The following is a 41,792-nucleotide window of genomic DNA, read 5'->3' as shown; positions in this document are numbered from 1 at the left end:
TTGACGGAGAAAGGCCAGAAGTTCTCTTGTTCACTGATGACCGCTTCAGCCCTTGATATTAAAGCACTTACGGAAATGGCGGCATGAAAAACACGCATAAAAAACAAGAAATTGATGGATAGTAGTATAAAGAGATGTTAAATGACAGGAAGACCGTATGGTAATGATGGCTTTATGAAAAAACTTGAAACATTATTTGGAAGAAGGTTAAGGGATCTTCCGTGGGGAAGATCAGGCAAAACCAATAAATATTCGATGTTCCTATTTCCTGTGGTCGTTAGGCGGAATAATATAAATGAAATACACACAATACTTTATCTACACACGCCAAAGACCTGACAGGGCATATATAAAAGAAGAATGGATTGGTTTCACTATCAAGAATCCTGTTCAAACTCAAATACAATCCGATGGGCGAATAAGAAAATGGGCAAAAATTAAAGAGGAAGGAAAATATTTACGTGTTATATTGCTTGAAGACGGAGAAACAATTCACAATGCTTTCTTTGATAGAGACTTTAAGGAGGTGTAAGTTATGAAAATAAAATATTTTAATGATACGGACACGGCTCTGCTGGAATTTACAGAAAAGCAGGTAAAAGAAACACGAGAGATATCAGAGAATATATATATCGACATTGATGAAAATGGCAATCTTGTTAGCATGACAATTGAACATGCGAAAACAACAGCGCATCTGCCAGACATATCCTACCAACAAATAGAGAAAAAAGTTGTCGCATAAAAAGAAGGAAAAATAGGGACAGCGACTATTTATCATTACCAAGTCAAGGCAAAATGGTTATATGTGTATTTTATACCACGAATTGCAAGAACGGTAGCCTCCGGTTATCCACATCATGTAACTCAAAGAGGAAACTATCAACAGCCAGTTTTTGAAGATGAATCAGATTTCATCCGATATCTTCAATGGCTACAGGAATACAGTACAAAATACCCCTTAAAAATCTGGGCATATTGTCTTATGACTAAGCATGTTTGTGTCCCTGAGAAAGAGGATTCATTTGCACGCACATTTAATACGCTTCATATGAGGTACTCACAGTATTTCAATCAAATATAAATATAGGGACACATCCCATATTTTTCCACAAGATTAAGCAAGAAATATGGGATGTGTTCCTGATTCTCCATAATCCATGTATCCATGGAAACATTTTTACGCATCTGCGGTGTTTTTTGCCATTTGCCCGCTACCATTTCCCCGGCGGCTGACAACCGCACCTTTTCATCAATCACATCACCAAATGTAGTTTCCAGTGCCATTACATTACCAAACAAGAGTTTGGTAATCGGCGGAGAGAATTTGTTTAGCGGCAATTCGTGAATTCCCTCTGCATAGCAGCAGCACAAAGACATTTTTAACCATTGCTGTTTTGCTAAAAATTAAACTGTTGCAGTGCGTCACATACAGAAAGTGGTTTCCCAAAATAATGGCCTTGCGCGTAATCTATGCCTATTTCCTTCAGTAATTGAAATGTTTCCTTCGTTTCAACAAATTCGGCGATGGTGAGTTTTTTTAATCCGCGTGCAGCCTCTACCATTCCCTTGACCAAATGCTGATCTACAGAGTTTTGTGAAAGGTGTTGAATAAAACTGCCGTCTATTTTGAGGTAATCCACTGGCAAATGTTTCAAATAATTAAATGATGAAAAACCGCTCCCAAAATCATCCAGGGCAAAACGACATCCTATTGACTTAAGCGTTGCGATAAAATGCTGCGCCTTTGCGATGTTCTCTATGATTGCCGTCTCTGTTATTTCAAAAATGAGCATTTCGGGACGAAGGATATTTTCCCCGATTTCCCTTTTTATTATGGACAATAGTTCATTGTCGGAAAATGCCTTGCCTGACAGGTTTATTTCAAGAAATATACCGTTTTCATGCAGTTTCAGTTCTTTTATAATGCGGATTGCGTTGACGACTACCCATCTGTCGATTTCGTGTATAATGCCAAATCGTTCGGCGGTGCCGAGGAATTTTAAAGGTGGGACAACCTCCTGATTTTTTTCAGTCAGGCGGAGCAATACCTCATAGGCAGTAATTTTGCGGGTTTTCACATTTATTATCGGCTGCAAATACAGTGCAAAGCTATTTTGTTCCAGCGCTATTTTGATTCTGCGCTTCCAGTCGTATTGCGTCTCGATGTGTATTTTATGTTCCAGCGAGAAGATACAGCCGCGGTCTCGCCCTTCATCTTTTGCCTGATACATTGCCATATCAGCGTTGGCGAGCAGTGTTTCCGCAGTATCGCCGTGTGCGGGAAACATTGCAATGCCGATGCTGACGGTTATATGCAGTGGATTCAGACTGTCAAGCGCAAGGCAGTTTCTTGTCAACTCCACAAGTTGTTTTGAGATGTGCTGTGCCTGTTCTTCCTCGGTATTAGGCAATATCACGGCAAACTCATCCCCTCCAAGCCTGGCGAGAATGTCTGTCTGCCGCAGCCTTTCTTTCAGAATACAGGACAATTTTATCAGCAATTCATCCCCGTGCTGATGGCCAAGGGTATCATTGACATATTTGAAATTGTCCAAATCCAGAAATAAAAGTGCTCCTTTGATATGGTTTCTTTGTGCTTCCAGAAGGTGTAGTTCGAGTTCTTCCTTAAAACGCCTGCGATTAAACAGGCAGGTAAGAGGGTCGTGATCTGCTAAAAATACAAGCTGCGATTGAGAGGTTTTTATCTCGGTAATGTCTCTGGCAATGCCTTCTATGGAAATGACGTTTTTACTGCTGTCGAATACGGGCGCTTCCTGCATCTGCAGTGTTCGTGTTGCACCGTTTTTGTGGTACATTTCAATTTCATAGGGCGGCTGCTTGATCCCCTTTACGCTCCGCGTCATGCATTGGGCGGCATCGTTGTTTACCGGATGGTCGGTCAGATATTCGCGGCAGCGGGTATGAAATTCTTCAGGGGTATAGCCGAGGATGTTTTTGATGGAAGGGCTGATATATGTAAAAACACCGCTGGCATCACGTGTGAAGAAGAAATAATTATCCTGAAGGCCTTCTATCAGTCTCCGGTATCTTTCTTCAGATTTATGCAGTTCCGTTTCTGTTTGTATTCTTATTTTTGCCTGCTGGATTGTGAGCAGCATGCGGTCGATATCGAGGGGTTTTACCTCGTAAGAGATCACGTCTTTTTGCTTAATAGCTTCGATTGTGCTGTCGAGCGTTGCATGGCCGGTTATGTATATGTATTGCGTGGAAGGTGAAATACTCGCTAATTTTCCGACAAGTTCTGTGCCTTTAATATCGGGAAGTTCAATATCAACAAGTGCTAAATCAAAATGCTTGTTTTGGGCGGAGAGAAGAGCGTCGCTGCCAAGAGAAACCCTTTCGGCGGAGTAGCCGTTTATCTCCAGGATGTCCCTGATGTTTTCCCCAAGCTCTTTGTTGTCATCAACGAGGAGTATGTTAAATGGTTTTGTCATTATATCGCATTTTCCTTCTGACTCGCCCGGGTCAGGTTTTTTCCTGTATAATATCCAGCAGCCGGTCAATGTCCAAAGGTTTATCCAGACAAACACAGGCGTTTCTCTGCAGCGCCCGATCAACAAGGTTTCTTAATTCGTTCCGGTATCCTGTTATTAAAATCACGACAACAGAAGGGCGGATATCCCTTATGGCAAGGTAGGCGTCCAGACCGTTCATGGTGGGTAGTTTCATATCCAGGAGTATGACGTCAAAAAGATTTTCCCGGGACATTTGCACGGCAATGCCGCCGTCATTTGCCGTTTTTACCCTGTAGCCTTTTTCATGGAGAAGGTCTGACAGGCTTTCGCAAATATCGTTGTCATCGTCAACGACCATAATGAACGCTCCATTTTTCTGGGTGTGTTCAATGGTTGAAAAAAGCTTTCCGAAGTTGAGAGGTTTGTGGAAAATGGCAAAAGCACCTTCCTTTAGAGCATTTACAAGAAGTTCCTCAACGGCATAAGCGGATATCATAATTACCGGCAGCAGTGGATTAATCTGTTTGAGCATTTTGTATGTATCAACGCCGTTCATAACGGGCATTTTTATATCCATTAAAACAAGATCGAATGGGTTTCCCTTCACGGCCTCTATTGCGTCAAATCCATCATGAACTGCGGTTGCCGAATAGCCTTTTGACTCAAAAATGTCAATGCAATTCGTGCAAAAGTCTGCATTATCGTCTACGATAAGAATATGAAGTTTTTTCCCCGCGGTATTTACCTGCAACATTTATTTCTCCCTTATTGAAAAACTGCTGAATGACCCATATAGGGAATAGCTACGCTGTCTCTTCATATGTCACGGGCAATTGCAGAATAAAAGCCGCACCTTTCCCCTTTTCTGATTCCACTGTAATTGTTCCTCCATGGCGCTCAATAATCATTTTGCAAATAGTCAAACCAAAGCCGATGCCTGTAGTTTTTGTGCTAAAAAGCGGTTCAAATATTCTTTCCCTGTCTTCCGGCATAATGCCAGTCCCTGTATCCTGAATGCGTATTTCTATAAATCTGTTTTTCTCAAGAGGCTTTTCCAGACATGATATTGATAATATTCCGCATTCTTCCATTGACTGGACGGCATTTACAATGATATTTCTGAAGACCATTTCTAATTGTCCTTTGTCTGCCTTGGCAACAAGGGTGTCTTCTATTTTCTTTTTGACGGCAATAGTTTGTGGCAGGTTCAGTGTTGTAAGCACGTTTTCAATAATAGCGTGTATCCCTGCTGTTTCCGTGTATGGTTCCTTCATTTTTGCCACATCGACTAGATTCTGTATTATCCCCGTAGCCTTTTTCACCTGCGACTTTATACGGTCGATATGCGTCTTTATTTTTTCATCAGCGTCTTTTAGTTTTAGCCCAAGATAATACGCGGAACTGTCGATTACTCCGAGTGGGTTCTTGATTTCGTGGGCAATACTGCCGGAAACTTTGCCCAATACGGCGAGCCGTTCTGAAGAAATAATTTCGTTTTCCATCTGTCTGTGCAAGGTAATATCGCGCCAGATACTTACAATGATGCCCTGCTCCTTCATATCCGGATTTTCTACAAGAGAGGCATTGACGCTGAAATACCTAATGCCGTCTGGGGTTGTTTTCTGAAAGCACACATCCTGGCTGAAGCCGTTCCGGCATACATTATCCGCCAGCGTCGCCCATTGCTCGCCGGCTTTACCGTCGAGCTGTTCGAGCCATACAAACAGATTTGTTTCTATTACATTTCTTAGTGTATTGCCGAACAAAGCGCAAAACACATCATTGGCTACAATAATATTTTTCGTTGCGTCAGTGACTATTATGCCATTGTGCGTGGAACGTAAAATTGCCTCAAAGAACCGGATTGTCCGTTTTGCCGCTTCAAGTTCATTTTTAATGAGACGGTCAGGCATTGTATTATGTGCTGTGGTCAACATGGCTGAGATTTCTTTAAGTTGACGGCGCTGAATTTATATTCGGGCTGTTTTGAGTGGATGTCACAGATATTGTTTGTTACAAGATTAGCTAATCTGGCATCTTTATTGTTTATAGCGCCGCCGTAATGTATTGGCATAAAAATATTTCCCTGAAGCACACGGCCGGAAATCTGAGCGAAGCCTTTTGTCGTGCCGCGTGAAGAGGAAACTTCAACCTCATCTCCGTTTTGTATGCGTAGTTGTGCGGCATCGTGCGGATGAATCTCGACGAAGTTATCCGGTGCGCGTTGGTGTAAATAGGGAATACGTTTTGTCCGGACACCGGTGTTAAAATGCCATTGCTGGCGCCCGGTGATAAGAACAAAGGGATATATTTCGTTAATGGTTTCTTTTGGAGGGAGGTATTCGCGAGGCAGCAGGGCGGCGCGCCCATCGGCTCTGGGGAAATATCTGTCCGTGAACAGGCGAGGCGTTCCCGGATGATTCACATCCGGGCATGGCAGTTGAATACCCGTATTCCCGCGTAATCTTTCATACGTCACTCCGTTCATATCGCAAATGCGGCCACTTGTTATTTGTTTAAACTCTCCGAAGACATCTTCCGGAGAAGAGTAGGGAAATTCCTTTTCAAAGCCCATCGCACGCGCAACAAGCCACAATATTTCGCAGTCCGGCTTCGCTTCTCCCGGCTGGTCGATTATGTTATCCGCCAGTTCGAGGCGCCTCTCTGAAGAAATAAATGTGCCTGCCTTTTCGCACCACTGGGCGGCGGGCAATACTACATCCGCGAGTTTGGTGGTTTCAGTGGGGTGAAAAATATCCTGAACAACAAGCATCTCCGCCTTCGATAACCCTTCTAAAATCCACTTTGTATTCGGCAGCGATGCGGCGGGATTTGCAGCAATGACCCAAAGGGCGCGTACGTCGCCCGAATGAAGGCCACTGACGATATCCATTATGGACCTGCCTGGAACCGGATGGAGTTTTTCTGTGGGAATGCCCCAGAAATCGGCTACTTCCTGCCGATGCTGTGGGTTTGCCACCATCCGCATGCCGGGCAAAAGATGTGATAATCCGCCAACCCAGCGGCAGCCGAGCGCATTGCATTCCCCGGTGATTGACAACGGCCCTGCGCCCGGTTTGCAAAAATTATTTGTCAGAAGCCATAAATTATGCAATGTGTTATTTTTAAATACCGCCTGCGTGGAGTGGTTATATCCCTGGAACCAGAAAACGAGCATTGCCTTAGACCGGCCAACCATTCGCGCCGCATCAATGATAAGCTGTTCGGGGCATCCGGTGATTTCTGATGCTCTTGAAGGGGGGTATTCCTCTGAAAGTTCCTTAAGGTCCTTGATTCCTGATGCGTATTCCGCCACCTTTTCTTCGTTGACATACCCTTCTTTCAATAAAACATGGGCTATGGAGTTATTCAGCGCTACGTCCGTTCCGGGCCTAATCTGAAGATGAATATCCGCTATGCCGGTAGTTTCCGACCTGCGCGGGTCAACGACAATAACCTTTGCGCCGTTCTTTCTTTTCGACCTTGCTACCCTTGCGAACAGGGCAGGCACAGAGATGGCCATATTATTGCCGGCAATGAAGAACAAATCCGCCAGCTCTATATCCGCATAGCATGCCGGAGGGGCGTCTGCGCCGATAGTCGACATAAAGCCCATTGCCGAACTTGCCATACACAGACGGGTGCTGGACTCGATATTGTTGGAGCCAATGCATCCTTTTATCAGCTTATTCATGAGATAATACTCTTCCGTCATACATGTTGCTCCGCTGTGAATGGCAATTGCTCCGGGACCATGTGTTTCTATGATTTCTTGAAAGCGGGAGGCGACATGTGTGATTGCTTCTTCCCAGGAAACAGGGGAGAGCTTTCCGTCCCGCCTAATCATTGGTTTTGTCAGTCTGTCCTCTGCGCAGAAAACGGGTACAGAGTTGGCGGGAAGGGTGCATATCATTCCATCGTTGGCCGGATGGCCTGGCATACCTTTAATTTCAATGATTTTCCCGTTTTCCACTCCGGCCATCAAACCGCAGCCGAAGCCGCAATAGGGGCATGTTGTTTTGTGCCATTGAATTGGCATAGTAATACGGTCTCCCTTGTTTTTATTTATTTCAATGATTACGTTCTTGCTTTTTTTGCGAGGTAGATCATAAGGATTGAGATATCTGCCGGTGATACCCCCGAAATGCGTGAGGCTTGTCCTAAAGATAGTGGGCGTATCTGTGAAAGTTTTTGGCGTGCCTCTCTTCTTAATTCTGTAATGTGTGAATAGTCCAGCCAATCCGGAATCTTGTGGTTTTCCATCTTTTTGAATTTCTCTATTTGGCTGTATTGGCGCTCTATATATCCCTTATATTTTATTTCAATCTCCACCTGTTCCTGCACATCTCCGGGCACGTTTTTTTCTGCAAGTTCGGAGTCTATTCCGAGAAGTTGATCAAATGTTTGTTCCGGGCGGCTGAGTATTTTTGCCAGCGTGTCTTGCCCCGCCGTTTTATAATTCAGGTATGCAAGGGTTTCTGCAATGAGGCGTTCTTTTTCCTGTAATGTACTCCATTGCTGATCTGAAATGAGTCCGTATTTGTGCCCGTATTTCATCAGTCGTCTGTCTGCGTTGTCCTGACGCAAAAGCAGGCGGTATTCCGCGCGGGAAGTAAACAGCCGGTATGGCTCCTCGGTGCCTTTTGTAACAAGATCGTCAATGAGTACTCCGATATATGCCTCTGAACGGTCAAGGATAAACGACGCCTTTTCCTGTATTTTCAGGGCGGCATTAATCCCGGCCATTATTCCCTGCGCAGCAGCTTCTTCGTAACCGGATGTGCCGTTGATTTGTCCGGCAAGATAAAGATTCTCTACCGCTTTTGTTTCCAGAGATAGTTTCAACTGTGTAGGCGGCACGAAATCATATTCTATCGCATAGCCATATCGAACTATTTCCGCCGCTTCCAGCCCTTCAATGGAATGGACTATTCTTTCCTGCACGTCATGAGGCATACTTGTGGAAATGCCGTTACAGTATATTTCCAGTGTATCGAGTCCCTCCGGTTCCAGAAATATCTGATGCTGCAGTTTGTCTGGAAAACGCACGATTTTATCCTCCAGCGAGGGGCAATACCTTGGGCCGGTTGTACTAATTTGACCGGTATAAAGCGGGGCGCGATTAAGATTGGACATGACAATTTCATGTGTGGTCTGGTTTGTGTAGGTTATGTAACAGGGTACTTGTGCACCGGATAATGTTTTTGTTGAAAATGAAAATGGCCGCGGATTTTCGTCGCCATGTTGTGGTTTAAGGTTTTTGTAGTTTATAGTGCGGCTGTTAAGACGGGGAGAAGTACCGGTTTTAAGTCTTTGTACTTCAAGCCCAAGGTCACGAAGGGACCCGGATAATCTTTCGGAAGAGAGTTCTCCGATCCTGCCGCCGCTCGTTATGTAGTTTCCGATGTGGATTACGCCTTTTAGAAATGTGCCCGTGGTAAGGATCACCGCCTTTGATTTGTATTGTAAACCACTCTGGCCGACAACGCCGGCGACCTTATTGTCTATGACAATAAGGCCGTCTGCAATTTCCTGTTTCATAAAAAGATTATCCTGGTGCTCCAATCTTTTTTTCATGGTTATCTGATAGGCTTTTTTATCGGCCTGGGCGCGTGGTGAATGTACTGCGGGGCCTTTTTTTGTGTTGAGCATGCGAAACTGAATACCCGTTGCATCAATCACCTGCGCCATTTCTCCGCCCAATGCGTCGATTTCTCTCACGAGCTGCCCCTTGGCAATACCCCCGATTGCAGGATTGCAGGACATTTGTGCGACTGTATCGAGGTTTATTGAGAGAAGGGCGGTATTCAGTCCCATGCGCGCCGAGGCTAAAGCGGCTTCGCATCCGGCATGTCCCGCGCCAACAACAATAACATCAAACTCCGTATGCATATGTTATTTCGCGCGTTCTACAAAGCGTGTTTCCCGAATAACGGTAACAATAACCTCTCCCGGATATTCTAATTGTTTTTCTATTTCGTTTGCAATGTCGTAACACATCTTTGCCGCGGCCTTGTCGTTTACTTTATCCGGACAGACCATTATGCGGACTTCTCTTCCCGCCTGAATGGCATAAGCGCTTTCTACGCCGTTGAAAGAGGTTGCAATTCCCTCAAGTTTTTCAAGGCGCTTGATATATTTTTCCAACGTTTCTCTTCTTGCGCCGGGCCTTCCTGCAGAAATCGCATCTGCTGCGCTTACCAAAACAGTGTAAACCGATTCAACAGGCCTTTCCTCGTGATGTCCGCCAATTGCGTTAATCACTTCATTTCTTTCATCGTAACGCTTTGCAAGATCAGCGCCTACGATAGCATGTGTCCCTTCGGATTCAGACCCGGTTGCCTTTCCAATATCGTGCAAAAGTCCACATCTTTTTGCAAGGGCAACATCTAGTTTCAATTCTCCAGCAAGGATGCCCATGAGATTCGCAACCTCTATTGAGTGTTTTAGTTGATTTTGCCCGTAACTGGTTCTGTATTTCAGCCTTCCGACAAGTCTTATTAATTCCGGATGGATGTGGTGTACACCAAGGTCGAAGCATGTTTGTTTTCCTGTTTCCATGATGACTTGTTCTATTTCCTTTTCCGTTTCTTTTACGATTTCTTCAATGTGGGCGGGGTGGATTCTTCCGTCAACGATCAATTTTTCCATAGATTGCCGGGCAATTTCCCTGCGTACACAATCAAAACCGGAGAGGACAATTACTCCGGGAGTATCATCTACTATAACGTCGATACCAGTTGCTTTTTCGAAGGCGCGGATGTTTCTGCCTTCTCTTCCGATAATACGTCCCTTCATTTCGTTGTTGGGCAGTTCAATTGAGCTGACAATATTTTCTGCGGTATGAGAAGAGGCGCACCGTTGAATTGATGTGGTAATTAATGATAATGCCGTTTGTTCAGCATTTTCCTTTGCCTCTTCTATCTTTTTCGAGATTAATTCGGCGCATTTGATATCAAGTTCTCTTTCCAGCCTGGTCAGCAATAGTTTTTCTGCTTCATCCCTTGACATATTGGAAATTTTAAGGAGCGTGTTATTCTCTTCTTCTATGATTTTTTCCAGTTCTACGTTCTTTTCATCAACTTTTTTTTCTTTAATACCCAAATTAGCGGATAGTGTATCAAGGTGTTTTTCCTTTTTTGTTAATAACTCGACTTTTCGTTCAAGATTGTCTTCTCTTTTGCTTAACCTTCTTTCCTGTTGTCTCAGCTCGATTTTTGTTTCTTGCATCTCTTTTTCTATTGCTTCTTTGCGTTGAAACAATTCGGCTTTTGCCGAGAGTTCGGCTTCTTTTTTTATTTTTTCAGCCTCTCTCTTCGAATCTTCAATAAGTTGCTGTACCTTCTTTTCCTTTGCAGCCTGTTTTTTTCTAATTACTGCAATGCAGATAAAATAGCCGATGGCAATACAAACAGGAAAAAGGAGATAACAAGGAAACTGATAGATTTGCATTATATTTTTATGAGCAGATATATCGCGCCCATCCTCCGGGGAAAAAATGAAAACGTAATAGTGGTCGTACCAAACTATGGGAAAAACTACTTCTGAAGGTCGAAAAGCCTTTGCCGGAGAACGGCAAGACCTAAGGATATGCTACCGGGACCTAATGAGGAATGAAAAAGCGGGATACTATGTAATGTTATGTGCTATATTTTGATAAAATAATGCAACAGTGACAAACATATGAGAAAATACTTACCAAGATGCATTTCCGGCAAATTAACGTGAGGGATTAATTTTACCAGATTTTGTTATCTGTATATTTTTTCTTTTGGATCCATAAATATCATATTGGATGCTGACCGTTTTGTTAACAATAACATTAGAGAAATCCCAGTCAAAAATCGGATTAAACTTTCAGATTAATGAGAAAGTCGCTTTTCATATCCCCTGATTCAAACAATAATACATTGTATGACAAATAAAAATAACCCTTAGTGATGAAGCCTTTCAATCGTTCAACTATTTTTAAATAAGAAATAATAATGAAAATGCTACTAACTGGAAATGGATATTCTTTTGAGAAAAATTATAAAATTCCTTACGAAAATATAATTATAAGGGCAAGGTGTAACTCAATTTTGCATATTTCGCATCATTCATTAATAGTCCAAACTGCAATAATAATTTATCTTTTTTGCCAAGTCAAGCTAATTATATATCTAATATTAAAAGGTTTAAGTGTTGTTGGGAAGGTTGTTAAAGATAATATTTTCGTGATTTTCAGATGCGGTCTTTGGCGCTTGACAAGCTTTTCGCTGTTCAGTATAATCGCCTTCCTTTTAGGGAATAAACTGATTTTTAAAAGCTTTTTTTGTCTCACGATTTTTAGGAGAATAACTATGAAAGTTGATGTGGAGTTGCCGGAAATAGAGGGTAATGGGGATGAGGCAACAGTTTCTTTTTGGTATGTGGATGAAGATGAGGCGGTTGAAGAAGGTGAAGATCTTGTTGAAATGATTACGGATAAGACGACCTTCAACATAAATGCACCAATTACCGGAAGGTTAGTTGAAATTCATGTACAAGAAGGTGATGTGGTAAAAGTAGGTGATATCTTAGCAACACTTGAGACGGAAGAGGAGGAGGATGACGAAGACGAAGAGGCGGACGAGGATGAAGACGAAGAAGAATAGGTGCGGCGGTAAATGGACAATGGATAATTTTCAATTTCTTTGCCTTCATTTAAGGGTTTTATGTCTTTTGCGAAAATAATTGGCCAGGAGCAGGTTTTATCTTTATTTAAAAATGCCCTTAAAAATGAACGTTTAGCGCATGCTTACATCTTTGCCGGCCAGGAAGGGATTGGCAAGATGTTGTTTGCAAGGGAGTTGGCAAAGAAGATATTTTGTCAATCGGGCAAAATCGACGGCGCGTGTGACAATTGCAATATATGTAAAAGGATTGATGCCGGTAATTTTACGGATATCTTTTTTCTGTTACCAGAGAAAAACCATCGTGTAATTAAATTAGAACAATTAAAATATCTGCAGGAAATTCTTTTTGTAAAACCTTTAGAATCAAAGCACAAAATTGTCATTGTCGAAGATGCGGACAAGATGAATGAGGAAGCCTCTAACTGCTTGCTGAAAACATTAGAAGAACCGCCATTATATGCCATTATATTATTAATAGTAACTTCTTTGGAATCTGTCAGCGAAACGATAAAGTCAAGATGCCAGGTAGTGAGGTTCTCTCCGCTATCACTAAAAGCAATGGAGAATATATTCACTGACCGGTTCCAATTAGATAAACAACTGGCCGGACAACTTGCTTTAATCTCCGGCGGCAGCCTTAAAAGAGCTGCAATGTTTATGGAGGCGAACGCTTTGGAGAAGAAACATTGGCTTGCAGAAAAACTTTTTGAAGTAGGTTTGAAGGATAATCTGACCTTTTCCAAAGAGCTATTAAATGAATGGAATATACAGGACATGGAAGTGTTGGAGGAAAAAAGATCGCATGTAAAAGAACTCTTTTTGCTGTTTTTGATGTATTACCGGGACATACTTATTTGTAAAGCAGGCGGGGAGCATTTTCTTCTCTATTACGATGACTGGAAGGATGCCTTGATAGCGAAAAGTAAATCTATGTCAGAAAAGACCCTGTTTAAGATTTTAGAGAGAATAAAAACTTCTTTAAAGTATCTCGACTATAATGCCAATATCAATTTATTGATTGAAAATATGATTACTGAGATACTTTACCTTCAATCTGACCCTAAGGCCTGGTTTGCGCAATAATTACGTTGCTGATAACAAGCTAGCCCACGGGAAAAGAATAATTACGCACCCCATTATCCACCCTGCCGATGTTATGCGACAACATACAGACAAGTCTTTTCAGAAGGGAAATAAGCGAACATTCCTTTCTTAAACAAAATGCAAAACGCTGGTACTCATTCGCAATTACTGAACCGGGACAACATGGGATTGAGGTGAAAAGTGGTTAGCCTTCAAGAGATTATTCAACTAGCTCAAAACATCCGCCTGGACAATCAGCCGGGAGACTGGAAGACGGTCAGCAAAAAACATTTGATCAACATTTTGAACTATATTCACTTCCAGTCCGGCACCATCCTTATAAATTTCAAGCATTTGAAATACAACAATATCATATCCCTTCAAGCCAGGCCTAAACCGTGCCTTGACGATAGTTTCGACTGCATTTGGCTTCGACCAAAAGGACTGAAGCTAAATGCCTATGAATTCCTCGATATTTTTCTTACTGAGGGAGAAAAACTTATTCGTATTAAAACTGATGTGATGGCTATACGCGAGGAAGGAATACGTTTCTCTCTCCCTGATACCTGCTATGAACTCGGACATCAGCGGGTAAAAAGGTATTCATGTGAAGGCGTTCAGGTTGATTTCATTCAAAACGGTACAGTTTTTTCCGGACGTCTTTTGGATTTTGGCGCTGTTTCATTCTGCGTAGAAGTATCAACAGTACCGCCTCAATCCTTCTATTGGGTAAATCCTGAATGCCCCGTCTATATAGTTTTTAAAGACGAACAGGATACTTTTTATTCAGGGTCATGCAGAATCACCAGACAAACCGATGGTCAGAAAACGAGGTCATTCATACTAGAATCCATTGACAAACAGATGCGCAGGTTTAAACCTAAAAAATACCGTAGTTCAAGGCACAAACTGATACCTTCGCCCAATATCATTTTCCTGCATCCCTTAACCAGTAAGATGATCAATCTGGAGGTTGAAGACCTGGCAGGTTCGGGTTTATCTGTGAAGGAGTATTACTACAATTCCATACTTCTGCCGGGTATAATCGTGCCTGAACTTTTTATAGAATTTGCAGATGGTTTTAAGCTCAAGTGCAAGGCACAGGTTGTTTACAGGAATACAGCCAGAACCAAAGACAGCACAATGTTTGTAAGGTGTGGTATTGCTTTTCTGGATATGGATATTCATGATCAGGGAAGGCTTTCAGGCATTCTGCATCATGTAGCGAACAAAAAAACCTACGCCTGCAACTGGGTGGACCTGGATGCCCTGTGGAAGTTCTTTTTTGAGACGGGTTTTGTATATCCAGGGAAATATGCCCTTATGCATAACAATAAGGAACGGTTTAAAGAGACGTATGAGAAGCTGTACATAAAAAATCCTGGTATAGCAAGGCATTTCATTTATCAGAGTAATGGGATAATTCATGGACATATATCTATACTCCGTTTTTATGAGAATACGTGGTTGCTTCACCACCATGCCGCGAGCAGGTCAAGTGACAGCATGGCGGGTCTTGTTGTGTTGAGCCAGGTTGAGCGGTATATAAACGATTTCCACCGCCTCTATTCAACACACATGAACTATGTTATTTGCTACTTCAGGCCAGACAACCGTTTTCCTCATAGGGTATTTGGTGGAGTTACGGAATCGATACATGACCCTAAAGGGTCTTCCATCGATCCTTTTGCCTATTTTCATCATCATAAAAATGCAAATCAAGTAGAAATGTCAGCTTTGTGGTCGCTTACGAAAGTGCAACCGGAAGACCTTACGGAGCTTGAAAGCTTTTATGAATATACGTCCGGAGGTCTTATGATACACGCCCTGGATTTGGAGCAAAGTATGCTTGATAGTGACGAACTCAGCAAAGAATATCAACGGCTTGGTTTTAAGAGGGAACGGAGACTCTTCTCTCTGAAGAAAGAGGGTATCCTTAAGGCTTTTATCATGTTAAACATCTCTGACACAGGGCTGAACATGTCAGACCTGACCAATTGCATTCATATTATAGTGCTGGAGTCTGAAGATGTTCCCCGCGATGCCCTTTATTCCTGCCTGCATAAGCTATCAAACTACTATGAGCAGGAAAAAATCCCGATACTCCTTTACCCTGTCAGCTATGCTGAAGAGCAGTCAATACCTTATGATAAGGTGTATAATTTGTGGATACTGAATATGCAGTATACGGATCAGTACTTTGAGTTCATGGAGGGTTTATTTAGTCGTGTTCAAAAGGATAGATTTAAGAATAGCGCAAATTTTGGGTAAATCCCTTCTTTGATAATTTATTTAAAAACTTTGATTATAACTCGGGATGAATGCAAATCTCTTCATTAAACAAGGTTGTAGGTAGCGCACATTTTTTCTTTTGATATTCCTGATAAACGTAAAAACGCAATTTTCACTCCACTTCTATTTACGCAAAGCATACTGTCTGCAATCTAAATATCTATGAAAACGCCAAAGATAGACAATAGGCCTTTATATAACAGCCGTATAATAGATACTTATATTAAGCTTATTAAAAGAAACTATAGTTATATAAATGTAGGTGAACTTTTAAACTATGCCGGAATGGAATCTTACCAGGTTACTGACGAAGGTCACTGGTTTACTCAGGAGCAGGTAGACCTCTTTTACGAAAGGCTGGTAAAACTAACGGGAAATAAAAATATTGCCCGTGAAGCAGGCAGGTATGCGGCATCACCGGAAGCTATAGGAATAATGAGACAGTATGTCCTTGGCCTTGTTGGTCCGGCAAAAGCCTATGAGATAGCAGGGAAGTACGCTCATAATTTCACTAAATCGGCAATCTATAAATCAACAAAAAGAGGAACCAATAAAGTAGAAATTACGGTTGTTCCGAATGAGGGTGTCAGCGAAAAACCATTCCAATGTGAAAACAGAATTGGGTACTTTGAAGCTGTGGCAATAATGTTTAACTACAGATTACCAAAAATAGAACATCCGGAATGCCTATTCAAAGGGGGGAATGTTTGCCGTTATATAGTTTCATGGAAAGAATCACCATCATCTTTTTGGAAAAAAATAAGAAATTACGCAATCATATTTTTTGCAGCAGCGTGCCTTAGTTCTTATTTCATGCATCCATGGATAACGCCGATAACGGTTTTTCCAATTTCCGTTTTTGCTGTTTTGTTATTAACCCTCTATGCTGGAATCATCGAAAAAAGGGAATTAAATGCAGCTATAAACAGCCTGAGAGATTCGTCCGATAAGCTTTTGGAACAGGTTGATGTGAATTATAACAACGCCCTTATGATAAACGAAATGGGCATGGCCGTTAGCAAGCAGATGGAGATTGATGGTATTCTGTCAAACGTCATACAAGTTTTTGAGAAAAGACTTGATTATGATCGTGGTTTGATTCTTTTGGCAAATCAGGATAAAACGAGACTGGTCTTTCGCACAGGTTTCGGATATACAGATGAATTGTTAAGCGTGCTGAAGAATACCTGTTTCCGTTTAAACAGACCCCCATCAAAAGGGGTGTTTGTCGTTTCCTTTCGTGAACAAAAACCCTTTTTGATAAATGATATTACTGAAATAGAGACTACCCTTTCCCCGCACAGTTTGGATTTGGCTAAAAAAATGGGGACCAAGTCATTTATCTGTTGCCCCATAGTTTACGAGAAAAATTCGTTAGGGGTCCTCGTTGTAGATAATATAAAGACAAAAAAACCATTCCGCCAGAGTGATATAAGTTTGTTAATGGGTATTGCTTCAGAAATCGGGATAAGCATTCATAATGCCACTCTTATCGAGGCGAAGGAACGACAATTCAAGTCCATACTTCTGGTTCTGGCCGCCAGTATCGATGCCCGCGATTCCCTGACGGCCGGACATTCTGAAAAGGTTACAGAATATGCCCTGGGCATCTGCAATGAATTAAATATGCCAAAGGATTATTGCGAAATGATCAGAGTGGCCGCGCTACTGCATGATTATGGCAAGATAGGCATCAAAGACTCTGTCTTAAAGAAAGAGGGGAAACTGGACATCGAAGAGCGTAATGAGATAGAAACGCATACGACAAAAACCAGGAAAATATTAGAACAGATAAACTTTGAGGGCATTTATACGGAGGTTCCCTACATTGCAGAGTGCCATCATGAAAAGATCGATGGAAGCGGCTATCCAAAAGGTATTAAGGGAGAAGATATTCCCCTGGGAGCCAAAATAATCGCGGTGGCGGACTTTTTTGAAGCTATCACATCAAAACGTCATTACCGGGACCCGATGCCCATTGATATAGCGTTTCAGCTTTTAAAAGAGGAGGGTAAAATACATTTTGACAAAAATGTTATAGAGGCATTTATTAGTTATTATAACAGGGGAAATAACGACTAAAGTGAGGTGGCCGTACAGGCGTAGAAAACTATGAAAAAAAATAACATAAACAAAGAATCCAGAAACTCAGAAACCGTGCGTGATAAAGGCGTCACCTCGACTGATTTGTTATGTGTTGAGTTTCTACTTTAATACTTTTTTCATACAATACTTCTGGATCAATATCCAAATGATTTGCCCATTCTATCGTATCAAACTTGACAGTTACAGTGTTAAACAGGGAAATATCTTTTAATTCTGCAAATTTACCTATGTTAAAATACGGTGAGACGTCAAAAATTCTTTCTTCCTCATTTTCAAATTTAATCAAAAGCTTACACCCATCTAATGGCTTTACGCTTATTACCGATAAATACATAGATTTCCTCCTTATTTTAAAGGTTCGATTGGGAAAGGAAGTTCGCCTTTTGATGCTAATTCCCAATCAGCTAAAAGTTCTTCCTTATGAATTTCAGCCCATGCCAAAACAAGTTTCGTTTGTTTTGGTGGCAACTTACCTTCTGATACCTCACATGCACAAATATCAATAATGGCCTTGTAGTCTTGATAATATGCGTGGACGTGCGGAGGGTTATGTTCTCTCGGAGAACAATACATCCTGATAATGATTCCGTAAAACATAGAGATAGTTGGCATCACGTCTCCATTAGTTTAGTTGTACCTACAAATTATTAATGATCTTGTTTGATTTTCCGCTATTACAGTCTGAACAAGCAGTAACTAAATTTCCAAATTTCCAAAAAACGCAGATTAACAATTCGTGTGCAATTGCATTGTTAGCTGGCTTTTGGGTGCAGAATTAGACCCTCTGCTCCATTGACTACTTTGGCGATGAACCTCGTCGCACTACAAAGACAATTTCCAGTTGTCATTAGAATTTGTTTCGTATTCCGTGCTTGTTTGGTTCTGGCTATGCCATCTTAGGTTTTAAAAGAGAAACGTCCAAAGACTCTCCCCCATTAATCTTCTCCCAAGGTGGCTCTTCTCAAATTCCCCTGCTGGGAAGGCCAGGGGTAGGTTAACGGCATAATGAAAAACCTTGTAACACTTTAGTCTTTCAAAAAACATGATTGGCTATTTAACTAAGCCATAGGTTTACGTCCACGGCAACAAATTACCGGCGTGTAGGTAAATCTTCTGGGATTAGTAAAAAATTCATTAAATTCATCCAAAAACTCTCCATACCCCCCCTCATATTCTTTAAAATGGAAATTTATCTTTCCTGAGACAACTTCAAATTTTTTCATCCAGTTGAAGGCATCGGTATCCTTTAATTCCCCAAATATCAGGTGATGTGAGGCAACATCTATGTTTATATCCTGATAACCAAGATCATACAGGAAAGAATAAAGCTTTCTCCCCATGTAAGGGTCAAAATCTGCCTTTTCTTCTAAATATTTCATTATAGCGAAGAGGGTCGTTTCCAGCCTTGGAGAAAGACCAAAATGGTTTAAGCAATTATGGTCAAGATCAATCAGACATAAAATACCCCCGGGTTTTACAATTTCGGATATATTCTTAACGATATTGAAACTATTCAAACGATAGTATTCCAGAAGAAAGCGGACCCATACAAAGTCAAACACCCCCAGGTCGTTGAGGGGTTCCGGTATATCTTTACATATAAATTCTATTCTTTTGACACCGTAACGTTCTTTAGCATATTCAATTCTTTTTTCCGCGCCATCCACGCCTATTGCCACACCATCAGGTTGAACCAATTTATGAAGTATAGAGGTTGTTTTTCCAGAACCACAGCCAATATCAGCTACACGCATCCCTGTCTCTATACCTGCCCAGAGGGCCTGTTTCTCAACAACGCTTGTATCTGTTTTTATGTCCAGACGCAAAGCCTCTTCATCATTTTCCATCAAATATTCTTTGTCCTGCATGTATTAACCTCCTAAGCTATTAAAGATCAAGGATTGAATTTAAAAATGGCAGGATATTTTCGATAATAATGGGAGTTTAGCCAGCCCATTTTATAGCCATGGTTGAATCTGTAGACAGCATAGAAATTCGTTATATTCTTTAAGTTAAGGAATGATTTCAGAAGGCGATACTGGTATGCAGGAAAAGAATATATTCGATTCTTGATATAGTTGTTGCCTATGTAAACGGTATCTATCTCTACCCCTTGTGGCCGGTGTACCAGATAAGAGAAGCGGTATTTATCCCAATCCTGTGGGAAGTTTTGATAAATTAATCCGCCCTCCCCTTGCAATTGCTCCATCAACTGGGTACCAGGGAGTGGAGTAAGTATGCTTATCTGAACAACATCAATCCCCGAGTGAACCAAAAACTTAGCCAATGCCTTGTAATATGTGGGGGATTCATTATCATTGCCAATTATAAATGCCCCTAATACCCCTATTCCGTACTTGTGAAAACGATCAACTACTTTTTTATAATTTTCCACGCCAATCTTCAGATTAATCCCTTTTTTCATGTCCTTTAGCATTCCCTGGCTGATGGTCTCAAAACCGATAAACACATACAAGCATCCGGATTGGGCTGCCAGTTCAATTACTCTCTCATCATCTGCTGCATTAATAGAGGTCTGCATCCACCACCTTTTATGTAATTTCCGCTGGATCATGCCCTTAAACAATTCCATAGCCCGGACTTTACTCTCCGTGGTATAACCAATCAGATTATCGTCCACAAAGGTTATATATTTTCCCTTTATCTCCTCAAGTTCATTCAGTATCTCCTGGGGCTTACGTTGGCGATATGCTTTACCAAGATGCTTAGATACCGAGCAGAAGTAACAATTAAACGGGCATCCGCGCGAAGTCTGCACAGAATGCCAGAAATAGTCAGGGTGCAGGAGATCATGACGGGGAGTGGTTTTAAACGTGGTTAAGTCCATTTGAACGCCTACATATTTTGAGGACAGACGATTATTTTCAAAATCGTTAATCACCCTTTCCCATATACCTTCCGCCTCACCAATTAATACCGCATCAGCATACTGTAGCGCCTCGTCCGGAAGCATCGAGACGTGTATTCCCCCCATAACCACCTTTGTTTTTCGTTCACGATACATACGTGCAATTTCGTAAGCACGGCTAATCGTAGTAGTAAAGGCAGTGATAGCCACCAGGTCCGCTTCTTCAAACACAAACTTATCAAAATTTTCATCTACAATTTTAACATTCCAATTTGAGGGAGTCACTGCGGCTACATAGGCCAGACCTAATGGAGGAAAGGTGGAAAATTTGCTCAGGAGATAACCACTTCTGCGACCTACTGGATTTATTAATAAAAGTTTTTTCATGCGTTATTTGTACTCTAAATACCACTTAATTTGAATAATAATTTTATATAGACGCATTTAACAGGTTATTGCAGAGTATTAATACTCTGCAATAACCTTTAACAAAAGGGCAGTTTTCGTGTTAATTTTTTTTTGATTGATAATGATATTTAGATTTGATTATATAGGCACGTTATCACACTTGAACCTTTGCATTTCATTTCTTATCTCAAACAGGAGGATGTTTACTATGAGTCGAAAAGGATTATTGAAAGGAATAGCTGTTCCTCTCTGTGTATTGTTTGTCATTTGTATCATTCCAAACGCGTATGGTTCCGGCTTCGCGATCTTTACCCAAGGGGCTACCGCACTCGGACAGGCAAATGCCGTAATTGCCAACTCTGATAGCCCGTCGGCTATCTTTTTTAATCCTGCATTGATTAATAAACTCGACGGGACACAGATAGAAGCTGGGACGACCGTGCTTTTGCCTTCTAATGAATTTAGAAGTGATTTATCCGGAAAGACTTTTAAAACAGAAGAAGACGTGTTTTTCCCCTCCACGGTTTTTATCACCCATAAGTTCAATGATAAGGTTAGCGCCGGACTGGGCGTCTTTAACTCTTTTGGATTGGGAATTGACTGGGGTGATGATTGGGAAGGAAGGTATATAGCTACCAATTCAGAATTACAAACCTTTAATATAAACCCCGTGGTTTCATATCAGATAATGCCAAATATCGCATTCGCGGCAGGAGTTAACTACGTTCTGCTCGATACTACTTTAGAGAAACAGATAAATCTGTCTCCCTACGGGCTATCCGACGCCGGACAACAATTTGACGGAGATGGTGATGGCATTGGATATAATCTTGGCTTTATCTACGACATTAACGAAGATATTTCCATCGGTACATCGTACCGCAGCAAAATCGAGGTTGATATTGATGGCGACGCCGATTTTGACCTTCCCAACGGTACCCCTTCACTAATCAGCACACTATTTCAAAATACCGGAGGCAATGCAGACCTGACACTTCCGCAACAGGCTCATGTGGGAATTACCTATAGAGGCATAGACCGTCTTACGCTGGAAACTGGTTTGAGATGGGAAGGTTGGTCTTCCTTTGACGAATTAAAGATAAATCTTGATCAGCCGGTTGCCGGCAGTAAAACATCCGTTACCGAAAAAGATTGGAAAGATACCTATTCAGTAAATCTTGGCGCCAAATATCAGATAAATAAAACATTTGCATTGCTTGCAGGTTACCTGTACAGTGGAAACCCTGTACCCGACAAAACTTTTGACCCCATTGTCCCCGATGCCAATACACATCTTATTACCCTCGGAACCAATATTAAATTCAAACAATTCAGAATCGACATAGCATATGGTTATCAGCGGCTCGAAGGCAGGAGTAAAAACAATTCCCTTGATGACAATCCCTCTGACTCCCTGGTAAATAGTGCCACCAGCGCGAGTGGAAAGTATGATAGTGATCTCCACTTGATTGGTATCAGCCTGGTGTATAATTTTTGATTGTAGATTATGGAAGGCATTTATTTATATAGCACCCACATTCCTAATCCGGCATAGCCAGAAACTAAACAAACACGAAAACAATCTGCAGTCCTCAATTCTCAATCTGCAATTTGACGACGACAGATTGCTGACTACAGAAGGGACAATTAAACATTTTGCCAAAAAGCACGCACTGACGAATGGAAGTGTGCAAAGAAATTACCAATAAGGTACTAATGCCATGCCCGGCAGAACCAGAAGATCAGAAGAATGCAGAGAACACTACCAACTACCCCAAAAACGAAAAATCCCCCGTTGTTGTCCTATTGCCGGAGAGAAAATGGGATACCCCCTGCCTGCAAATGCAAGAACCTCAAAACCATTCCAAAACAAAGAAGTACCGGAAAGAGTCGAAATGAAATGAAATCGTTTCACTATTTAAGCCGGTTTTTTATAATTTGTTGCAAAAAGACAAAAAATTAGTAGTATTTTGTAAGCTTCGTATTTAATCTTTTGAAAGAAACATAGTAAAATGATTACTATACCCAAATCCATATCAAACTACTGCGAGAAAGCAATAATAGGTCTATTGCTTGCTGCAGTTGTCATTATTCCCCTGTTTTTTGATATACGCCTCTACAGCGTTTTTGACCTTAGCAAGGTCGCGGCTTTATATTTTTTTTCAATAGCTACGCTCGTAATCTGGACAATCTTACTAACAGTCAAACATGATTTTTCATTTTCGCATGTCTCGATAAACACGCCTATTCTTGCCTATATAGCAATCTTTATCATTGCAACAACGGTATCTATAAATCCGGTTATGAGCCTTTTCGGTACCTACAAGCGTTTTGAAGGGCTGGCGGCCACACTCTGCTATATATTTCTTTTTTACGTCACAATACATTTCATCACTACGCGTACAAGGCTTTATATGCTTTTGATATCTATGGCCGTTTGCGCGTTAATTTCTTCAATTTATGGGATTTTTCAGCGATGCGGTGTGGATTATTTTACATGGAGCAGCAGTGGCCCCCGGGTATTTTCAACATTTGGAAATCCTGTATTCTTTGCAGCGCAGCTTGTTATGGTACTGCCCGTGGTCGTTTCTTTATTTTTCATAGGCTTTAAAGAGAAAGAGGGCAAAGATGGTATTTTCATTAACAATCGATATGCCATCTGGAGTTTTTATGTAGTATCGGTGATCATATACATCGCCTTTTGGCTTACCAATACCAGGGCATGTTTTGTAGCGCTTCTTGGCGGGATCGTACCGTTTCTCTTTTTCATTTTTATAAAACGATCTACCGAAAGGTATCCATTCTTAATACTTGTTGTTTCATTCTTTATTATAGGGATATTCTTTAATGTGAAGCCTGAAACGTCATTTATTAAACATTTTGCTGCTGATGTGCAAAATGAAAAGGATTCGTCAGATTTTTTTATTGATAAAGAGGCGGAAGAAAAAAGTATATCCCGGAAGCCAAGGCCATGGATTGCCGGAAAATTTTCTGTTACAGGATCCTCCTTTTCCAGGATTTTTCAATATCTGGCGGCTGTTGAAATCATAAAGGACTATCCGGCCCTTGGCATTGGTCCAGATACCATAGGGATTGTTTTTCAAAAAAATCTGGCAAAGGTATTTTCTGTTTTAGAAGAGGATAATGGATTTCAGTTTCCCCGTCAGGATAGAATCCATAATGATATCCTTGATACTGCCGTCACCCGGGGCATCCTGGGTTTGGGAACGTATGTGTGGCTGTTGACTGCCTTTGGGGTATATGTTGGCAGGAATTACAGGAGATTAAACAATCGGGATAAGATCCTTATATTAGGGCTTTCATCCGGAATAGTTTGCTATCTCATTCAGAATCAATTTAGCTTTGGAAACACCCCCATTGTGACGCTTTTCTGGGTGATGATGGGGCTTTGTATTTCGATAATAAAAATAAATACCGCCGAAGGAAATGGCGCGGGCGAAGAAGCGCAGTTAAAGCAAAAAAAAATCCTTCAAAAGAAAGAGAATGTCCCTTCCCCTGGCAAAATCTGTTTTAAGTGGATTTGTTGTGTATCGATACTTGCCATGTTGGGTTTTATCACCTTATTTGTTTTGCGTATATACAAGGCGGATATGAATTTTGAATATGGCAGAAGGATATTGAATTATTCTGAGAGAGAAAATTCAGCACTGATGGTTGATAAAGGACTGTTCTTTATCAACAGGGCAGTCCTTCTCAACCCTTATGAAACCACGTATCGTGACGAATTATGCAAAGTATATTTACAAAAAGCATCAAATACAAATGATGAGAAATGGATACAAAAGGCATTTGTCCATGCGGGTAATTCTTTAAAGGTTATTCCGGAACATTTTGTAGGTTTTTTTCATTTTGGCATGATTTATCAGATGTTAGCGGAAAAATTTAATCGGCCTACGATTGATCAGGCGATTGATTTTTATAGCAAAGCGATAGAAATGGACCCGTTTCAGGCGCAATTTCACGGCAATCTTGGGTTTTTATATCTCAATAAGGGGAATACGGATCGCGCACTGGAGGAATTCTATCAGGCGTATTTGATTCGGCCAGCAACCGTCACCTATTTAGAGCGATTGACCAATATTTATTTACAAAAAGGGGAGATGGAGAAGGCACTCTATTTTGCGGAAAAGGCGGTTGAAATAAATCCTGCAGAACCTGTGTATTATAATAACTTAGGTGCGATTTTTCTTAAAAAAGGCATGCCGGATAAAGCGATTGAAAGTTTCAAAAAGGCGCTGGAACTTAGTCAGAACGGACAAGTTTACCTGGAGAATTTAACAAATGCCTGTTTGTCTGCGGGAAAATATGAAGAACTTTTGGATTGTTACAAAAAACTCATTGAACGGAATCCTTCCGTTGCAGACTACTATAATAATGTTGGCGTTATTTATAAAAAAAAACAACAATATGATGAGGCCGTCCGATATTCTCAGAAGGCCGTGTCATTGGCGCCTGAGAATCCCATTTATACACACAATTTAGCGGGGGAATATGTTGATTTACAGCAGCATGACCGGGCAGAAACCCTTTTACGCGAGTTTAATATGGCCTACCCGGAGCATGGTTATGTAAATATTTATTTGCTACTTGCAGATATTTACCTGAAAAATTTCGACTGGGAAAATGCAGTGCACGAGTGCCAGAGAGTAATACAAATAGATAAAAAATCAATCGATGCACACAGGATACTTGGCGTTGTTTATTATAATAGGGAACAATATGATCTGGCGAAGGAGGCATTGGAAAACACGCTAACGCTTGCACCTGATGATAAGGTCGCCAGGGAATTACTCGAAAAGATTGAAGAAAAAACCAGGGAGTAAAAGATGTCGTTGGTGAGGTTTGTATGCGTTGTTATTTTTCTCGTGTAACTATTCAGCGTAATTTATTAAATTACCCGGAGATCAGAGCGCAACTCGTTCCCAAACCTTGTACTGAACATAGTGAAGTATCTGTTTGGGAACGAGCCGTGTATCGTTTTACGCTGAATAGTTGCTTTCTCGTTGCTTTTTTGTACTATTTTTGCTATCTATAAATCCATGTTTAAATCATATGACCTTATAAAAAAACTGGAACCAAAAATTGGCGAAGATGAAGCCCGGGATCTTATCGAGTTCATTGAGGCTTACAGGGGAGACGGTGCAACCAAAGCAGACATTGAGTTGCTAAAAATTGACGGTGAAAAAACGAGAAACGCGCTTGGTGTTAAAATTGATCGAACAAAAAGTGAACTTGAAGGCAAAATCGACCAAACAAAGAGTGAACTTGAAGGCAAAATCGATCGAACAAAAAGTGAACTTGAAGACAAAATCGATCGAACAAAAAGTGAACTTGAAGACAAAATCGATCGAACAAAAAGTGAACTTGAAGACAAAATCGACCAAACAAATAGTGAACTTGAAGGCAAAATCGACCAAACAAAAAGTGACTTTGAAGGCAAAATCGATCGAACAAAAAATGAACTTGAAGGCAAAATCGACCGAACAAAAAGTGAACTTGGAGACAAAATCGACCGAACAAAAAGTGACCTTGAAGGCAAAATCGATCGAACAAAAAGTGAACTTGAAGGCAAAATTGAAAATTCCAAGCTTGAACTATCAGGCAAAATCTATATTGCTAAAATCGACCTGCTTAAGTGGCTTTTTGGTTTCTGGATTACTCTCTTAGGCACAATTGTCTTCCTGTGGTTTTCTAAATAATCATCCCTAAACGGACATTTTAAAAACATATTCATTTCCCTACCTGCCAGTCATTATTTTTTTCAAAACGAATTTATTTAAAAGAATCCATATCCCATAGCCATACACGGGCATGGTGGAGAAAATGTGCATGGACGTTTTTTTTAATCCCTCATCGGTTGCCATTATCGGTGCTACGGAAAAAACCGGCAGTGTGCCTGGAATTATACTGAAAAATCTTCTAGATATGGGTTTTGCCGGAAGAATTTATCCCGTAAACCCAAAATATAGGGAAGTTTTTGGCTTACAATGTTTTCCTGCACTGTCTGATATTTCTGAGGAAATTGCGCTTACCGTTATTGCAATACCGGCTTCGTTTGTATTGGAAATCGTGAAGCAGCAGGCGCAGAAGGGAGTCCATTATGCCGTAATAATCAGTGCGGGATTTCGCGAAATGGGCGCAGAGGGTATTCAAATGGAAGAGGATATCCGGAAAGTTGCGCTTGAAAATAATATTCGCATTATAGGCCCCAACTGCCTGGGGGTTTTAGATAATTATGCGAACTTTACCACATCTTTCTTGTCATGGGAAAGGATTACTAAACCAAAAAGAGGCGCCCTCTCAATTCTTTCGCAAAGCGGGGCATTTGCCATCACTGTATTGGATTTAGCGGCCCAGGAGGGAATAGGTATCGCTAAAATGGTGAATTACGGAAACCGGATGGATGTGGGAGAGTCCGATCTTTTGCCGTTTTTAAAGGAAGACCATCATACAAAAGTTGTAGCCATTTATATGGAATCGGTTGATCACGGAAGACGGTTTATTGAAGCCGCAAAAGCCTGTTCCAGGGAAAAACCTATTGTAGCGTTGAAAGTAGGAAAGGGCGCTGCAGGGGTAGCGGCTGCTAAATCGCATACCGGAGCAATTGCAGGAAACTATGAAATATATAAAGCGGCATTTCTGAAGGCAGGCATTATTGAGGCAAATGGCCTTGAAGAATTTATTGACGGGATAAAGGCCCTTTCCATGCAATCCCCTCCCATGGGTAACAAAATATTAATCGTAACAAATGGAGGGGGCTTTGGCGTTATTGTGGCGGATTATTGCGCCCAAAACGGTTTGGAAGTGACGCCTCCTTCGCCTGAATTAAAGGAGAAATTAAAGGAGAAATTCGCTAAGTTTTACGTTGTGAATAATCCGGTAGACTTAACGGGAAGCGCGTGCGATGATGATTATCGCGTTGTTTTGCAAACTTGTATGGTCGAAAGCGATGAATATGACGCGGTTATTATTATACCGCTTATGTCGCCGAAAGGGATGTCTGAGAAAATTGTATCCGTTATTGATGAGACAATGAAGGCATCGGGGAAACCCGCTGTTGTGTGTACCGTTGGCGGAGTTTTCGCCACGAAGATAAAACGGTTATTGGAAGAACGGCATTATCCCGTATACCCCTCTCCGGAAAGAAGCGCAAAGGCCATGGGCATGTTGTTGGAGAGAAAGATGTTGCAGGCGCATTAAAGGAAAGGCAGATAAATTAAAAATTTTCATTCACAATTAAACTGATTTTTGGTAAAAATAATAGGGCGTTGGTGCCGGGGAAAAGCCTTGGTAGTATATCGCTCAGTTTTGGGCTTATCTGAGCAGCTTCGACACCGACGCTCTTTTTTTTCTTTATACAAACTGTAAGGGCGAAGCATTTGCCATAAATTGTCATAAATGCGTTCGTACCTAAACTGGCAAATGCTTCGCCCCCTACCCTGGTAGAATTGCTACCGTGTCTTAAGCCGATAAATAATAAACATATAGTTCTTGAACAGAGAACATGGCGGCCATTACCTTTATAGAAAATATCATTCTTTATGGCACCCCTTGAAATAGAAAAATCCGACCTCCAGTCAATTGAAAAGATAGTAAACGGCCGTACAAGGATTAAAAAGGAAATTGCAAAGGTCATTATCGGTCAGGAAGACGTTATTGACGAACTTCTCGTTGCCCTTTTTTGCAAAGGGCATTGTCTTTTTGTGGGAGTTCCAGGCCTTGCGAAGACATTACTGGTAAGTACGTTAGCAGATGTTTTGAATTTGAAGTTTAATCGTATACAGTTTACGCCAGACCTCATGCCTGCGGATATCACAGGCACAGATATTTTAGAGACGGATCACGATACGGGAAAAAGGTTTTTCAAATTTATTAAAGGCCCTATCTTCTCCAATATTTTGCTTGCGGACGAAATTAATCGCACACCTCCAAAGACGCAAGCTGCCCTCCTTCAGGCGATGCAGGAAAACAAAGTGACTGCAAGCGGCGCTACCTATAAACTTGATCCCCCTTTCATGGTATTTGCTACCCAGAATCCCATTGAACAGGAAGGCACCTATCCTCTGCCTGAAGCACAACTTGACCGGTTTATGTTTCAGATTAATGTAGAGTATCCTTCCAGGGAGGAGGAAATAGAAATTGTGAGAACCACCACATCTGCTTTTAAACCCTGTGTTTCTAAGGTATTCAGTCCCGAAGAAATAATACATCTTCAGGAATTGGTTACCAGGGTGCCCGTTGCTGATCATGTGCTTGACTATGCCGTAAGATTGGTTCGCGCTTCCAGGCCAAACGATTCGGAGGCGCCTGATTTTATTAAAAAATGGATTAGCTGGGGGGCAGGCCCCCGTGCGTCGCAATATCTTATCCTTGGCGGTAAGGCCAGGGCAATACTGGATGGCAGGTATGCAGCGACATGCAGCGACGTTCGCAAGCTTGCAAAGTCCATATTACAACACCGCATTATCACGAATTTTCATGCAGAAGCCGAAGGGAAAACAACCCTTCACATTATCGACCAGTTGGTTGACGCCATAAAAGAATGAATGAAACACGGCGCAATATAGCCTCAACCGCTCTACCAAAGTGAGGAATCTTAAGATTCCTCACATCGCGCAGTCCACAAACCACAGTCCTCAATCGGCAATTTGCCGGCTGAAGACTGTGGATTGCCGACTGCATACTATAGACTACTTCTAAAAAATGCCTGAAAATCCTTTCGATCCAATAACACTCTCAAAGATTGCGAATATGGAATTGCGCGCAAGGCTGGTAGCGGATGCGGTAATGTCCGGCATTCATAAAAGTCCTTACACCGGTTCCAGCATCGAATTCCTTGAGCATAAAGAGTATTCTCCCGGCAATGAGATAAAACATATTGACTGGAAGGTACAGGCAAAGACTGATAAATATTATGTAAAACAATTCGAGGAAGAAACAAATCTTAAAAGCTACCTCTTTGTCGATGCCAGCGGTTCTATGGGATATAAGTCAAAAGGGGTAAGCAAACTTGAGTATGCAATTACCCTTGCGGCCTCTCTCTCGTATCTGCTGCTAAGGCAGTCCGATCTTGTGGGATTGGTTTGTTTCCGCGAAGGCATGAAGCAGTATGTGCCTCCGCGGTCGAGACTTTCCCATTTTTATGCGATAATCAAAACACTTGAAGGATTAGAGGCTGGTGGTGCATCCAATATCGGCGCCGTTCTTAAAGAATTTGCTGAAAAGATCCGCCATCGTTCATTAATTATCATCATATCTGATTTTTTTGATAATAGGGAAGAAATTATACGGCAATTAAAATATTTCCATTTTAAAAAGAACGAAGTATTATTATTTCACATTCTGGACCCTTATGAACTCACTTTCCCGTTTGAAACGATTACTTATTTCGAATCGATGGAAGATGATAGAAAGATACTGGCAGACCCAAAGACGATAAAAGACCGGTATCTGGCAGAAATAAACCGCTTTATTGATCAATTCAAAAAAACATGCCTGGAAAATCAGATAGATTACTGGCTGATAGATTCTTCCACACCTCTTGACCAAACGTTAATTCAGTTTTTGGCGCGAAGGGAAAATGTCCTCCGTTCAATCATCAAGATATGACGCACCACGGTATCAGTAATTTCTTTGCATTATTTGGCAAAATATTTAATGGTGAAATCTGATAATTGTAAAATCTGAAACACGAAATCTGAAACACGAAATGCGAAGTACGAAGTACGAAGTACGAAATACGAAACAAATTCGAATAACAAAGCATAAAATTCAAAACAAATCCAAAACATCCCTGTCTGCGTGCGATCACGCACAGGCAGGCAACAATATGAAGCATGAAATGCACGATACGAAAGGTGCACTTGTTTAGAATTTACATCATTTTGTCATTAGAATTTGTTTCGCATTTCGTATTTTTTATTTCGTGTTTGTTTAATCTCTGGCTATACCAGCTTAGGTATCTGTTTATTACCACTTTTTTGGGGGATATAATGCATATGGCACATCATTTTAAGAATGCGGAAGAATGTTGGAGAGCTATCTTGTCAGATGTAAAAGGAAACGCCGGTTTACTGAGTGAAATCAAAAAGTTTGCGGAAGAAAACACCGCTCCGGCAAAGATCGTTTTTGGGACATCCGGCTGGAGAGGAGAAATGGGCACAGACTACACCTTTCATACGGTGCGCATAGTAACCACCGCAATAATCGAAATGTTTAAAAACGCAGGCGCTGAATTACTGGGTGCTTTAGGGGCGGAGAATTTCGGGGATATAAAAAAACACGGCATAATTGTGGGACACGATAACAGGTTCCTTGGGCCTGAATTTGCAAATGCTGTTATGGGTTTATTGTCTAAGGAAGGCATCAGGGTGTATTACGCAGATGAAGCGACCACGCCTGAATTGTCTGCCTCTGTTGAAATGGTAAATGCCGCCGGTTCGATAAATTTAACCCCTTCGCACAACCCTGCCAATTATGCCGGGTTTAAGTTTAATCCGGCCGATGGCGGCCCTGCCGGCACTGAGATCACAAGTGTCATTGAAAGGAATGCAAACCAATTAATGGCAAACAACAAAACCATACCGGCGATTTTGCCCGGAGATGTAGAGAAGATAGATACCATAAAACTTTATAAAGATTTTCTTCTGCGCCGGGGTACATTGGATATTGAGAAAATCAGGCGATTTATTCAAAACGAAGATTGTTTTATCTGCATAGATCATGTTCACGGCGCATCAAGAAAAAGACCTGCTTCAATTCTCGGAGAAAGCAATAAAATATCTTATCTGAGAACTGAAGACGACTATTTGTTTGGCGGCATTTCTCCGGAGCCTTCTGCCAGAAACATACAACCGGCAATGGATATGCTGAAGGGAAGAGGAAACAGATTTAAGCTGGGCGTGGTTATTGACCCGGATGGAGACAGAATACGATTTACTGACGGAAACAGAGATATCACCATAAACCATTTTGGCGCGACGGCGCTCCACTTTTTACATACGTATAAAAATATTTTCGGCGTATTGGTAAAGTCGGTAGCAACCAGTAATTTTGGAAATGCCATTGCTCAAAAACTGAGTATTCCGGTAAAAGAAACGGCCGTAGGGTTTAAGAATTTTAGGCCCTATATGTTACAAAAAGCCAGTGAAAGGGCAATTGTCGCCTACGAAGAGAGCGACGGAATAACCGGATACAACAATACCCTTGAAAAAGACGCCTTGTTTGGCCTTTTGATCGCCATTGAAATGATGGCTGTTACAGGAAAAAACATCAGTGAATATCTTTGCATGCTGGAAGAAGAATTCGGCGCATACTATCCTGAAAGGGCAGGAATTGAGGTCGCGCGTTCTCTGGCAGGGGAACCGCTCGCAAAAAAACTTTCTAAACTACTGGAAAGATTTAAAACAGGTGAAGAATTTTTGATAGGTGAAAAGAAGAAAAAAATAGCTTCTGTTATCACCACAGACGGCATTAAAATAGTACTGGACGATAATTCCTGGTTTTTGATTCGGCCGTCCGGCACGGAACCAAAAGTAAGATTTTATACAGAAACAAGATCTCAGTGTGAAGCGGCGGCAATGATTGACGCCGTAAAATCCATTACAAAAGAGGCGCTTGAATAGGATGCAATATCATTTTGAACAGGGGAGCAGATATGTCGATTAAGGAAAATCTGGAAAATGTAAAACAAAACATCGCCAATGCAGCAATTAAAGCAGGGAAGAAGCCGGAAGATATCACCCTGGTTATGGCAACAAAAACGGTGGATGTTGACCGGATACGTGAAGCAATCAAGGCCGGCGGAAATATCATCGGTGAAAACAAAATACAGGAGGCGCTCAAAAAATACCAGGAACTGAAAGATGAAAAGGTGGAATGGCATTTTATTGGGCATTTGCAGACAAATAAAGTAAAAGACGCCCTGAAATTTGCACATATGATACATTCCGTAGACAGACTTCCACTGGCAGAAAAACTCGATCACCGGCTCATGCAGGAAGGGAGGTCGCTTGATATCCTTGTGCAGGTCAATACTTCTCATGAAGAAAGCAAGTATGGCATCGAACCAGAAAAGGCAATATCCCTGATAAAACAGATCGCAAAATATGACACGTTAAATATTCGCGGACTTATGACTATCGGGTTATTTACAAAGGACGAGGTAAAGATCCGGAAGTGTTTCAAAGTGTTGAAAGCACTTTGTGACATTATTGCCACGGAAGGGATCGATAGGGTACAAATGGACTACTTATCCATGGGAATGACAAATGATTACCAGATAGCTATTGAGGAAGGCGCAAACATGGTAAGAATTGGCACGGCAATTTTCGGGGCAAGAAATACTCCCGATGCATATTACTGGCCATCAGAAAAAACAGACCAGTGAGATTGTGCAACATAAGAACTATTGAAAAAGCATACTCCATATTATTGCTGGATTCGTCGCGAAAGGGCCGCTCCTTAATCCACCCAGTACTGGTTCAGGATAGAAAAGGGTTTGCTGCTTTCTCTTAGGAAAACCCAGCAAACCAAGAAACAGAAAATTTGAAGAAAAGGCTGAAGTGGCTGCAAATTGCGACCACCTTAAAAAGCTTAAATGTTTTTCTGCCTTAGAAATTCATGGCAGACGTTCACGGCAAGAAAACCAGAAGTTTATAACATGTCAAATTAATTGGATGCCTATCATAAGGCAAAAGAAGAGGCGTAAATGGGCAAAGAAGAACTTTTAGAAGATTATAAATACGCTTTTAAATCTCTTAAAAGTGTAAACCAGGAGGAAGTGTAATGGGCATGATAACGAAACAAATCAAACACCCTTATATCACAATTAATAAAAAAATAAGAGGTGGTGCGCCTGTTATTTCTGGCACGGGTATCCGGGTGCTGGATATAGCCATTCGATATGAAATCATGGGGCAGTCTCCCGAAGATATAATGGTTGTACTACCACAGATAAACCTTCCGCAGATTCATGATGCACTTTCATACTACTATGAACACAAGAACGAGATAGATAGCATATGGAAAGCAGCAATTCAGGAAACCGAAGATATTAAGAAATTGCGTTCTTCCATTCTGGAGAAGAAGCTTGGCAAGATTAAAGATATACACTGACGAAAATGTTGATGTCCGTATTGCTGAAGGTTTAAAGAGGCGTGGAATTAAGGCTTTTTCTGCTCATGAAAAAGAAATGATGGGCACCTCAGATATAGAACATTTCAAGCATGCGTCAGCCATTAAAGCCGTTATTTTTACCCATGAGCATCATTTTCTAAAAATTGCAAAAGAGTTAGCAAGAGGTGGGGAAAATCACTGGGGTATAATATTTGTTGAAATGAACAAATTGAGCGTTGGTGAGTGTATCAAGAGATTGGCCTTTTATGCAGAAATTTTATCACCGGCGGAAATGAAGAATCAGATAGAATTCTTATAATTGAAGATTGTATCAGGTGAAATATTTGATTCCATTTTCAGCATTACAAACACTAATAGGCGAAGCATTAAAATCGCAAAATAAACCGGGAATAAAGAGAATGACTGATTGTTTTAGAAAACAATGAGGAGGTGATATACAATGTTAAAAATAGTTGATGAAGTCCCTTTTTTCCATGACGAAAAAACAAAGGAAGGATTTCTCTTGGTTTTAGGCGCATTGAGTACACGCATAATAAGTCTAAGAAAGGCTGCAGAAATTATGGAATTAGAAGAAGCAACCTTACTTGAAATGATGGAAATGCTCGGCTTTGAATTTTCATACTTAGCGGAAAGTGATATAGGATTGGAAAGGAACGACTAGCGTTGAAGGCCAGAAGGGGCATTTTCGGCACTCCGAAAGGAGCCTTCCGCGTTTGCCAGCGAATTAAGACTCGCGGCAGCAGTTAAATGGTATGAAATGGGAATAATATCGCAGGAAAAGGCTGCGGAAATATCGGGTCTCACGCGCGCTGAATTTATATTTTCACCGGGGAAATTTGGAGTTTCGCCGTTTCAGTATACCATTGAAGAAATAAAAGAAGAAATATACCATGAATAGACGATGGGTTGCTAACACATCGCCATTAATTTTATTGAGTAAGATAGGGTATCTACATCTTCTTATTGGTTGCGGAATTAAAGAAAATGGCTTATTATTCAGAAAAAATTCATGACAGACGTTCACAACAAGAAAACCAGAAGTTATAACATGTCAAAGATCAGGGGCAAGGACACAAAGCCGGAAATCATTGTCAGGAAATTCCTTTTTGGGAATGGCTTTCGATATAAACTTCATGATAAAATGTTACCTGGCAAGCCAGACCTTGTTTTCCCGAAATATAAAACGGTTGTATTTATTCATGGCTGTTTCTGGCACGGTCACGACGGCTGTAAATATTTCGTAGTACCTAAAACCCGCAGGAAATGGTGGCTTGAGAAGATTAACCGGAATAAGCAGCTAGATACTGAAAACTCTGGAAAATTAAAAAAGCTGGGCTGGAAAATCTTAACGGTGTTTGAGTGCAAATTAAAACCTGGGAATATGGAAAATACCTTGAATCGGTTAGCAACGAGATTAACAAAATGAGATATATCGACTTATTTGCAGGAGCAGGTGGTTTCTCAGAAGGTTTCAAAAGAGCCGGTTTTGAACCTGTGGCATTTGTTGAGGTGGATCCCGCTGCATGTTTTACCTTAAAAACGAGGCATTCCTTCCATTATCTCAAAGAAAATAACAAACTTGATATTTATATTAAATATCTTAAAGGCGAAATAAACAGAGAGCAACTTTATTCGATTGTTCCTTCCCATATTTTAGAATCTGTAATTAATCTTTCCATCAGTGACGAAAATAACTCTAAGATTTTTCAGATAGTAGAAAAACTTATTGGCAGGAAAGATATAGATGTGATAGTAGGCGGTCCTCCCTGTCAGGCATATTCTTTAGTAGGACGGGCAAGAGATAGAAACGGAATGCGGGATGATCCAAGAAACTACCTGTACATTCAGTATGGAAAATTTCTAAAGAAATATAGCCCAAAGCTATTTGTTTTTGAAAATGTAACAGGGTTGCTTTCGGCAGAAAAAGGAAAACATTTCAAAAATATTCAGGATGATTTCAGGAAATTGGGATATGTAGTTGAACACGTTAAAGTAGAAGCAAAAGAATTTGGTGTCCTTCAAAATAGAAAAAGGGTAATTATTATAGGATGGAAAAAAGATTTAAATCTTTCATTTGGCCGAATAAAGGATCAAAGCAGGGAGGAATATGAAGTCGGTAAAATTTTTAAAGACCTACCTAAATTAAGCGCAGGAGAAGGTAAAGATAAATATTGTAATTATGTTGATGGAATCAATGATTATCTGTGTTTTGCAAAAATAAGAAATGGTTTTGATGTTTTGACACAACACATTACAAGACCACACACAGAACAGGATAAAGAAATTTATAGAATTGCTGTAGAAAAATGGAAAAGCAAGATGGGGAGGCTCGATTACAATGATCTCCCGGAAAGGCTTAAAACCCATAAAAATAGAAACGCTTTCTTAGACAGATTTAAGGTCGTAGCTGATAATGTGAATTATTCACAGACAGTTGTAGCGCATATTGCAAAAGACGGACATTATTACATTCATCCTGATATAGAACAAAATCGTTCAATCTCGGTTCGGGAAGCTGCCAGACTTCAATCGTTTCCTGATGATTATTATTTTGAGGGAGTAAAAGAGGGGAGAAATAGGACCTCCGCTTTTAAGCAAATCGGAAACGCTGTTCCTCCTCTTATGATAGAGAAAATTGCAAAACTATTGATAGAATATCTGAAATGAAGAAGATAGCGAGTATTCCCAATGATAAAAGAACTTTTGTAAATATGACATCGTCTATCGATTACACAAAGTACCAAACAGTAGAAGCGATTCCAAAAGCATCTTCGATGATTGAAACCTTTCGGGCTGTCGGATACAGCATTGAAGCTGCAATAGCTGACATTATAGATAATTCAATATCAGCCGGAGCAAAAAACATCCTGGTAAATTTCGAATGGAAAGGTTCTCGTACATGGCTTTCAGTTAAAGATGACGGACATGGAATGGACAACGAAGAACTGATTCAGGCAATGCGACCCGGAAGTAAAAATCCACTAGACGACAGAAGTAGTAATGATTTAGGAAGATTCGGTTTAGGCTTAAAGACTGCTTCGTTTTCTCAGTGCAGAAAACTTTCTGTAATAAGCAAGAGAGAAAATTGCAAACCTGTTTTCTGGACTTGGGATTTAGATTTTGTAAAACAAACCGGCAAGTGGGAACTGATAAAGTATTTACCACACGGAAATTTTGAAAATGAAATCAATTCAGTCAAGTCAGGAACAATTGTAATCTGGAACGACATTGATCGGCTTGTAAAAGATTTGCAAAAAGATGATGAGAACGCATTAGATAAATTTCTTGAAATAATGAAACAGGTAAAGAAACATCTTGCAATGGTATTTCACAGATTCATTGAAAACGGCAGAGTAAAAATCTTCTTTCAGGACAGACCAGTTGAAGCATGGAATCCATTTCTGCCAAACGAACCGGCAACACAAGGATTTCCAGAAGAATCTTTCTACAATGGAAAAGTGATTGTGAAAGGTTATGTGTTGCCTCACAAGTCAAAAATCAGTGAGGACAAATTCAAAGAAGCAGAGGGTCCGAAAGGTTGGAATGAGCAGCAAGGTTTTTACATCTATCGGAATGAAAGATTATTGCTTGCGGGTGATTGGTTAGGAATGTTTCGTAAAGAAGAACATTACAAACTTGCAAGGATAGAAATAAATCTTCCGAACAATCTTGATTCAGAGTGGCAGATTGACATCAAGAAATCTATTGCACGTCCACCGCTTGCATTGCGTAACCAGTTGAAAGCATACGCAGGTAAGGTGAGATCACAGGCAGTTGAAGTTTACAGACACAAAGGAAAAAATGTAAAGCCATATCCTGGACAAAAGTTCGTTCCGCTTTGGATTGACCACAAGCGAGGTGACAGATGGTTTTACAAAATCAATCGTGAGCATCCGTTGATTGAGAAAATCAGAAAGCAGGCAGAAGATAAACCAGACAAAGCGATTGATACTCTCTTGAAGTTTATTGAAGAAACTATTCCGGTAAAATCAATTTATATCAGAGAAGCGGAAGAACCGGAAGCACAGGGAAAACCATTTGAAGGAATAAAGCATGACGACATCTGGACTCTGATGAAAAATATTTCTGACTCACTTACAAAACAGGGAAAGACAAAGGAAGAAGCGAAAGCAGTTATCATCAACCTTGAACCTTTCAATCATTACCCTGAATACATCGCAAATCTTGACTGAATATGATTGAACAAGCAAAAAATATCTGCATTGAACTTCTGCGGAAAATCAGAAATCCTTCTTCACAGAACATAAACAGTTCTATTGATAATGTTCTGAAAATTTTTCCTGACCTGGTTTCAGAAAGGGAAACTCTTTTCAATTATCTGGCTGCAACCTTTTCTGTTTTCTCTGAGGTTTACAGAATACTTGACACAGATGAAGGCTATACTCCCTGGTTGAAAGATGCGAAGGCAAGCATTCAATGGAATTTCTGGAATCGTTACATCAGTTATCTGCAAAAAAAAATTGCACCGGACACCATCAACAAACTTGACAATCTCACCGATGATATTTTAGACCGCATTGCAAATCCTTCAACACCTGGAACATGGGATAAAAGAGGTATGGTGGTTGGTCAGGTTCAGTCAGGAAAAACTTCCAACTACACAGGACTGATAAATAAAGCCGGTGATGCAGGTTACAAACTAATAATTGTTATGGCAGGTATGCACGATTCATTGAGAAGCCAGACACAAATCAGAATTGACGAAGGTTTTTTAGGATTCAACAGTCAGCGTTCACTTCAATATTCAAACACAAATAAAATAGGAGTTGGTTTTTATAATCCGCTTGATGGAAAAACAAATCAACCAATTGACCTTCCGGCAAACGCTTTAACCTCAAGCCATCTCAGTGGTGATTTCAACCGCAGGGTTGCACAGTCGGCGGGAATACATTTGAAAAGCTCAGATCCGATAGTTGCTGTTGTAAAAAAGAACGGTTCAATTCTCAAAAATTCAATTTCATGGTTAGCTGTTTGGGGAGACAAGCAATCTGATGGAAAAATAATTATACGAAACATTCCCTTTCTTTTAATTGATGATGAAGCGGACAACGCTTCTATTAATGTGAGCAAAGAAAAAGTTTCTGCAATCAACGGTTGCATAAGAGCATTGCTTTCTTTATTTGAGCAGAGTTCTTATGTTGGTTATACAGCAACACCGTTTGCAAATATTTTTATTCCAATTCTTGGACAAGAATCGGTAAAAGGTTTAGACCTCACTATAAAAGATTATGAGTTTGTAGTTGGACAAGATTTATTTCCCAAAGATTTTGTTATTAACATTCCAGCACCGTCAAACTACATTGGACCAGCAAAAATATTTGGACTTCCAGCACTCACATCATCTGATGCAAACGAAGAATCTTTGCCAGTAATTCGTTTGGTAGAAGATTACGAAGCACTTGTTCCAGACGAACACAAAAAGAACGACCCATTGCCTGAAGAACTTCCAAATAGTTTGAAATTTGCAATAAAGTGTTTCATTCTTTCGGCAGCAGCAAGACGAGTGAGAAAGCAAATTGATGTGCACAATTCAATGCTCATTCACATTTCAAGATTTATCGTTTGGCAGGACAGAATTGCATCGCTTGTTGATGCTGAATTGAAATTTTATCAGAAGCAGATTGAATTGAAGTCTGGCAACTTGCTCAAAGAATTACAAGCCATCTGGAAGAAAGAATTTGAGCCGACAACTACAAATGTCATTCGTGATTCACACATTTACTCTGACCCTGAAATAACACCGATTGCATGGAATGAAGTTAAGGCAGAAATTTATTCTGCAATTTCCAAAATGGAAGTTAGAGCAGTTCACGGAGAAAAAAATATTGCGGGTTTATCTCATCATAACATTTCGCCACTTGACTATTTCTTTTCAGAGCAACAAGGAAAATTCCTTTCAGTGATTGCAGTTGGCGGAAATAAGCTTTCAAGAGGTTTGACTTTAGAAGGACTGACAGTAAGTTATTACTTGCGTGCTTCCAAGATGTATGACACCCTCATGCAGATGGGCAGGTGGTTCGGATACAGACCTGGATATGTGGACTTGTGCAGAATATTCACAAGTAACGAACTCACAAAGTGGTATAAGCATATTACAATTGCATCTGAGGAAATGCGGAGAGATTTTGATTACATGTTTTTGCTGAAAAAAACTCCAAAAGAATTTGGATTGAAAGTACGAACACATCCTGGAGTTCTGAAAATTACAGCTACAAACAAATTCAGATACAAGAAAATCATGTATCTGAGCTACTCAGGTCAGCTTGAACAGACATACCAGTTTAAACTTGATAATGGGAGATTCAGGAAGAATTTTGATGCAACTAATGAGTTAATCGGCTCTCTTGGAAAACCCATTGAAAAGCCATTTAACGACTACAACAAAAAACAAATATTTGTGTGGCGGGGAGAAAATAATTTCAATGTGATTGCTGCGTTCCTCCAGAAATACAAAATAGGTGAGGAAGTACTTGACACAAACAAAATTGTTGATTACATCACTGCACAAACGAAGGAAGGATACCTTGTCAACTGGACGGTTGCATTGATTAATAATTCAACGGCAAAACCCGAAGACGAGTTTTCTTTCAGTGGCTTGACAGAAAAAGTTGGACTTACCGACAGAACTAATATCAGCAACGATTCTATGAATTATGAAGTGACAAAATACAATATCACGGACCATAGACATGAACTGATTGATTTGAGTGAAGATGAGGTTCTGGCAGCCATAGCTCAAACAGAGGCGGATTACAAAGAGGCAGGCAAAAAAGAAATTCCAGAATTACCAAGCAGAAAAAGAATAAAATGGCGGCGTGACAGCAAGAAGGGATTGCTTTTGATTTATCCATTGAATGGAAATTGCTTGCATGCAACGGGTGAGAGGAAAAAATTAAGTAACATGCCAATCATAGGTATTGCAATAAGTTTTCCTGAAATAGAAAATGATGAAAAAATTGAATACGCAGTGAATGAACAGTTCAGGAAAGAGTATGAATATCCTGATGAACTTGACCAACAAGACGAAAATGAAGGAACGGATTAAACAAATTTGGGCTCAACTTGAAGCAAACAGTTCAGCAGTTGCCGGACTTTTTAAATTGCGTTATTCAGATACGAGCAAGTGTGATGTTTTTCTCGGCGAAAAACATCCGGAAAAACACAGAATGCTTATTTTAAAAGTTCCTTTCGCGATTGGAAGAGAATTTAATTTTAAGTATGAGTTCAGAGGATTGAGGTTCGATAAAATTTACGATCCGGATGATTCCAAATTTCTTTTGTTGAATCTTGTTTTAGTTGACAAGCAATTTAAGGATGTATTTGATACGCTTGTTGCTGATGTTCTTGCAGCAGTCATAAATGAATCTGACATAAAAGTAATTCTGAAAAATTACTCCAATCGTTTAATCAAGTGGCAAAGCTTATTTGAGCGCTTCAAACAACAAGGACTAACACCTGAAGAACAAAGGGGACTTTACGGTGAAATATTTTTTCTGAGAAAATTTATTAAATTTAGTTCTGATTTTCTAAACATCATTAATTCTTGGGTTGGCCCAGAAAAACAAATCAGGGATTTTCAGTCAGGAACATGGTCGTTATGGCAATAGAAAAGTGTACCAGATGGCAAAGTAAAATAGTACCACTCTGGACAAAAAGATTTATTATCACAATATGATATTGTCGACTACAGGCTTCTGTGATGCAACGGAAGGAACCCGT

At 40.6% G+C, this 41,792-nt stretch carries 34 protein-coding genes and 1 pseudogene; 24 read left to right on the top strand and 11 right to left on the bottom strand.

The window, feature by feature from the left end:
- The first annotated feature begins 295 nt into the window (after positions 1 to 295).
- Together QZT26_RS05230 and QZT26_RS05225 are read left to right on the top strand one after the other, a co-directional pair.
- A complete protein-coding gene (locus tag QZT26_RS05230; protein ID WP_164995677.1) occupies positions 296 to 532 on the top strand; it encodes a hypothetical protein in 237 nt (78 codons plus the stop codon).
- Positions 533 to 535: 3 nt separating this feature from the next.
- The gene (locus QZT26_RS05225; RefSeq protein WP_099325364.1) at positions 536 to 745 is read left to right on the top strand and encodes a DUF2283 domain-containing protein; all 210 of its coding nucleotides are present in this window, start codon (positions 536 to 538) and stop codon (positions 743 to 745) included.
- Positions 746 to 1,074: 329 nt separating this feature from the next.
- Here the strand turns inward: QZT26_RS05225 and QZT26_RS05220 are convergent, their stop codons facing one another.
- The 7 genes from QZT26_RS05220 to rny are packed head-to-tail and all read right to left on the bottom strand — an operon-like array spanning position 1,075 to position 10,931.
- The gene (locus QZT26_RS05220) at positions 1,075 to 1,380 is read right to left on the bottom strand and encodes a hypothetical protein (protein ID WP_295101095.1); all 306 of its coding nucleotides are present in this window, start codon (positions 1,378 to 1,380) and stop codon (positions 1,075 to 1,077) included.
- 20 nt (positions 1,381 to 1,400) lie between these two features.
- Positions 1,401 to 3,458, bottom strand: a complete 2,058-nt coding sequence (locus QZT26_RS05215; protein ID WP_295101093.1) for an EAL domain-containing protein — start codon at positions 3,456 to 3,458, stop codon at positions 1,401 to 1,403.
- A gap of 31 nt (positions 3,459 to 3,489) precedes the next feature.
- Positions 3,490 to 4,233, bottom strand: coding sequence for a response regulator (locus tag QZT26_RS05210; protein WP_164995674.1), 744 nt, complete (start codon positions 4,231 to 4,233; stop codon positions 3,490 to 3,492).
- A 49-nt stretch (positions 4,234 to 4,282) separates the two neighbouring features.
- Entirely contained in the window at positions 4,283 to 5,416 is a 1,134-nt protein-coding gene (locus tag QZT26_RS05205; protein WP_295101091.1) for an ATP-binding protein, read from the bottom strand.
- Entirely contained in the window at positions 5,410 to 7,518 is a 2,109-nt protein-coding gene (locus QZT26_RS05200; RefSeq protein ID WP_295101090.1) for a nitrate reductase, read from the bottom strand. The genes QZT26_RS05205 and QZT26_RS05200 overlap by 7 nt, the downstream gene beginning before the upstream one ends.
- A gap of 38 nt (positions 7,519 to 7,556) precedes the next feature.
- Positions 7,557 to 9,371: a tRNA uridine-5-carboxymethylaminomethyl(34) synthesis enzyme MnmG gene (mnmG, locus tag QZT26_RS05195; RefSeq protein WP_295101088.1), complete on the bottom strand. Its 1,815-nt coding sequence runs from the start codon at positions 9,369 to 9,371 to the stop codon at positions 7,557 to 7,559.
- 3 nt (positions 9,372 to 9,374) lie between these two features.
- Positions 9,375 to 10,931 (bottom strand): ribonuclease Y, encoded by a 1,557-nt coding sequence (gene rny, locus QZT26_RS05190; RefSeq protein WP_295101087.1) that lies wholly within the window; start codon positions 10,929 to 10,931, stop codon positions 9,375 to 9,377.
- A gap of 890 nt (positions 10,932 to 11,821) precedes the next feature.
- Here rny and QZT26_RS05185 point away from each other — a divergent pair.
- The 4 genes from QZT26_RS05185 (at position 11,822) to QZT26_RS05170 (ending at position 17,593) form a co-directional block, all read left to right on the top strand.
- Positions 11,822 to 12,115 (top strand): lipoyl domain-containing protein, encoded by a 294-nt coding sequence (locus tag QZT26_RS05185; protein WP_164995669.1) that lies wholly within the window; start codon positions 11,822 to 11,824, stop codon positions 12,113 to 12,115.
- A gap of 60 nt (positions 12,116 to 12,175) precedes the next feature.
- Positions 12,176 to 13,219, top strand: a complete 1,044-nt coding sequence (gene holB, locus QZT26_RS05180; protein WP_295101085.1) for a DNA polymerase III subunit delta' — start codon at positions 12,176 to 12,178, stop codon at positions 13,217 to 13,219.
- A 201-nt stretch (positions 13,220 to 13,420) separates the two neighbouring features.
- Entirely contained in the window at positions 13,421 to 15,490 is a 2,070-nt protein-coding gene (locus QZT26_RS05175) for a hypothetical protein (protein ID WP_295101083.1), read from the top strand.
- Positions 15,491 to 15,673: 183 nt separating this feature from the next.
- Positions 15,674 to 17,593, top strand: a complete 1,920-nt coding sequence (locus tag QZT26_RS05170; protein ID WP_295101081.1) for an HD family phosphohydrolase — start codon at positions 15,674 to 15,676, stop codon at positions 17,591 to 17,593.
- Positions 17,594 to 17,684: 91 nt separating this feature from the next.
- Here the strand turns inward: QZT26_RS05170 and QZT26_RS05165 are convergent, their stop codons facing one another.
- The 4 genes from QZT26_RS05165 to QZT26_RS05150 all read right to left on the bottom strand — a co-directional run bounded on the left by QZT26_RS05165 (position 17,685) and on the right by QZT26_RS05150 (position 20,873).
- Entirely contained in the window at positions 17,685 to 17,951 is a 267-nt protein-coding gene (locus tag QZT26_RS05165) for a DUF2442 domain-containing protein (protein WP_295101080.1), read from the bottom strand.
- A gap of 11 nt (positions 17,952 to 17,962) precedes the next feature.
- Entirely contained in the window at positions 17,963 to 18,229 is a 267-nt protein-coding gene (locus QZT26_RS05160; RefSeq protein WP_099325378.1) for a DUF4160 domain-containing protein, read from the bottom strand.
- A gap of 446 nt (positions 18,230 to 18,675) precedes the next feature.
- Complete coding sequence (locus tag QZT26_RS05155) at positions 18,676 to 19,485, bottom strand: class I SAM-dependent methyltransferase (protein ID WP_295101079.1); 810 nt, start codon at positions 19,483 to 19,485, stop codon at positions 18,676 to 18,678.
- Between the two features lie 26 nt (positions 19,486 to 19,511).
- The gene (locus QZT26_RS05150; RefSeq protein ID WP_295101077.1) at positions 19,512 to 20,873 is read right to left on the bottom strand and encodes a radical SAM protein; all 1,362 of its coding nucleotides are present in this window, start codon (positions 20,871 to 20,873) and stop codon (positions 19,512 to 19,514) included.
- 229 nt (positions 20,874 to 21,102) lie between these two features.
- On the opposite strand from QZT26_RS05150, the gene QZT26_RS05145 reads away from it, so the two are divergent.
- From QZT26_RS05145 to QZT26_RS05060, 18 genes and pseudogenes are all read left to right on the top strand, one after another.
- On the top strand, positions 21,103 to 22,392 hold the full coding sequence (locus QZT26_RS05145) for an OmpP1/FadL family transporter (protein ID WP_295101075.1): 1,290 nt from the start codon (positions 21,103 to 21,105) through the stop codon (positions 22,390 to 22,392).
- 182 nt (positions 22,393 to 22,574) lie between these two features.
- Positions 22,575 to 22,793, top strand: a complete 219-nt coding sequence (locus QZT26_RS05140; protein WP_099325382.1) for a hypothetical protein — start codon at positions 22,575 to 22,577, stop codon at positions 22,791 to 22,793.
- A 113-nt stretch (positions 22,794 to 22,906) separates the two neighbouring features.
- Positions 22,907 to 25,738 (top strand): tetratricopeptide repeat protein, encoded by a 2,832-nt coding sequence (locus QZT26_RS05135; protein WP_295101073.1) that lies wholly within the window; start codon positions 22,907 to 22,909, stop codon positions 25,736 to 25,738.
- Positions 25,739 to 25,954: 216 nt separating this feature from the next.
- On the top strand, positions 25,955 to 26,614 hold the full coding sequence (locus tag QZT26_RS05130) for a hypothetical protein (RefSeq protein WP_157820534.1): 660 nt from the start codon (positions 25,955 to 25,957) through the stop codon (positions 26,612 to 26,614).
- A gap of 130 nt (positions 26,615 to 26,744) precedes the next feature.
- Complete coding sequence (locus tag QZT26_RS05125; RefSeq protein ID WP_164995664.1) at positions 26,745 to 28,115, top strand: CoA-binding protein; 1,371 nt, start codon at positions 26,745 to 26,747, stop codon at positions 28,113 to 28,115.
- Between the two features lie 341 nt (positions 28,116 to 28,456).
- Positions 28,457 to 29,461, top strand: coding sequence for a MoxR family ATPase (locus QZT26_RS05120; protein WP_099325387.1), 1,005 nt, complete (start codon positions 28,457 to 28,459; stop codon positions 29,459 to 29,461).
- A 157-nt stretch (positions 29,462 to 29,618) separates the two neighbouring features.
- Complete coding sequence (locus tag QZT26_RS05115) at positions 29,619 to 30,524, top strand: DUF58 domain-containing protein (RefSeq protein ID WP_099325388.1); 906 nt, start codon at positions 29,619 to 29,621, stop codon at positions 30,522 to 30,524.
- A 389-nt stretch (positions 30,525 to 30,913) separates the two neighbouring features.
- Positions 30,914 to 32,539, top strand: coding sequence for a phosphomannomutase (locus QZT26_RS05110; RefSeq protein ID WP_164995663.1), 1,626 nt, complete (start codon positions 30,914 to 30,916; stop codon positions 32,537 to 32,539).
- Between the two features lie 32 nt (positions 32,540 to 32,571).
- On the top strand, positions 32,572 to 33,303 hold the full coding sequence (locus QZT26_RS05105) for a YggS family pyridoxal phosphate-dependent enzyme (protein ID WP_295101068.1): 732 nt from the start codon (positions 32,572 to 32,574) through the stop codon (positions 33,301 to 33,303).
- Between the two features lie 404 nt (positions 33,304 to 33,707).
- A complete protein-coding gene (locus QZT26_RS05100; RefSeq protein ID WP_205713344.1) occupies positions 33,708 to 34,031 on the top strand; it encodes a DUF433 domain-containing protein in 324 nt (107 codons plus the stop codon).
- Complete coding sequence (locus QZT26_RS05095; protein ID WP_295101067.1) at positions 34,006 to 34,350, top strand: DUF5615 family PIN-like protein; 345 nt, start codon at positions 34,006 to 34,008, stop codon at positions 34,348 to 34,350. The genes QZT26_RS05100 and QZT26_RS05095 overlap by 26 nt, the downstream gene beginning before the upstream one ends.
- Positions 34,351 to 34,491: 141 nt before the next feature.
- On the top strand, positions 34,492 to 34,713 hold the full coding sequence (locus QZT26_RS05090; RefSeq protein ID WP_164995659.1) for a hypothetical protein: 222 nt from the start codon (positions 34,492 to 34,494) through the stop codon (positions 34,711 to 34,713).
- A 21-nt stretch (positions 34,714 to 34,734) separates the two neighbouring features.
- Positions 34,735 to 34,950 (top strand): annotated as a pseudogene (locus QZT26_RS05085) (UPF0175 family protein); the annotation flags it as partial.
- Between the two features lie 111 nt (positions 34,951 to 35,061).
- Entirely contained in the window at positions 35,062 to 35,478 is a 417-nt protein-coding gene (gene vsr, locus QZT26_RS05080; RefSeq protein WP_164995658.1) for a DNA mismatch endonuclease Vsr, read from the top strand.
- Positions 35,475 to 36,719, top strand: coding sequence for a DNA cytosine methyltransferase (locus QZT26_RS05075; protein WP_295101066.1), 1,245 nt, complete (start codon positions 35,475 to 35,477; stop codon positions 36,717 to 36,719). Before vsr ends, QZT26_RS05075 begins: the two co-directional genes overlap by 4 nt.
- Positions 36,716 to 38,245, top strand: coding sequence for an ATP-binding protein (locus QZT26_RS05070; protein WP_295101065.1), 1,530 nt, complete (start codon positions 36,716 to 36,718; stop codon positions 38,243 to 38,245). Before QZT26_RS05075 ends, QZT26_RS05070 begins: the two co-directional genes overlap by 4 nt.
- Positions 38,246 to 38,247: 2 nt before the next feature.
- Positions 38,248 to 41,118, top strand: a complete 2,871-nt coding sequence (locus tag QZT26_RS05065) for a Z1 domain-containing protein (protein WP_295101063.1) — start codon at positions 38,248 to 38,250, stop codon at positions 41,116 to 41,118.
- Entirely contained in the window at positions 41,066 to 41,680 is a 615-nt protein-coding gene (locus QZT26_RS05060) for a PD-(D/E)XK motif protein (protein WP_295101062.1), read from the top strand. Before QZT26_RS05065 ends, QZT26_RS05060 begins: the two co-directional genes overlap by 53 nt.
- Positions 41,681 to 41,792 lie beyond the last annotated feature (112 nt).

Source organism: uncultured Candidatus Kuenenia sp. (genome assembly GCF_900696675.1).
Lineage (GTDB): Bacteria > Planctomycetota > Brocadiia > Brocadiales > Brocadiaceae > Kuenenia > Kuenenia stuttgartiensis_A.
The sequence above is the reverse complement of the archived record's forward strand: the minus strand, read 5'-3'. Positions and strand labels throughout refer to the sequence as shown.

What these genes read in the sequence shown, in the direction of transcription:
- QZT26_RS05230 (WP_164995677.1), top strand. Translation starts at nt 296, where the DNA reads ATGAAATACACACAATACTTTATCTACACACGCCAAAGACCTGACAGG.
- vsr (WP_164995658.1), top strand. Translation starts at nt 35,062, where the DNA reads ATGACAGACGTTCACAACAAGAAAACCAGAAGTTATAACATGTCAAAG.
- QZT26_RS05165 (WP_295101080.1), bottom strand. Translation starts at nt 17,951, where the DNA reads ATGTATTTATCGGTAATAAGCGTAAAGCCATTAGATGGGTGTAAGCTT.
- QZT26_RS05220 (WP_295101095.1), bottom strand. Translation starts at nt 1,380, where the DNA reads ATGTCTTTGTGCTGCTGCTATGCAGAGGGAATTCACGAATTGCCGCTA.
- QZT26_RS05215 (WP_295101093.1), bottom strand. Translation starts at nt 3,458, where the DNA reads ATGACAAAACCATTTAACATACTCCTCGTTGATGACAACAAAGAGCTT.
- QZT26_RS05110 (WP_164995663.1), top strand. Translation starts at nt 30,914, where the DNA reads ATGGCACATCATTTTAAGAATGCGGAAGAATGTTGGAGAGCTATCTTG.
- QZT26_RS05145 (WP_295101075.1), top strand. Translation starts at nt 21,103, where the DNA reads ATGAGTCGAAAAGGATTATTGAAAGGAATAGCTGTTCCTCTCTGTGTA.
- QZT26_RS05100 (WP_205713344.1), top strand. Translation starts at nt 33,708, where the DNA reads ATGATAACGAAACAAATCAAACACCCTTATATCACAATTAATAAAAAA.
- QZT26_RS05115 (WP_099325388.1), top strand. Translation starts at nt 29,619, where the DNA reads ATGCCTGAAAATCCTTTCGATCCAATAACACTCTCAAAGATTGCGAAT.
- QZT26_RS05065 (WP_295101063.1), top strand. Translation starts at nt 38,248, where the DNA reads ATGATTGAACAAGCAAAAAATATCTGCATTGAACTTCTGCGGAAAATC.
- QZT26_RS05090 (WP_164995659.1), top strand. Translation starts at nt 34,492, where the DNA reads ATGTTAAAAATAGTTGATGAAGTCCCTTTTTTCCATGACGAAAAAACA.
- QZT26_RS05130 (WP_157820534.1), top strand. Translation starts at nt 25,955, where the DNA reads ATGTTTAAATCATATGACCTTATAAAAAAACTGGAACCAAAAATTGGC.
- QZT26_RS05200 (WP_295101090.1), bottom strand. Translation starts at nt 7,518, where the DNA reads ATGCCAATTCAATGGCACAAAACAACATGCCCCTATTGCGGCTTCGGC.
- mnmG (WP_295101088.1), bottom strand. Translation starts at nt 9,371, where the DNA reads ATGCATACGGAGTTTGATGTTATTGTTGTTGGCGCGGGACATGCCGGA.
- QZT26_RS05155 (WP_295101079.1), bottom strand. Translation starts at nt 19,485, where the DNA reads ATGCAGGACAAAGAATATTTGATGGAAAATGATGAAGAGGCTTTGCGT.
- QZT26_RS05075 (WP_295101066.1), top strand. Translation starts at nt 35,475, where the DNA reads ATGAGATATATCGACTTATTTGCAGGAGCAGGTGGTTTCTCAGAAGGT.
- QZT26_RS05205 (WP_295101091.1), bottom strand. Translation starts at nt 5,416, where the DNA reads ATGTTGACCACAGCACATAATACAATGCCTGACCGTCTCATTAAAAAT.
- QZT26_RS05140 (WP_099325382.1), top strand. Translation starts at nt 22,575, where the DNA reads ATGGAAGTGTGCAAAGAAATTACCAATAAGGTACTAATGCCATGCCCG.
- QZT26_RS05105 (WP_295101068.1), top strand. Translation starts at nt 32,572, where the DNA reads ATGTCGATTAAGGAAAATCTGGAAAATGTAAAACAAAACATCGCCAAT.
- QZT26_RS05170 (WP_295101081.1), top strand. Translation starts at nt 15,674, where the DNA reads ATGAAAACGCCAAAGATAGACAATAGGCCTTTATATAACAGCCGTATA.
- QZT26_RS05185 (WP_164995669.1), top strand. Translation starts at nt 11,822, where the DNA reads ATGAAAGTTGATGTGGAGTTGCCGGAAATAGAGGGTAATGGGGATGAG.
- QZT26_RS05070 (WP_295101065.1), top strand. Translation starts at nt 36,716, where the DNA reads ATGAAGAAGATAGCGAGTATTCCCAATGATAAAAGAACTTTTGTAAAT.
- QZT26_RS05060 (WP_295101062.1), top strand. Translation starts at nt 41,066, where the DNA reads ATGAATATCCTGATGAACTTGACCAACAAGACGAAAATGAAGGAACGG.
- QZT26_RS05150 (WP_295101077.1), bottom strand. Translation starts at nt 20,873, where the DNA reads ATGAAAAAACTTTTATTAATAAATCCAGTAGGTCGCAGAAGTGGTTAT.
- rny (WP_295101087.1), bottom strand. Translation starts at nt 10,931, where the DNA reads ATGCAAATCTATCAGTTTCCTTGTTATCTCCTTTTTCCTGTTTGTATT.
- QZT26_RS05135 (WP_295101073.1), top strand. Translation starts at nt 22,907, where the DNA reads ATGATTACTATACCCAAATCCATATCAAACTACTGCGAGAAAGCAATA.
- QZT26_RS05125 (WP_164995664.1), top strand. Translation starts at nt 26,745, where the DNA reads ATGGACGTTTTTTTTAATCCCTCATCGGTTGCCATTATCGGTGCTACG.
- holB (WP_295101085.1), top strand. Translation starts at nt 12,176, where the DNA reads ATGTCTTTTGCGAAAATAATTGGCCAGGAGCAGGTTTTATCTTTATTT.
- QZT26_RS05120 (WP_099325387.1), top strand. Translation starts at nt 28,457, where the DNA reads ATGGCACCCCTTGAAATAGAAAAATCCGACCTCCAGTCAATTGAAAAG.
- QZT26_RS05210 (WP_164995674.1), bottom strand. Translation starts at nt 4,233, where the DNA reads ATGTTGCAGGTAAATACCGCGGGGAAAAAACTTCATATTCTTATCGTA.
- QZT26_RS05225 (WP_099325364.1), top strand. Translation starts at nt 536, where the DNA reads ATGAAAATAAAATATTTTAATGATACGGACACGGCTCTGCTGGAATTT.
- QZT26_RS05160 (WP_099325378.1), bottom strand. Translation starts at nt 18,229, where the DNA reads ATGCCAACTATCTCTATGTTTTACGGAATCATTATCAGGATGTATTGT.